This window comes from Dyadobacter sp. NIV53, from assembly GCF_019711195.1.
In the GTDB taxonomy this organism is placed as follows: domain Bacteria; phylum Bacteroidota; class Bacteroidia; order Cytophagales; family Spirosomataceae; genus Dyadobacter.
The window spans coordinates 1,499,460-1,557,130 of the sequence record NZ_CP081299.1; the positions used below are offsets into that span (position 1 = coordinate 1,499,460).

52 protein-coding genes and 1 pseudogene (2 of these 53 cut by a window edge) are annotated in these 57,671 nt (G+C 39.5%); 28 read left to right on the forward strand and 25 right to left on the reverse strand.

Going from position 1 to position 57,671, the window contains the following annotated elements; all coding sequences use genetic code 11:
• The 4 genes from KZC02_RS05980 to KZC02_RS05995 all read left to right on the forward strand — a co-directional run.
• On the forward strand, positions 1 to 841 hold the 3' portion of the coding sequence (locus KZC02_RS05980) for a chorismate-binding protein (RefSeq protein WP_229254010.1). Its footprint begins 413 nt before the window's first position; the window shows 841 of its 1,254 coding nt (coding positions 414-1,254); its start codon lies beyond the left edge, outside the window; the stop codon is at positions 839 to 841.
• Positions 842 to 1,175: 334 nt separating this feature from the next.
• Positions 1,176 to 2,090, forward strand: a complete 915-nt coding sequence (locus KZC02_RS05985) for an efflux RND transporter periplasmic adaptor subunit (protein WP_229254455.1) — start codon at positions 1,176 to 1,178, stop codon at positions 2,088 to 2,090.
• Between the two features lie 34 nt (positions 2,091 to 2,124).
• Positions 2,125 to 5,247: an efflux RND transporter permease subunit gene (locus tag KZC02_RS05990; RefSeq protein ID WP_221393276.1), complete on the forward strand. Its 3,123-nt coding sequence runs from the start codon at positions 2,125 to 2,127 to the stop codon at positions 5,245 to 5,247.
• Between the two features lie 114 nt (positions 5,248 to 5,361).
• Positions 5,362 to 6,633, forward strand: coding sequence for a TolC family protein (locus KZC02_RS05995; RefSeq protein WP_229254012.1), 1,272 nt, complete (start codon positions 5,362 to 5,364; stop codon positions 6,631 to 6,633).
• A gap of 262 nt (positions 6,634 to 6,895) precedes the next feature.
• Here KZC02_RS05995 and KZC02_RS06000 read toward each other — a convergent pair whose 3' ends face one another.
• Both KZC02_RS06000 and KZC02_RS06005 read right to left on the reverse strand, forming a co-directional pair.
• On the reverse strand, positions 6,896 to 7,810 hold the full coding sequence (locus KZC02_RS06000) for an IS3 family transposase (RefSeq protein WP_221393278.1): 915 nt from the start codon (positions 7,808 to 7,810) through the stop codon (positions 6,896 to 6,898).
• 5 nt (positions 7,811 to 7,815) lie between these two features.
• On the reverse strand, positions 7,816 to 8,208 hold the full coding sequence (locus KZC02_RS06005; RefSeq protein WP_221393279.1) for a hypothetical protein: 393 nt from the start codon (positions 8,206 to 8,208) through the stop codon (positions 7,816 to 7,818).
• Positions 8,209 to 8,317: 109 nt separating this feature from the next.
• Between KZC02_RS06005 and KZC02_RS06010 the strand changes: the two genes are divergently transcribed.
• Positions 8,318 to 9,157, forward strand: a complete 840-nt coding sequence (locus KZC02_RS06010) for a S1 RNA-binding domain-containing protein (RefSeq protein WP_221393280.1) — start codon at positions 8,318 to 8,320, stop codon at positions 9,155 to 9,157.
• Positions 9,158 to 9,344: 187 nt separating this feature from the next.
• Here the strand turns inward: KZC02_RS06010 and KZC02_RS32825 are convergent, their stop codons facing one another.
• From KZC02_RS32825 to KZC02_RS06020, 3 genes are read right to left on the reverse strand one after another with little or no spacing between them, the layout of a single operon-like run.
• The gene (locus tag KZC02_RS32825; RefSeq protein WP_310590411.1) at positions 9,345 to 10,136 is read right to left on the reverse strand and encodes an amidohydrolase family protein; all 792 of its coding nucleotides are present in this window, start codon (positions 10,134 to 10,136) and stop codon (positions 9,345 to 9,347) included.
• Complete coding sequence (locus KZC02_RS32830) at positions 10,133 to 10,681, reverse strand: hypothetical protein (RefSeq protein WP_310590412.1); 549 nt, start codon at positions 10,679 to 10,681, stop codon at positions 10,133 to 10,135. The genes KZC02_RS32825 and KZC02_RS32830 overlap by 4 nt, the downstream gene beginning before the upstream one ends.
• Positions 10,682 to 10,717: 36 nt before the next feature.
• Positions 10,718 to 13,747, reverse strand: a complete 3,030-nt coding sequence (locus KZC02_RS06020; protein ID WP_221393281.1) for an amidohydrolase family protein — start codon at positions 13,745 to 13,747, stop codon at positions 10,718 to 10,720.
• Between the two features lie 176 nt (positions 13,748 to 13,923).
• Here KZC02_RS06020 and KZC02_RS06025 point away from each other — a divergent pair, with 176 nt between their 5' ends.
• Both KZC02_RS06025 and KZC02_RS06030 read left to right on the forward strand, forming a co-directional pair.
• Positions 13,924 to 14,220, forward strand: coding sequence for a hypothetical protein (locus tag KZC02_RS06025; protein WP_221393282.1), 297 nt, complete (start codon positions 13,924 to 13,926; stop codon positions 14,218 to 14,220).
• An 87-nt stretch (positions 14,221 to 14,307) separates the two neighbouring features.
• Positions 14,308 to 14,664 carry a hypothetical protein gene (locus tag KZC02_RS06030; RefSeq protein WP_221393283.1) on the forward strand — a complete coding sequence of 119 codons (357 nt, stop codon included), beginning with the start codon at positions 14,308 to 14,310 and terminating at the stop codon, positions 14,662 to 14,664.
• Positions 14,665 to 14,737: 73 nt separating this feature from the next.
• Here KZC02_RS06030 and KZC02_RS06035 read toward each other — a convergent pair whose 3' ends face one another.
• The 13 genes and pseudogenes from KZC02_RS06035 to ligA all read right to left on the reverse strand — a co-directional run bounded on the left by KZC02_RS06035 (position 14,738) and on the right by ligA (position 27,463).
• Positions 14,738 to 16,333: a peptide chain release factor 3 gene (locus KZC02_RS06035; protein ID WP_221393284.1), complete on the reverse strand. Its 1,596-nt coding sequence runs from the start codon at positions 16,331 to 16,333 to the stop codon at positions 14,738 to 14,740.
• Positions 16,334 to 16,509: 176 nt separating this feature from the next.
• A complete protein-coding gene (locus KZC02_RS06040) occupies positions 16,510 to 17,121 on the reverse strand; it encodes an inorganic pyrophosphatase (RefSeq protein ID WP_409014245.1) in 612 nt (203 codons plus the stop codon).
• Between the two features lie 151 nt (positions 17,122 to 17,272).
• A complete protein-coding gene (locus KZC02_RS06045; RefSeq protein ID WP_221393285.1) occupies positions 17,273 to 18,274 on the reverse strand; it encodes a glycosyltransferase family 2 protein in 1,002 nt (333 codons plus the stop codon).
• Positions 18,275 to 18,333: 59 nt separating this feature from the next.
• A pseudogene (locus KZC02_RS06050) lies at positions 18,334 to 19,055 on the reverse strand (tRNA1(Val) (adenine(37)-N6)-methyltransferase).
• Between the two features lie 5 nt (positions 19,056 to 19,060).
• A complete protein-coding gene (locus KZC02_RS06055) occupies positions 19,061 to 19,540 on the reverse strand; it encodes an RNase H family protein (protein WP_229254013.1) in 480 nt (159 codons plus the stop codon).
• On the reverse strand, positions 19,492 to 19,701 hold the full coding sequence (locus KZC02_RS31480; protein WP_229254014.1) for an RNase H1/viroplasmin domain-containing protein: 210 nt from the start codon (positions 19,699 to 19,701) through the stop codon (positions 19,492 to 19,494). The genes KZC02_RS06055 and KZC02_RS31480 overlap by 49 nt, the downstream gene beginning before the upstream one ends.
• Before the next feature lie 11 nt (positions 19,702 to 19,712).
• The gene (gene pepT / locus KZC02_RS06060) at positions 19,713 to 20,948 is read right to left on the reverse strand and encodes a peptidase T (RefSeq protein WP_221393286.1); all 1,236 of its coding nucleotides are present in this window, start codon (positions 20,946 to 20,948) and stop codon (positions 19,713 to 19,715) included.
• Between the two features lie 193 nt (positions 20,949 to 21,141).
• Positions 21,142 to 21,606 carry a nucleoside triphosphate pyrophosphohydrolase family protein gene (locus KZC02_RS06065; protein ID WP_221393287.1) on the reverse strand — a complete coding sequence of 155 codons (465 nt, stop codon included), beginning with the start codon at positions 21,604 to 21,606 and terminating at the stop codon, positions 21,142 to 21,144.
• 150 nt (positions 21,607 to 21,756) lie between these two features.
• A complete protein-coding gene (locus KZC02_RS06070) occupies positions 21,757 to 22,326 on the reverse strand; it encodes a MarC family protein (RefSeq protein WP_221393288.1) in 570 nt (189 codons plus the stop codon).
• A 152-nt stretch (positions 22,327 to 22,478) separates the two neighbouring features.
• Positions 22,479 to 23,192 (reverse strand): NrtR DNA-binding winged helix domain-containing protein, encoded by a 714-nt coding sequence (locus tag KZC02_RS06075; protein WP_221393289.1) that lies wholly within the window; start codon positions 23,190 to 23,192, stop codon positions 22,479 to 22,481.
• A 77-nt stretch (positions 23,193 to 23,269) separates the two neighbouring features.
• Positions 23,270 to 24,325 (reverse strand): aminotransferase class V-fold PLP-dependent enzyme, encoded by a 1,056-nt coding sequence (locus tag KZC02_RS06080; protein ID WP_221393290.1) that lies wholly within the window; start codon positions 24,323 to 24,325, stop codon positions 23,270 to 23,272.
• Between the two features lie 95 nt (positions 24,326 to 24,420).
• Positions 24,421 to 25,311, reverse strand: a complete 891-nt coding sequence (dapA, locus tag KZC02_RS06085; RefSeq protein ID WP_221393291.1) for a 4-hydroxy-tetrahydrodipicolinate synthase — start codon at positions 25,309 to 25,311, stop codon at positions 24,421 to 24,423.
• A 64-nt stretch (positions 25,312 to 25,375) separates the two neighbouring features.
• Entirely contained in the window at positions 25,376 to 27,463 is a 2,088-nt protein-coding gene (ligA, locus tag KZC02_RS06090; RefSeq protein WP_221393292.1) for an NAD-dependent DNA ligase LigA, read from the reverse strand.
• A 221-nt stretch (positions 27,464 to 27,684) separates the two neighbouring features.
• On the opposite strand from ligA, the gene rpe reads away from it, so the two are divergent.
• The 16 genes from rpe to KZC02_RS06150 all read left to right on the forward strand — a co-directional run bounded on the left by rpe (position 27,685) and on the right by KZC02_RS06150 (position 44,997).
• Positions 27,685 to 28,341 carry a ribulose-phosphate 3-epimerase gene (rpe, locus tag KZC02_RS06095; RefSeq protein WP_221393293.1) on the forward strand — a complete coding sequence of 219 codons (657 nt, stop codon included), beginning with the start codon at positions 27,685 to 27,687 and terminating at the stop codon, positions 28,339 to 28,341.
• Entirely contained in the window at positions 28,338 to 29,132 is a 795-nt protein-coding gene (locus KZC02_RS31485) for a DUF4038 domain-containing protein (RefSeq protein WP_229254015.1), read from the forward strand. The genes rpe and KZC02_RS31485 overlap by 4 nt, the downstream gene beginning before the upstream one ends.
• A 31-nt stretch (positions 29,133 to 29,163) precedes the next feature.
• Complete coding sequence (locus KZC02_RS31490; RefSeq protein WP_229254016.1) at positions 29,164 to 29,625, forward strand: putative collagen-binding domain-containing protein; 462 nt, start codon at positions 29,164 to 29,166, stop codon at positions 29,623 to 29,625.
• A 167-nt stretch (positions 29,626 to 29,792) separates the two neighbouring features.
• Positions 29,793 to 31,817, forward strand: coding sequence for an OmpA family protein (locus KZC02_RS06105; RefSeq protein WP_221393294.1), 2,025 nt, complete (start codon positions 29,793 to 29,795; stop codon positions 31,815 to 31,817).
• A 109-nt stretch (positions 31,818 to 31,926) separates the two neighbouring features.
• Complete coding sequence (locus tag KZC02_RS31495) at positions 31,927 to 32,991, forward strand: glycosyltransferase family 39 protein (RefSeq protein ID WP_229254017.1); 1,065 nt, start codon at positions 31,927 to 31,929, stop codon at positions 32,989 to 32,991.
• A 277-nt stretch (positions 32,992 to 33,268) separates the two neighbouring features.
• A complete protein-coding gene (locus KZC02_RS31500; protein ID WP_229254018.1) occupies positions 33,269 to 33,784 on the forward strand; it encodes a hypothetical protein in 516 nt (171 codons plus the stop codon).
• Between the two features lie 144 nt (positions 33,785 to 33,928).
• Complete coding sequence (locus KZC02_RS06115) at positions 33,929 to 34,756, forward strand: transketolase (RefSeq protein WP_221393295.1); 828 nt, start codon at positions 33,929 to 33,931, stop codon at positions 34,754 to 34,756.
• Positions 34,749 to 36,743: an NAD-dependent epimerase/dehydratase family protein gene (locus tag KZC02_RS06120; RefSeq protein WP_221393296.1), complete on the forward strand. Its 1,995-nt coding sequence runs from the start codon at positions 34,749 to 34,751 to the stop codon at positions 36,741 to 36,743. The genes KZC02_RS06115 and KZC02_RS06120 overlap by 8 nt, the downstream gene beginning before the upstream one ends.
• Positions 36,740 to 37,660, forward strand: coding sequence for a transketolase family protein (locus tag KZC02_RS06125; protein ID WP_221393297.1), 921 nt, complete (start codon positions 36,740 to 36,742; stop codon positions 37,658 to 37,660). The genes KZC02_RS06120 and KZC02_RS06125 overlap by 4 nt, the downstream gene beginning before the upstream one ends.
• Positions 37,657 to 38,253: a hypothetical protein gene (locus tag KZC02_RS31505; RefSeq protein WP_229254019.1), complete on the forward strand. Its 597-nt coding sequence runs from the start codon at positions 37,657 to 37,659 to the stop codon at positions 38,251 to 38,253. The genes KZC02_RS06125 and KZC02_RS31505 overlap by 4 nt, the downstream gene beginning before the upstream one ends.
• A gap of 129 nt (positions 38,254 to 38,382) precedes the next feature.
• Complete coding sequence (locus KZC02_RS31510; protein WP_229254020.1) at positions 38,383 to 39,351, forward strand: hypothetical protein; 969 nt, start codon at positions 38,383 to 38,385, stop codon at positions 39,349 to 39,351.
• A gap of 2 nt (positions 39,352 to 39,353) precedes the next feature.
• Positions 39,354 to 40,460 (forward strand): acyltransferase, encoded by a 1,107-nt coding sequence (locus tag KZC02_RS06135; RefSeq protein WP_221393298.1) that lies wholly within the window; start codon positions 39,354 to 39,356, stop codon positions 40,458 to 40,460.
• Positions 40,461 to 40,535: 75 nt separating this feature from the next.
• Positions 40,536 to 41,279, forward strand: a complete 744-nt coding sequence (locus tag KZC02_RS06140; protein ID WP_221393299.1) for a glycosyltransferase family 2 protein — start codon at positions 40,536 to 40,538, stop codon at positions 41,277 to 41,279.
• Positions 41,280 to 41,290: 11 nt separating this feature from the next.
• A complete protein-coding gene (locus KZC02_RS31515; protein ID WP_229254021.1) occupies positions 41,291 to 42,904 on the forward strand; it encodes a hypothetical protein in 1,614 nt (537 codons plus the stop codon).
• Complete coding sequence (locus tag KZC02_RS31520) at positions 42,894 to 43,976, forward strand: hypothetical protein (protein WP_229254022.1); 1,083 nt, start codon at positions 42,894 to 42,896, stop codon at positions 43,974 to 43,976. Before KZC02_RS31515 ends, KZC02_RS31520 begins: the two co-directional genes overlap by 11 nt.
• Before the next feature lies 1 nt (position 43,977).
• Positions 43,978 to 44,997, forward strand: a complete 1,020-nt coding sequence (locus tag KZC02_RS06150) for a hypothetical protein (protein WP_221393300.1) — start codon at positions 43,978 to 43,980, stop codon at positions 44,995 to 44,997.
• Between the two features lie 2 nt (positions 44,998 to 44,999).
• Here the strand turns inward: KZC02_RS06150 and KZC02_RS06155 are convergent, their stop codons facing one another.
• Entirely contained in the window at positions 45,000 to 46,241 is a 1,242-nt protein-coding gene (locus tag KZC02_RS06155) for a sodium:proton antiporter (protein ID WP_221393301.1), read from the reverse strand.
• Positions 46,242 to 46,476: 235 nt separating this feature from the next.
• On the opposite strand from KZC02_RS06155, the gene KZC02_RS06160 reads away from it, so the two are divergent.
• Together KZC02_RS06160 and KZC02_RS06165 are read left to right on the forward strand one after the other, a co-directional pair.
• Positions 46,477 to 47,163, forward strand: coding sequence for a hypothetical protein (locus KZC02_RS06160; protein WP_221393302.1), 687 nt, complete (start codon positions 46,477 to 46,479; stop codon positions 47,161 to 47,163).
• Positions 47,164 to 47,342: 179 nt separating this feature from the next.
• On the forward strand, positions 47,343 to 49,073 hold the full coding sequence (locus KZC02_RS06165; RefSeq protein ID WP_221393303.1) for a M14 family metallopeptidase: 1,731 nt from the start codon (positions 47,343 to 47,345) through the stop codon (positions 49,071 to 49,073).
• Between the two features lie 16 nt (positions 49,074 to 49,089).
• Here the strand turns inward: KZC02_RS06165 and KZC02_RS06170 are convergent, their stop codons facing one another.
• Positions 49,090 to 49,896, reverse strand: coding sequence for a hypothetical protein (locus KZC02_RS06170; RefSeq protein WP_221393304.1), 807 nt, complete (start codon positions 49,894 to 49,896; stop codon positions 49,090 to 49,092).
• 253 nt (positions 49,897 to 50,149) lie between these two features.
• On the opposite strand from KZC02_RS06170, the gene KZC02_RS06175 reads away from it, so the two are divergent.
• Both KZC02_RS06175 and KZC02_RS06180 read left to right on the forward strand, forming a co-directional pair.
• On the forward strand, positions 50,150 to 51,295 hold the full coding sequence (locus KZC02_RS06175) for a DEAD/DEAH box helicase (RefSeq protein WP_221393305.1): 1,146 nt from the start codon (positions 50,150 to 50,152) through the stop codon (positions 51,293 to 51,295).
• A gap of 171 nt (positions 51,296 to 51,466) precedes the next feature.
• A complete protein-coding gene (locus KZC02_RS06180; protein WP_310590413.1) occupies positions 51,467 to 51,733 on the forward strand; it encodes a rhodanese-like domain-containing protein in 267 nt (88 codons plus the stop codon).
• 5 nt (positions 51,734 to 51,738) lie between these two features.
• Here the strand turns inward: KZC02_RS06180 and KZC02_RS06185 are convergent, their stop codons facing one another.
• The 4 genes from KZC02_RS06185 to rplS form a co-directional block, all read right to left on the reverse strand.
• The gene (locus KZC02_RS06185) at positions 51,739 to 52,854 is read right to left on the reverse strand and encodes an amidohydrolase family protein (RefSeq protein ID WP_221393307.1); all 1,116 of its coding nucleotides are present in this window, start codon (positions 52,852 to 52,854) and stop codon (positions 51,739 to 51,741) included.
• 218 nt (positions 52,855 to 53,072) lie between these two features.
• Positions 53,073 to 53,606, reverse strand: a complete 534-nt coding sequence (locus KZC02_RS06190; protein WP_221393308.1) for a hypothetical protein — start codon at positions 53,604 to 53,606, stop codon at positions 53,073 to 53,075.
• A gap of 173 nt (positions 53,607 to 53,779) precedes the next feature.
• The gene (gene dapF, locus KZC02_RS06195; RefSeq protein WP_221393309.1) at positions 53,780 to 54,559 is read right to left on the reverse strand and encodes a diaminopimelate epimerase; all 780 of its coding nucleotides are present in this window, start codon (positions 54,557 to 54,559) and stop codon (positions 53,780 to 53,782) included.
• A 212-nt stretch (positions 54,560 to 54,771) separates the two neighbouring features.
• The gene (gene rplS, locus KZC02_RS06200; RefSeq protein WP_221393310.1) at positions 54,772 to 55,137 is read right to left on the reverse strand and encodes a 50S ribosomal protein L19; all 366 of its coding nucleotides are present in this window, start codon (positions 55,135 to 55,137) and stop codon (positions 54,772 to 54,774) included.
• Between the two features lie 315 nt (positions 55,138 to 55,452).
• Here rplS and KZC02_RS06205 point away from each other — a divergent pair, with 315 nt between their 5' ends.
• Positions 55,453 to 56,934 (forward strand): NAD(P)H-hydrate dehydratase, encoded by a 1,482-nt coding sequence (locus tag KZC02_RS06205; protein WP_221393311.1) that lies wholly within the window; start codon positions 55,453 to 55,455, stop codon positions 56,932 to 56,934.
• Positions 56,935 to 56,941: 7 nt separating this feature from the next.
• Here KZC02_RS06205 and feoB read toward each other — a convergent pair whose 3' ends face one another.
• Positions 56,942 to 57,671, reverse strand: the end of a protein-coding gene (feoB, locus tag KZC02_RS06210) for a ferrous iron transport protein B (protein WP_221393312.1). Its footprint extends 1,406 nt past the window's final position; only the last 730 of its 2,136 coding nucleotides appear in the window; its start codon lies off the right edge, out of view — the gene reads right to left on this strand; it ends in the stop codon at positions 56,942 to 56,944.

Sequence of the window (57,671 nt, forward strand, 5' to 3'; positions counted from 1 at the left end):
TTCTATTCTACCAGATCCGGATTCAAAAAAACAATTTGAAAGAACTGTTGAACTGGCTGTTACCGCAATAAGGGAAAATCAGTTTAAGAAAGTAGTATTATCAAAAAAGAAAGAAGTTCCGTATTCCGATCAGTTCCAGCCAGCCAAAGCCTTTTTCAAACTGGCAAAAACTTATCCCCACGCTTTTGTTTCCCTTGTTAATCTTCCTGCCCAAAATGAACTGTGGCTAGGTGCAAGTCCCGAAACGTTGGTAGAGCAAAAATCGACGGGTATTTTTAAAACCATGTCACTGGCAGGTACACAAAAAGCCAATGACATAAACGGAGAAATAATTCCAAGGAATGAAATTCGCTGGGGACAAAAAGAGATTGAAGAACACGCTCTGGTAAGCAGGTATATCGTAGAATGCTTCAAAAAAATACGACTTAGGGAATATATAGAAACCGGCCCAAAAACTATTCTTGCAGGAAACGTATACCACCTGAGAACGCAATTTGATGTAGATACCAATGCATTGAATTTTCCTGAACTGCCTACTCTCATGTTGAAATTGTTACATCCCACTTCTGCTATATGTGGTGAGCCTAAGATCCTAAGCCTCAAATTCCTTACAAACAATGAAGGATATGACCGTTCTTTTTATAGCGGTTTTCTGGGCCCAGTGCATATAGAAGGCGAATCCAATATTTATGTTAATCTCCGGACTGTAAGGTTAAAAGACGGAATAGCCACTTTTTTTGCTGGCGCTGGTATCACAGAAGATTCCGTTCCTGAACGTGAATGGGAAGAAACAGAAATGAAATGTGACACCCTTTTAAAAGTGATATCCCAGGACTTTTAAATTATTTTTTTGGCATTAAACTTTTATAATTATAAAAGGTCTAATCGGTCTGATTAATTATATAATTTTGATGTCGGAAAGAAAGGTGTAATAATATTGCCTTTTTTGTCTCCTAACCCAAACAAGCTCTGGAAACGTTAATGACCTTTATGAATTCTATGCCCATTAGGCCCGCTCTGTCAGGCAGATTAAATTTCAACACTTTTATTTCTTCAGTTTTCATCACGGGTACGCTACTCATCACGTTTTCGTGTAAAGAAAAAAAGACACATTTCAACAAAAAGGCGCATCCGGACCAACAACCGTCGATGTAATTATTGCTAAAGCTGAAAAAATTGCTGACAAGGTAGAAGTAAACGGAACCGTAGTTGCCAATGAATATGCTGAACTCCGCCCGGAAGTAAGTGGTTTACTAACTTTTCTGGATGTTCCGGAAGGCAAATCCATTCCGAAAGGAACTGTGATTGCCCGAATCAACAGTGCTGACCTGGAAGCCCAGGTAAACCGGTCAAAAGTGCAGCTTGAATTAGCAGAAACAACCGAATCACGACTAAAAAAATTATTGGATATCAATGGCGTTAATCAGGCAGATTATGATTTAGCTATTAATAATGTTAATATTTTAAAAGCGGATATTGCTTATACACAGGCACTAATCCAAAAAACAATTGTAAAAGCACCCTTCACCGGTGTGATTGGCCTTAGAAAGGTAAGTGCAGGTTCATTCGTAACACCAACCAGTGTTATTGCTACCATGCAGCAGCTATCCCAGTTAAGAATAGATTTTACTGTGCCCGAGGTGTATCAGAAATATGTTGCAAAAGGAAATAATGTGCAGGTATTACTTGATCAAAACTCTTCACAAGTTCAATCAGCCAGGATTATTGCGCTGGAACCTCAGGTTAATCAAAGTACAAGAAATATTACGGTAAGGGCCGTATTGAATTCGGGATCTACAAGTCCGGGTTCATTTGTAAAAGTATATCTGAGCGCGAGCGATAAAAGCAGCATTCTGGTTCCGGCAAACAGTATTATACCGGAAGCGAAAAGTAAAAAGGTTGTTGTGGTAAAAGATGGCAAAGCTGCTTTCACCAATATAGAAACAGGTGCCAGGCAGGCCGATTTTGTGGAAATCACAAAGGGCTTAAATGTTGGGGATTCAGTTGTCGTGTCCGGCGTGTTATTTGTTCGTCCCGATGCTCCGGTTAAAGTGAGAAGTGTAAGAAACTTAAGAGTTGTAACCAAATAATAGGTTTGGAATCACATTTCTATTAAATCAACTTATGAATATTTCAGAATTATCTCTCAACCGGCCCGTATTAGCCGTAGTAATGAACCTGCTCATCATTTTGTTTGGTGTGGTGGGTTATAACTTCCTTTCCCTGCGCGATTATCCGGCCATTGATCCTCCGATCGTGAATGTGCGCACAAGTTATGTTGGTGCTAATGCCGACATTATTGAAAGCCAGATCACCGAACCGCTTGAAAAAAGCATCAATGGTATTCCCGGTATCAAAAGTATCAGCTCATCAAGCCAGATCGGTACAAGTAATATCACAGTAGAATTTAATCTGGAATCGGATCTTGAAGCTGCTGCAAATGATGTACGCGATAAAGTGAGCCAGGCACAGCGTAATCTTCCCCAGGATATTGATGCGCCGCCAGTTGTAAGCAAAGCCGATGCCAACAGTGACTTTATTTTATTACTTGCTGTACAAAGTCCTTCCAAAGGGATTCTGGAATTGAGCGAATACGCTGAAAACGTTTTGCAGCAAAGCCTGCAGACAATTGACGGAGTAAGTGCCATTAATATTTTTGGCCAGAAACGTTATGCAATGCGCATTTGGCTTGATCCTGATAAAATGAGTGCTTATGGCGTTTCCTTTAACGATATCAGTAATACGCTGAGTGCCGAAAATGTGGAACTCCCGGCAGGTAAGATTTATGGTAACAATACGGAATTAACGATCCGGACAATGGGTCGTCTTACGAATGAAAAGGAGTTCAGCGACCTGATTATTAAAAATGACAGTACCGGAATAGTTCGCCTGGCCAATGTTGCCAAAGTAGAATTGGGCCCGGAAAACGAAGAACAGAGCTGGAAATACAATGGAGTATTAGCAGTAGGCCTTGCAGTAATACCTCAGCCGGGAGCCAATTACGTTGATATTTCTGATGAATTCAATAAACGTCTTGCTGAAATCCAGAAATCCAATAAATCAGATATTACGTTCAATGTATTAATTGACAATACGAGGTTGGTCCGACAGTCGATTGAAGAAGTGGAAGAAACACTTTTGATCGCTTTCGCATTGGTAGTACTCGTAATTTTGTTCTTTTTCCGAAATTTCCTGGTGGCAGTCCGCCCGCTCATAGATATTCCTATCTCATTGGTGGCAACATTTTTTGTCATGTATATATGTGGTTTTTCAATCAATATTCTTACACTGCTTGGAATTGTACTTGCTACGGGACTTGTGGTGGATGATGGTATTGTGGTCACCGAAAACATTTTCCGAAAGCTTGAAGAAGGCCTTCCGATCCGGATGGCCGCACTGGAAGGAAGTAAGGAAATTTTCTTCGCAGTAATATCGACTTCCCTTACACTGGCAGTGGTATTTTTACCGGTAATTTTCCTGGAAGGTTTTGTGGGAAGTTTGTTCCGTGAATTTGGCATTGTAGTAGCTTCGGCGGTTTTGATCTCGGCATTTGTTTCGCTTACAATCACTCCTGTGCTGAACGTCGTCCTGAACCGTAAAAAAGCAGGACACGGCTGGTTTTATAACAAAACTGAACCATTCTTCACGGGAATGGAAAACGGCTACAACCGTACTTTGAAGGCATTTATGAAGGTAAGGTATGCATCATGGGCAATTGTAGTGGCTTGCGGAGTTTTGATCTGGTTTTGTTATACGAACCTTCAAAGTGAGCTTGCCCCGATGGAGGACCGGAATACGGTTCGTCTGAGTATGACTGCACCGGAAGGAACCAGTTATGACCAGATGCAAAAAATAACGGATGATGTAGTCGATTATCTTAACGATTCTATTCCTGAAAAATCCTTTACATTTTCTTCTACTCCGCAAGGTGGCGGTGGCGGTTCAGGAGCCGTAAATAGTGGAATGGGAAGGGTTGGACTCGTACCTGCCGGAGAAAGAAAACGGAGCCAGAACGAAATCGCAATGGCTATCAATAAAAAGCTGCCATACTTCAATGATGCCCGGATTTTCGCTACGCAGGAACAAACTATTGCAGTAGGGCAAGGTTCAAGGGGTGGCTTACCGGTTCAGTTTATTTTGCAGAATCTTGATTTTGCTAAAATCTCAGAAGTACTTCCAAAGTTTCTAGAAGAAGCACGAAAAGATCCAACGTTCCAAAATGTAGATGTAAACCTAAAATTTAATAAACCGGAAGTCCGTCTTACGATTGACCGCCTGAAAGCAAGAGATCTTGGCCTTTCTACAAGTGATGTGGCTGCTGCGATACAGTCAGCATTCAGTGGGAGAAGGCTGGCTTATTTTATCATGAATGGTCAGCAATATCAGGTTATCGGACAAGTTGAGCGATCAGAAAGGGATAAACCGGCTGATATAGAAAAACTGTATGTAAGAAATACCCGTGGAGAAAATATTCCGCTGACTGCCGTTGTCAATATGGTAGAAGAAAGTGGCCCTCCTACCCTTTATCACTATAACCGTTACAAAAGTGCGACTGTTTCTGCTTCATTAGTTGATGGTAAAACGGTGGGTGACGGAGTAGCTGCCATGCGCAGGATTGCTTCAAAATTGCTGGACGAAAGTTTCCAGACCTCCCTGACCGGGCCATCCCGCGATTTTGAGGAAAGTTCTTCCAATACCAGTTTTGCATTTGGACTTGCTTTATTATTGGTTTATCTGGTATTAGCTGGTCAGTTCGAAAGTTTTACAGATCCGTTCATTATCATGATCACGGTGCCGCTTGCTTTGGCAGGAGCGCTTTTAAGTCTGTATATATTTGGGCTTACCATTAACATTTTCTCGCAAATCGGGATGATCATGCTGATTGGCCTAGTAACCAAAAATGGTATTTTAATTGTGGAATTTGCCAATCAGAAAAGGGCAACCGGCATGAGACGTATTGATGCAGTTGTCGAATCAGCAACACAACGTTTGCGTCCGATCCTGATGACAAGCCTTGCAACTGCTTTCGGAGCTTTGCCTATTGCGTTAAGCCTTGGTGCAGCTGCCACAAGCCGTGTTCCATTGGGTGTAGTTATTGTTGGCGGATTGACCTTTTCGTTAATATTGACACTTTTCGTTATCCCGGCCATTTACACATTTATTTCGCCAAGGAAAAATAAAAAGTCACCGGAGGAAAAATTGGCAGAAGAAGCCAAAGAGGCGAAAGAAAGAGAGATGGCTATCTAAGCGTTGCGTAAAAGTCTATTCCTAACTGAAAATAAATTAATATTCAAAACATTGTTTTATTGCATGAACCCGTTCCCGATTTTGAATTACACGTTTAAAATAATATTGCTTCTGTTGCTTATTACAAGTCAGGCATTTTGTCAGGATAGCCTGAGACTATCACTCGATGAAGCAGTTGCGACGGCTTTAAAGAATAGTTATGAAATACAAATAGCTAAAAATAATGTTCAGGCCAATACGCTATTCAATAATTATGGTATAGCAGGAGGCCTTCCGGTGATCGCGGGTAGTTTATCTAACACTGAGCAAATTACGAGTGTAAAACAAAAGCTGAACACCGGCGTTGAAATTAACCGGAACAGTGCTGTTGGTAATAATACTCAGGCTGCCTTAACAGCCGGTATTCTTTTATATAATGGTAATCGTGTGGTTGCTACTAAAAAACGGCTGGGAGAACTGCAATATCAAAGTAGTGAATTACTTAATTCTCAGATCCAGAACACAATAGCAGCCGTAATGACCAGTTATTATGATGTTGTAAGACAATTGAGTTATGTCAACACTTTAAGAACATCTATATTGGCATCTGAAAAGCGGCTTGAGATACTTCAGGTACGAAAAGCGGCTGGTATGGCAAATAATGCAGATATTTTTCAGGCGCAAATAGATGTAAATACTTTAAACCAGACTTTGCAAGATCAGCAGATGACAGCAGCAATAGCAAAAACTGAACTGTTACGCCTCCTGACGCTGGACACAAAAACTACACTGGCTATCCGCGATACTATCACGGTTGACCTGAATCTACAGCTGGATCCAATACTCGAAAGAATTATGGTAAATGCGGATGTGAAAGCTGCGGATCACCAGATAAGGATCAATCAGCTAATAATTAAAGAAACGGCTGCATTACGTTATCCTACAGTGCGGCTCAATACTGCTTACAATTTTACCCGTAACCAGAGTGCAGCCGGACTTACACTGTTGAACCGTACAGCCGGGCCTAATGCAAACGTAACTGTTGCACTTCCAATTTACAACGGCACAGTTTTCAGACGCCAGAAACAAGTAGCAGAGATCAATTCAACAAATGCGGAGATTCAGAAAAATACAATTGTGCGGGATTACACTGCAGGTGTGGTTAAAATGTACCAGACTTACGTAAGTTCTTTGCAGCAACTTGAAGTTCAAAAAGAAAATTACAAATTAAGCAAGCAACTTTTAGACCTGACATTACAGCGCTTTCAATTGATCCAGGCCACTATTATTGATGTCCGTGAAGCACAAAGAAGTTTTGAAGATGCCGGTTACCGAATGATCAATATCAACTACGCTGCAAAAGCTGCAGAAATTGAACTGAAAAGACTGAGCAATACATTACAATAGCATGTTCTGTATCGTCCTGAAAAAACCTTACAGTTTTTTGTGATAGTCCTGATTAAACTTTACGTTTCTTTTTTGTTAATACTGCAATTAGCTTACACCTGATTTTCTTAATACTGGAATTACTTTACAAGTATAGTATAAGCCTTTTTCTAATCTAAATTTTGCGGCTGTAATTTGCTACTGGCTTTGAACATTATTTCTTGTAATCCCCCCTCATTAAAATGGGGGTTATAAGAAACAATGTGGAGATCGAACTGCCATATCATACTTCGATAGGCTCAGATGGACTTTTCTTTTTTCGATGGTATCGTTTCCAACGCTTTGATAATAACCCTTCATGAGCATGCGCCTGGTCAGGTGTTAAGTAATCGATACTTGCGTGGGGCCGTTTGCTGTTATAAATCTGAATAATCTTTGTGATAGCCTTCAATGCTTCTTTATGATTTTGGTAAATCCGTTTTGGATAAAATTCATTCTTTATAATTCCGTTTACCCGTTCTGCAAGTGCATTGTCATAGGGACTACCACTTTGAGTCATACTGATTGCAATATTTTCATCCTCTAAAATCTTCACATATTCTGCTGAGCAATACTGTATTCCTCTGTCGGAATGGTGGATCAGGAAATATGGTGAATCACGTTTTAATCCCTCAACAGCCATCTTTAAAGCGTTAACACAGCCCACTGCTTCTAAGGTATGATAAAGACAGTATCCTACAATTTTCCTTGAAAATGCATCTGTTATTAGACTTAGGTAACTAAATCCCTCCAAGGTTCTGATATATGTTATATCGCTCACCCACAGTTGATTCGCTCCGGTTACTTCCAGCCCTTTAATCAAATTAGGGTACTTTTTTAACCAGTGATGGGAATCTGTTGTCTTTACAAACCGCCTCCTTCTGCGGATTAAGAGGCCATGAAATCGCAACAATTCGAACAACTGATCTCTTCCAATTTTAATACCGTGTTGCTCCAAGTCAGGCATTAATAGAAAAAGTAGTTTTCTGGTTCCCATCAGTGGAATATCGATCCGGTACTCTCTGACTAACGTCAAAACCAGCATGTGAGCTATGGATGTTTTCTTTTCATGCGCTGCTGCATCGTAGTAAGCCTGACGTGTAACACCAAACAGTTCACAGAGACTTCCAAGGCTTTCCTGTGGATGTTTCTGTCTCATTTTCTTTACTGTCTGGTACCAGGCTTTTTTCTGATCTTAATGTGAAGTTCTTGTTCGCTGACTTCGATCATGGTCTGCAATCCGCTAATTTTAAGGTTAGCTTTTTCAAGTTGCTTCGTTAAATCCTGCACCTGTTTGGCAAGAATCCTTGTCTTTGAACTTTCAGTCATATCGCTGATGGCCTCTTCTGCCACCTCCTGTGGCTTTATATTAAACGAAGAAAAATCAGTTATCCATGCACTAAGAGTGTTTCGACTCAGACCGTATTTTTTTGCACAAGCTCTCTGACCAATTAATCCCGAATTTACTTCATGGACAATCTTCCTTTTTTCCCTCTCGCTTAAACGCTCGTAAGGTTTTCGATTTTTGACCGTAACTTTCTTCCCATTTGTTTTCATCCTTTTCTGCTTTAGTGTAAAGCTATATCAGGACAATACATTCAGGTTAGCAGGAAGTGATTCTGCTTGTAAACTGCTACCTTTGCAGCACAACATAGCAGAATAGAGCATGCTTTTTATAGGAAAATACAATACCCTCACCATTGAAAGGGTGACCAGCGTAGGAATGTACCTGAGCGATGTAGAAGGAGAAGAGGTTCTTTTACCCAATCAGTATCTGACGGACGAGATGAAAGTCGAAGACACTATTAAAGTGTTTGTGTATCTCGATTCAGAAGATCGCCCGGTAGCCACCACTGAAACACCCAAGATTATCCGCAATGAATTTGCCTTTTTGCAGGTAAAGGATGTTTCCGAACACGGTGCCTTTTTAGATTGGGGACTCATTAAAGATCTTTTTGTCCCATTTCGTGAGCAGAGCGTTCCAATGGAAATTGGTGAATGGCATGTCGTTTTCCTATATCTTGATCAGAAATCTTCCCGTTTAATTGCATCAACCAAAATTGACCGTTTTCTTGAAAATGAAAGGCTTACTGTAAAGGAAGGTGACCAGGTTGATCTTTTGATCTGGCAAAAAACGGATTTGGGTTACAATGCCATTGTAAATCAATACCATAAAGGCCTTATTTACGCCAATGAAGTTTTTAAAGACCTGAAAGTAGGTGATGCCCCCAAAGGATATATCAAGAAAATCAGGCCTGAAAACAAACTTGATATCAGTCTGCAGAAATCAAGTGTTGAACAAATTGAACCTGCTGCCCAGCAAATTCTGGATGAATTAAAAAAAGGAGACGGATTTCTAAATTTATCAGATCACAGTTCACCCGAAGAAATTTACAAACGTCTCGAAGTAAGCAAGAAAGTTTTCAAAAAAGCAATTGGCGGTTTATACAAAAGTGGGACAATTCGCATCGCTGAAGAAGGGATTTATTTAATACAGGAGGACTGAGGTGCAATTTAGGGCTGACTTCTTTGAATCAATTCAGTATTTTGTGATTATAGTCGACAAGACAAAAGGAGATATATTTAAAAGATAGTAATTAAATAAATTTCTAACAAATAGATTAGATTTCATAATTACTGAAAAAGCCTGACAGGATTGCTGACAGGCTTTTTCGGTAATTCTACTTACTCTTCTACTTCTTCCCATATTTTACCTTATACTTCTCATAAAGGCGTTTTTGTTTATCATCCAGATTCACTTTCCCACCTTTGATAAATACCATCTGAACAACGTTGCCACGCATATCCAGTACGTCTCCGTCTGAAACTATAAAAGAGGCTTGTTTACCTTTTTCCAACGTTCCGACCTGATTACTAATTCCTGCAATTTCAGCTGCATTTTTGGTAATAAATTGTAATGCCTCGTCGGAAGTAACATTACCAAAACCGGAGGAAGTACCGGCCAAAAATGCCAGATTCCGTGTTCTCCACCATTCGTCTGAATAAGTTACAGCTACTTTCACACCTGCTTTATATAATATTCCGGGTAATTCGTAAGGTAAATAAACATTTTCATCCACACCGTTTGGCAACCGGTGTGTTTGATTAAGAATTACCGGCACCTGATTCTCTTTCAAAACCGATGCAACTTTATAGGATTCATCCCCGCCGACAATGACCAACTTTTTCACTCCAAATTCCTTAACAAACTTGATTGCTTCAACGATATCCTTCGCGTAATCAGCACGAACATACAAATTCGCTGTACCTTCAAACAATGGTTTCATTGCTTCCAAACGCAGATTTTTGATAGCAGGATTATTTCCTTCCCTATAAGCTTTCGCATCAGAAAATGTGGAACGAAATTCATCAAGAATCTCCTGGCGTTTTTCATTTCTTTTTACAGAAACGGTGAAATCATCATAATTAAAGCTGCTGGCTAAAAATGCCGGCCATGTCATCCAGATCCCATCATCCTTTTTCAAAACTGCATCTTCCCAATTCCAGCCATCTGTATAAAAAACGGATGAAGAACCAGAGATTGTCCCCCTTGCGGAACTGCCTGAGAAAGTAAAATCCCATTCCCTCTTAAAGTCGGAATTACCTCTGAATCTGTATTATAAGCTACCAATGCACGCACATGCGGATTAATTTGTCCTACTTCCGCATAATCCAGCGTTGCTCTTACTGATGCGATTTCCTGAAGGCCCACAGTTGTATTCAAGGAAATCAGGCCTGGAAAAATGTGCTTGCCTTTGACATCAATAATTTCTAAATCTCCCTTTCCCCATATACTACCGACTTGATCACCTGGAAGAACCATTGTAATAATTCCTTTATCAAAACCCAAAATGCCATTTTCAATAACCTGGCCATTTCCGGTATGAATTGTTGCTCCTGTTAATACAATCGGTTTGGTCTGAGGTAAAGCCGGGGCAGGATTTTGTGCCTGAATATTTTGTAAACAACATGCTAGAATTACGACAAGATGTATTATCCCGTTTATTATTTTATATTTTTCTACTTTCATCTGAGACTGATTTGAAATTTATTGCAAAACTGAAAATTAATTTCCCGCTTCGTGTTCAGTATGTATTCCTACAATATCCTCACAATGCCACATTTTCGGTTGTGTAGTCTGAGGTTTTTGTGTTGGTTTACCTTCTGCTTTGTCACTCAGCATTTTCTGAATTAATTTTTCGCGTTCAATGATCATGGATTTTTGCTTATCCTCATCTTTTTTGCGGTCAAAATACACAGTTCCTTCTATCATCGTAAACTCAGGACGCGCATAAACAGAAAGAGGATTGGCATTCCATAATACCAGCTCAGCATCTTTACCCGGTTTTACACTTCCCAATTTGTCATCTACATGAAGCAATTTGGCTGGATTAAGGGTTACCATTTTCCATGCATCTTCCTCCGGAACACCACCATACGCTACTGTTTTGGCAGCTTCCTGATTTAGCCTGCGAGCCATTTCAGCATCATCCGAATTGATTGCTACCGTAACTCCTTCATGGAACATCAGTGCTGCATTGTAAGGAATAGCTTCTTTTACCTCCATTTTATATGCCCACCAGTCCGCAAAAGTCGAACCGCCAATTCCTCTTTTAGCCATTTTATCAGCAAGTTTATACCCTTCCAGAATATGTGTAAAAGTATTAATCCTGAATTTCAGTGAATCCGCAACGGACATCAGCATATTGATCTCCGACTGCACATAGGAATGACAGGTTATAGATCTTTCATTCGCGAGGATTTCTGCCAGAGCATCCAGCTCAAGATCTCTTCTTGGTGCATTTATCGATGCTTTCTTAACGTTGGAGTTGTAAGTTTTCCAGCTTTGCGCGTATTCCCTGGCTCTGATAAAATGATCATAATAAACCTGCTCCACCCCCATTCTGGTTTGTGGAAAACGGACTCTTGCCACATCTCCCCAATTGGATTGTTTTACGTTTTCTCCAAGGGCAAACTTGATGGTTTTTACTTCTGGTATCAACATTTCAGACTGGCTGGCTCCCCATTTCAGCTTGATCAGAGCACTTTGCCCTCCGATTGCATTAGCAGAACCGTGTAATAAATGGGAAGTCGTTACACCGCCTGCCAACTGACGGTAAATATTAATATCATCCGGATTGATCACATCGCTCATTCTTACTTCGGCAGAACTCGTTTGCCCTCCTTCGTTGATGGTAAACAACGCAATATGTGAATGCTCATCAATAATACCGCTCGTAAGATGTTTACCTGTTCCGTCAATAGTTCGGGCTCCTGTAGGTACTGTCAGCAATTTTCCAAGTTTTGCGATTTTCCCGTTTTGTACCAGTACATCCGTATTCTGTAAAATACCATCCTTTTCATTTGTCCAGACGGTGGCATTTTTAATCAAAATGGTTTCGGGCTTAGGTAACTCTTCATTTCCAAAACCGACAAAAGGATATACGACTTTACCCGTTTCCTTTGGTGCAGTGGTGCTCGAATCCTTAACTGCAACTGCTTTGAACGGCTCCGAAACTGTGGCAGTCCATGAAAATACAGATCCGTTTGGCATCACTCCTTCACCTGCTAATCCACCATTATCAAACCAGCCAGTAAGACGAATAATCTCCTGTTTTTTCTTGTCTGGTTGATAAGTCAAGGTTAGCAACTCATTGGTCAGTATAGCTTTCGGAGTGATTTTTATTGTATCCTGCAAAATCACTTTATACTCAGGCTTTTCCGGTGAACCGCTAATTTGCAGTTTTCCTGTTGGTTGGTTATTGAGTCGTAAAGAATAAGTACCACGAAGGTCAGGTGCATTCAATGGTGCTATTATAAATTTTTTACCCTGAATCCAGTTTTCATAAATAACATTATCCTTACTGAACAGATCCTCAGAAGTAATCAAAAAGTTAGCCAGTAAACCTGCCTTCAAACTTCCCACCTGGTTTTCAGCTTTAATCAGACTGGCAGGCAACGTTGTCAGTGCTTCCAATGCTTTTTCTTTTGGCAATCCATATTCTATAGCTGTTCTGATATTTTTCCAGAAGTCCGCTTTATTTTTTAACCCGGCCGTTGTCAGTGTAAATGGAATTGCTGCTTTTGCAACTTCAGCTGTATTTTTTGGAGCCAGTTCCCAATGTTTCAATTGCGCCATACTGATCAGATCAGCATCCCATGGATCAGCCACATCATAAGCTTCCGGAAAAACAAGAGGAAGAATCAAAGTCGCTTTGGTAGCTTTTATTTCGTTTAAACGCTGATATTCATCTCCACCACCTTTGATAATGTACTGAATACCAAATTCGTCTCCGATTTTATCCGCTCGTATCAAACTGTATTTATCATTGGTTTCAAAAAAAGAAGGCAATGTTTTAAGCTGGTTAAATACTTCCAGTGACAAGTTCATTTCCAGATTTTTACCACTTTTAGCATACCAGTCAGCATCATAATAATTCTGGCGCAACAAGGCAACAACTCCCATCACAGATGAAGGGTAGGTTTGGGCGGAAGTTCCTTTGCTAAATGAGAAATGTGCAGAGGCTTTTCCATTCAGTAAAGCCTTATTTGCAGATTCGTCAGTAAGTGTCAGAACAGCTCCGCTTCCTCTTACAATCCCATCGTGTGCGTGAGCGAGTACGGTTCCAAATCCTATTTTGCGCAGATCCACTGCCTTTTTTACATCAGGAATAAAAAGCTGACCCGCATCTGTTTCGGGCTGAATTGCCTGGTTCCATCCAAAGGCACCTTTTTTATTGGATTCCAATTGCGGTGTTTGTCGTCCTCCAGCCCGTCTTTCAATTTTCACTTCCGGCATTCCGTAATCAGAATCCAGATCAATGAGCGAAGGATATATATATTTTCCTTTCAGATCTACAATTGTCGTTCCGGAAGGAATTTTTACTGACTTATTTACTTCCTTAATGATTCCATTCTCAATAAGCAAAGTCCCATTTGAAATAGTTGTCTTCGAATCAACAACAATGTTGGCGTTGGTAAATGCATAACGTCCGGCCCTTTCGTCATAGGCGCCGTTTCTGGGGAAAGTCTCCTGTGCCTTGCATATTACACTCATTGCAAGTACAGCTACTAACGTTGATATTTGTTTAAGCATAAGGTTTGTTTAGTATTAATTCTATTACACAATATACGGGTTAAAATAACTAAATGCCGAAAGCTGAAAAGCATTCTGGGAAACAATACAATTTGCGCAGGGAATTTTTATGTTCATTCGCTTTTTCGCATCTTGTACCAACATTATTAAAGATCCAAAACTCTAAACTGAACAAGATGACTTACGAACAATTCACTGAATCTTTGACTCAATCCTCCCCGCCTGATCATATTTCTGTCTTATTGCAGGCACTTTGGTATGATGCAAATGGGGATTGGGAAGCAGCTCATAATATTGCCCAGAGCAGCGAAGGCACCCGTGCTTACGATCACTTGCACGCCTATCTGCATCGGGTAGAAGGCGATACATGGAATGCAGGCTACTGGTACAGACGTGCGGGCGCCGAAGTATTTAAAGGTTCCCTGAAAGAAGAATGGCAAACACTGGTACAGTCGCTGCTAAAAAATACCTGATATTAAAAGACCATTAAAATAAAGTTTGGGATTAAACCTTCACAGATCATCTGTCTCTAAGCATGGTACTTTAAAAACTACAAAACCATGAGAAAAGGATTGATTGCCATGCTATTGGCATTTGCTAGTTTTTCCGCTATTGCTCAGCGTCCAGATAATAATATTTCCGCTGAAAAAAGAGCCGAAAATCAGACTAAAATAATGACTGACAGCTTAAAGCTTTCGGCAGACCAGCAAAAACAGATTTACACGCTACATCTGGGCCGGGCTAAACAAATGGAGGAAATGAGAAGTTCAGCCAATGCGGACAGGTCAAAAATGAGGGAGTCCATGGAAGCATTTAATACAGAGCTATCCAAAGTATTAACTCCGGAACAACAGGAAAAATACAAAGCAATGATGGAAGCACGCCGTAATAACCGTGGCGGCGGAGCAAGAAACTAAGTTCAACGTCAAGAGTTCAGAGTTTAAAGTTCAGCGACATATTTGAACCTTGAACTCTGAACTTTCAACTTCCTTAAAAAGCTACTTCCGTTTTGAATTCAGAAGTAAAATGGAAATGGATTGCTGGATTATTTTCTCTGTTCATTCGGATCATCCATTCAGATTCTGCTAAAAATACCGGATTGCGGTCTTTATCATAAGCAATCTGATTTCCCTTCAAACGAATAAACTGGTCCATTGTCGCTTTATCGTCCGCTGTCAACCAGCAGGCACGTATTGTATTCATTGGAACCCAGCGGCATTTAGCGCCATATTCATGTTCCAAACGATACTGAATTACATCAAATTGAAGTTCTCCTACTGTTCCAACAATTTTCCGGTTCCCCAGATCCAATGCAAATAGCTGCGCAACACCTTCATCTGTAAGCTGTTGAATACCTTTTTCCAATTGTTTGGATTTCATCGGGTCAAGATTAATCAGCTCTTTAAAAATCTCCGGAGAAAAACTTGGAATACCTGAGAATTGCAGTTTTTCGCCTTCTGTGAGCGTATCTCCGATTTTAAAAGTACCGGTATCATAAAGCCCTACAACATCTCCCGGGAAACCTTCATCCATAACACTTTTGTCAGATGCCATAAAGGTAAAAGGACTCGAAAAACGAACATCCTTATTCAAACGGACGTGTTTATAGAATTTACCCCGTTCAAATTTTCCTGAGCAAATTCTTAAAAATGCGATCCTGTCACGGTGACGAGGGTCAAGATTGGCGTGTATTTTGAATACAAAACCTGTAAACTTAGGTTCTGTTGGTTCTACTTCGCGAACGTCTGTTGGACGTGGCTGAGGAAATGGAGATATCTGGCAAAAAGTATCCAATAACTCTTTTATACCAAAATTGTTGATGGCACTACCAAAAAAGACCGGAGCAAGTTCACCTTTATGATATGCTTCTTCCGAAAACGGATCGTAAACGCCTTCTACCAGTTCAACATCCTCAATCAGTTGTTTTGCATCACGTTCTCCAACCAGATCAGCCAGATTTTCATCTTCCAGATTTACTTTGGCAACGTTCCTTTCAATTTTGGTTTTATTGATCTTAAAGAAATATAACATTTGTTCATACAAACTGTACACTCCTTTAAACTCCATTCCCATATTAATCGGCCAGGTTAACGGCCGCACACGGATTCCTAGTTTCGTTTCAAGCTCGTCCAGCAATTCGAATGGATTACGCCCTTCCCTATCCAGTTTATTCACAAAAACGATAACCGGAGTATTGCGCATCCGGCAAACTTCCATCAATCTTTCTGTTTGTTCCTCAACTCCTTTTACGCAGTCGATTACCAGAATAACACTATCCACAGCCGTAAGTGTCCTGTAGGTATCTTCTGCAAAGTCCTTGTGACCAGGTGTATCTAAAATATTGATCAGCAAGTCATTGTATTCAAAAGTCATGACTGATGTAGCAACAGAAATTCCCCGTTGCTTCTCGATTTCCATGAAGTCGGAAGTAGCAGTCTTTTTAATTTTATTAGATTTTACTGCACCAGCTGTTTGAATTGCACCTCCAAAAAGCAGCAATTTTTCAGTTAGCGTAGTCTTTCCGGCATCCGGGTGACTGATGATTGCGAATGTGCGCCGCTTTTTTATTTCTTTTAAATTACTCATGTATTTTTTGTATCAATGAATGATGAAGATTATCAACCAGAACTCACAGTTTTACTCCATCAATCAAAGGAATATATTCTGTCTTTTTATAAAATTTGCACAAAGATAAGAATAAACAAAAGCCGCCCCTATTCGGGACGGCTTTAAATCAGCTATTTACTATTAGAAATAATATCTCAGTAAAAAGAATGTTTGTAATCTTCCACAGAAGTCATAATTACTTCATGTGCCTCATCACGGCCATACACATTGGTAATTTCAATATGTGCTTTTTCTCCAGGTAGATTTTTATACGTTAAAAAGTAATGTTTCAAACGTTCAATAATCCCTCCCGGCAACTCACTGATATCGGAAAAACTGCCATATACTTCATCACCTTTCAGAACAGCAATAATTTTATCATCGGCTTCTCCCCCGTCAATCAGACGAATTCCGCCGATAGGTATAGCCTGGCATAAAATATCTCCGTGGGAAATAATTTTTTCACATAAAACCAGAATGTCAAGCGGGTCACCATCACCTTCTGTTACATCACGGCCAGAACGCTCACGGGCAAGTAATGCAATTTTCTCGGCACAATAAGTTTTAGGAATAAATCCGTAAAGTGCAGGAACGATATTAGAATATTTTTGAGGACGATCAATTACCAGATAGCCCGTAGCCTTATCTATTTCGTATTTTACTGTGTCAGTAGGAACAATTTCAATAAATGCAGTTACTTGTTCAGGTGCATTGTCTCCCATTGAAATACCGTGCCAGGGATGGGCTTTGTGTACGTTAGCGATCATTATTAAATTATATAAATGACTTATTTGGTGATTAATTAGTTTTCGGCTTTCGGCTTTCGGCTTTCGGCTTTCGGCTTTCGGCTTTCGGCTTTCGGCTTTCGAAAGTAAAGTTTTTAAATTAGGGTTCAATGAATCTGGTAAAAATTTCAATTTAGCTGAATTTTTCAGAAACGTCTGCTTTTTCTCCGGTTATGCCTGAAATATGATAATCCCCGGTTTTGGAAATGGATTGTTTAACATACAATTCTCCCAGAAATCCTGCAAGAAACAATTGGCTTCCCACTGTAATAGCAACCAGTGCTAAAAAGAACAAAGGATTTTCGGTAACATTTCTATACTGTTCGTGCGAAATATAAATCTTATAAATTTTGGTAGCCATTAGCCATAAAGCAATTGTGGTACCTAAAAAAAACATCAGGGTACCCAAGCTTCCAAAAAGATGCATCGGACGACGCCCAAATTTATTGACAAATGCAATAGAAAGTAAATCCAGAAAGCCGAAAATAAACCTTTCCAATCCAAATTTTGTGTATCCGTATTTCCTGGCCTGATGCTGTACTACTTTCTCACCTATTTTTCCATAACCGTTCCATTTGGCAATTACAGGAATATAACGGTGCATTTCGCCATAAATCGTAATGTTTTGAACCACGTCTTTACGGTATGCTTTCAGGCCGCAATTAAAATCATGCAGATCCAAACCGGAAATACCTCTTGTTGCTGCGTTAAATATTTTTGTAGGGATTGTTTTCGTAATAGGGTCGTATCTTTTCTTTTTCCAACCCGATACCAGATCGTACCTTTCCTGCGTAATCATCTGGTACAATCCAGGAATTTCATCAGGACTATCCTGTAAATCAGCGTCCATCGTAATGACAACCTCACCTTTAACAGCCTGAAAAGCAGTTTGTAAAGCAGCAGTTTTACCATAATTCCTTACAAATTTCAATCCACGGATATTCGGATTTTTTCGAGACAGTTCAGTTATTACAGCCCATGACAAATCTTTGCTCCCATCGTCTACAAATAGGATCTCATACGAAAAATCATTTTCCTTCATCACGCGCTCAATCCACGCACTAAGCTCCGGCAATGATTCTTCTTCGTTGAATAGCGGAATTACTATGGAAATCTGGATAACAGAGTCGATCATGAATGAATACAACGGAGGACAAAACTTGTTTTAAAACGTAAAGTTCGCATTTTTCCTGATCAAAATATCATATAAAAATCTTTCATCAGTTGTTTAAACCCGGAATCATAGGTCTTCCCGTCTTCTTCGTATATAAACATATTTGTATCAAAAGTTTGATTTTCAGTCAGATGTTTCCTTTTGAATGTCATTAACTGCCGAAATGCTTTTTTATTCCGGTCATGATACAAAACAAGTTTCCGTGTCATAAACCAGTCTGATTCCGATGCTTTTGAAAAAAAAGAATCGCTTCATCCACCGGCAAAAGAATATTAAACCTGCCATGGGCAGAAACAAGCCGGTTTAGAGCGAATATCAATTCATCAAATGAAAGAGAAGTAGCATGGTGCGCCTGATTTTTTTTATGCTTTGGAGAAAGTAAATCAGATTGAAAAAAAGGAGGATTGGTAACAATGAAATCGTATTGGTAAGAAGGAGAAAATCCCTGAATGGAAGAATTAACCACTTTTATTCTTTCAGAAAAAGAACTGGTTTTTACGTTCTCAATAGCCTGAGAAAAAGCATCCTGATCCAGTTCAACGGCGTCGATTTCAGCATTTGAATTGCGCTGGGCAACCATTAAAGCCAGTAATCCGGTTCCTGTTCCGATATCCAGTATTTTTTCAGCTCCCTCCACATCTGCCCATGCACCCAAAACGCAGGCATCCGTGCAAACTTTCATCGCACATTTATCCTGATTGACAACAAACTGTTTGAAGCGAAAAAAAGAGTTTTTAGCCATATCCGTTATTTCCTGCCGAAGTCAGCCGGGTTTTCGCCCCAGTATTCAGTTTCCCATTTCAGGATTTTGTTAGGATATTGGTTCAAAACCAGCCAGCGTTCTGCACGCTGAAGCATTTCGAAAACCGGCTTATTTCTCGGGGTCAGTGCTAGTTTTGTATTTGCGTGTTTCTTTTTGATCCAGCTGATGGCCGTTCGGGAATCACTGTAAATAGGCAGATCACTACCCTTTTTCTGCAAATAAGCGAGCCCATGGACAATTGCCAGAAACTCGCCAATGTTATTGGTCCCGTCTTTAAACGGCCCCTGCAGGAAAATCCTTTCTCCCGTTTGCAGATAAACACCCTGATATTCCATATCACCCGATGAAGTATTCCATGCAGCATCCACAGCAATAGCATCCTTAATTGGTTTACCAATATTGGCAGGTGCGGCTTTTAAAACTTTTGGCGCGTCTTTTTTCCTGCGGCAGCTACAAATTCCCAATAATTCCGCTGAATGGCTGCCTCAGCTTCTTCAACAGATTCAAACGATTTATACCGTGCATCTTCAAAACCTTTGATTTGAGCTTCACATTCTTTCCAATCGGTAAACACGCCTGTTTGCCTGCCTTGCCATACTACGTAAAACTTTGTCTTTTTTGCCATAATTTTAAATTTTATGCCCTCTCTTCCCAAACCTGGCATAAATTCACAATTACATCAACTGCCTTTTCCATATCCTGTACGGAAACCCACTCCAAACGGGAATGAAACGCATGTTCCCCTGCAAAAATATTCGGACAGGGCAATCCCATAAAGGACAATCTGGATCCGTCTGTACCTCCGCGGATGCTTCTGGGTGTAGCTTCCAAACCAACTCGATGCATAGCAGTTACTGCATTCGCTATAACCTGCGGGTGCAAATCCAGTACTTTTTTCATATTCCTGTATTGTTCCTTTACTTCCATTTTGGCGGAAGAATGCGGATAACGCATCAGGATTTTATCAACAATACTTTGCAACAGGTTTTCCTTCTGATTTAAACCTTCATCTGTAAAATCACGAATAATAAATTCCAGAACTGCTTTTTCCTGAATACCTTCAAAATGAACCGGATGAATAAAACCTTCCTTACTTTCTGTTGTTTCAGGTGACAACGCATCCTTTGGTAAACTAGAAAGAATATCTGCCGCTATTTTCAGGGCATTTTCAAGCTTTCCAATGGCATATCCGGGATGTGTGCTTACACCATGAATTGTAATTTTTACGCCATCAGCCGAGAATGTTTCATCTTCCAGTGTCCCAACCGCTTCGCCATCCACGGTATAGCCAAAATCGGCTCCTAATTTCACCAGATCCACTTTTTCAGTGCCACGCCCGACTTCTTCATCAGGTGTAAATAGTATCTTAACAGTCCCGTGTTTTATTTCAGGATGAGACATCAGATATTCGGCAGCAGCCATTATTTCTGCCACACCAGCCTTATTATCAGCTCCTAACAAAGTAGTTCCACTTGCAGTTACAATGTCTTTTCCTATCTGGTTTCCCAGGTCATTCAGTTCGGAAATCCTTAAAACCTGGGTGTTGTCATCGGGTAAAACGATATCAGCACCATCCCAGTTTTCATGTACAATTGGCTGTACGTTAGCACCGATGACATCAGGTGAAGTGTCCACGTGGGAGCAAAAACAAATGACCGGAATAGCAGTTTTATCTGAGTTGGAAGGTATCGTTGCATAAACATAACCATGTTCATCAAGATGTGCATCCGTTATCCCGATTTCCTGCAACTCTACGACCAGTATATTACTCAAATCCCGTTGCTTTAGCGTGCTCGGAAAACTTTCAGATTGCGGATCAGACTGTGTATCAATCTGTACATAGCGAAGAAAACGGTCTAGAACAGAAGTCATTTTTGTGGACGATTTGTTAATTAGCAGAAGTTTTAAAAGTAGGGAATTTTCAATACCCAATCGCGAACCGTTTTCAATTTGAGAATTCAGACCATTTAAAATTTGAATATTTAAAACGGTTCGCCGTTGCGATTCATTATAGAATATTATTTCTAATGTATCATCAATAGTTTTAGACCAAAATAAACCTAAATCAGCCGATAATTCCTGATAGATCTGCCGGAGAATAGTTGATGTTTTTTAGCGTTTTGTCATCTGCCGTTCTATAAACCAAATATTTGTCATTGTCTGCTTTATAATAACATTCTGTACCTTTTGCCTGATAATGCGCAACGGTTGCCTCTGCTTCTTCAATCGTAAGACAAGCTTTTGACATATTGGAGCGCTGTACCTCGTCAAATAATTCACGGAATTTGTCGCCTAATCCAAATTCGAGAACCGCACCGGATAATACATATTGAAGATCACACAGTGCATCAGCGATTTCGACAATGTCTTTTTCAAGAATAGCTACTTCCAGTTCTTTCAGCTCTTCGGCCAATAATGCTACACGCAGCCTGCTTCTGTCTTCAGAAGGAATAGTAGGTTTATCAAGAATTGGATGTTTAAAAGTGCGGTGAAATTCTGCTACCTGATTAAGGCTGTCCAGTTGTTGCATGATTATGATGTAATATAATGTTTAATAGTGACTCATCTTGAAGAAATTAATGTAATAACCCGTAGCATTTAACCATTCTTATTTCTAATAATATGCTCATTTTCAGTGGTATAGATAAAATTTTTATGCATTCGTCACATACCTTCTGGTCTAAATCGTAAGATTGGTTTTGAATAGCTTTACTGCAATGGCGAGCAAAATAATTCCGAATACTTTTCTCAGAATATCAATACCGCCAGGCCCGAGTTTGGTTTCAATCCAATTAGAAGATTTCAGGACCAGATACACGAAAATAAGATTAAGCAGAACGCCGATCAGTATATTCTGGATTTCATAAGCTGATCTCAGTGCCAAAAGGGTTGTCATGGTTCCAGCCCCTGCAATGATCGGGAATGCTATAGGTACGATTGAGGCCGCACCCGTATCCACACTTCCATGTTTAAAAATTTCCCTGCCCAAAATCATTTCAAGTCCCAGCAGAAATAAAATTATAGCACCTGCAATGGCAAAAGACGCAACGTCGACACCAAACAGACTAAGCAGCCGTTCTCCCAAAAAGAGAAAAATGATCATTATAAATCCAGCCGCAAGGGTAGCTTTTTCGGATTCAATTTTGCCTAATTTCTGACGAAAATCAACAATCACAGGAATTGCCCCCAACACGTCAATCACAGAAAACAGAATAAGTGAGACAGATATAATTTCTTTCAGATTGAACATTGCGAGACGGATTAGCCCGCAAAGTTGAACAAAAGACACTGTTTACACAAACGTTTCAGGCCATTATTGGTGTTTCTCACCTACAGGCAGTGTCCATATTGATGTAATATTCTGGCGGCATCGCGAGCCTGGGAGACTGAAATAACAGCGTTTCAGGCGTTACCGCCAGGAAGAAAATTAAGAAAAGTATTAAACTGCTTTTTATATTTATCCTCGTCAATTTTGTAAAAATAAGCTCCTTTTTTTGAATAGCCTTTTTGCTTTTCATCCAGCTTGATCAGCAGATTGGTTGACAAAAGTTTTCTGCTGAAATTTCTTTTATCCAGCTCAGTACCGAAAATTGCTTCATATAATTTCTGCAATTGTGGAATGGTAAATTTTTCAGGGAGGAGTTCAAAACCGATCGGATGCTGCGAAGCTTTGTATTGTAAATGCTGGATCGCCATATCGACCATAGAACTGTGGTCAAAAAGCAAAGTGGGCAATTCCTGCATGGAAAACCACTGAGCCTCAAAGTTTTTTGAAATTTTATTGTCGTAATCTTCTACGTTGATAAGAGCAAAATACGCAACAGAAACGGTCCTTTCCACAGGATCACGCATCGGATTACCGAATGTATGTAGCTGTTCAAGATAAATATCTTTAAGACTGGTCAGTTCAAAAAGAATACGGTTTGAGGCCTCTTCCAGGCTTTCTTCCGGCTGCACCCAGCCACCCATTAAAGACCAGGCATTTTGTTCCTCTTCAATTCCACGCTTTACAAGCAACAATTTTAATTGTTCACCATCAAAGCCGAAAATAATGGAGTCCAGGGCAACCAAACATTTTGTCTGGATTTTGTATTGATTTAATATATCTAATCGCACAAATTCTTGTCAAAAAGGATAAGTAATAGTTGTTAATTCAATAAATACAAATGTTGTTTATTACTACTCATTTGCACCTATTTGGGAAGGTTCAGGAGGAAATTTTTTAGCAAAGAAATCTCCGTCACGGTAATTGCGGGAAAATTGGCAATGCGAAAACTAGTTTCTTTCCACTTCCCATACCCATTACCCAACTGGATACCAGCCAGCTTTGCCTTACTCTTTATTTCCGTTATTTTCTCTTTTTCAGCTAAAACATTAATTACAGTATCGGAACGAACCAATTCATTTTTAACCAAAAGCTCATATCCGTTTTCAGTCAGAAATGAATACCATTCTTCCGCTCTTTGCTTTAAATCCAAGCCTATTTCAATAATAGGTGAAACTTGCTGCATCACTCGGCCAAGCAGATAAATCCCGAGTGCGTTAGGTGTATACGGAGTCTGAAATTTCAGAAAGTTGTCTCTCATAAAGAGAAAACTGTTATAAAAGGATTTGTCAGCCACAGTTTCCGCTTTTTGAATTGCATCGGGAGAAACCACCATAACAGCCATACCTGCCGGAAGCCCGAAACATTTTTGTACCGAAGCGAACCAGATATCCGCGGTGGTCCAGGGCAATGCATAACCAGCCATTGAAGAAGTGGCGTCAACTGCAATAATTTTGGCAGTGTACCGGCGCAAATCTGTTAAAAAAGCATTGGGCAAGGCAGTTCCGTTGGAAGTTTCATTATGGGTAATGCAAATCACTTCATGTCCTGATTCAATCCCTGCCAGGTCCAGATCAGGAATTTCGTTTAAATCAAAAGAAAAACCGTTGGCGCCAGGACGGATCTTCTGCGTGTATTCCAGCCATTTCTCTCCAAATGCTCCGTTATAAATATGGAGACTGGAATTAACGATCAATGATTGCGCTATAATTTCCCAGCATTCTGTCGCCGACGACACGAAGTAAACCTCGTAATCGGAAGGAATATCCAGTTTCGTTATTAGAACATCAAGCGTTTCTTTGAGCATTTGCGTAAATACATCGCTACGGTGGTTCACGCTCAATATTCCGCTTTGATAAGCATCCTGCATATATTCTTCAACCTGCGGATATACTTTGGATGGGCCAGGATAAAAGGTGATCATTTCTATAAATTTTAGCTTGTTCTTAAACAAAAACATCATAGAATTCAAAGCCGGAACCCTGAACCTATGATGCTGTATTTCACGGATAGTACGGTTTACATAAATCCTTCCCTTTTCATAGCAGTTTCAAGTTGTTCACCCAGTTTTTGCGAAGCTTTCAACAATGGCAATCGAACATCCGAACTGCAAATTCCTTTTATTTCAAGACATTTTTTGATACCAACCGGATTCGATTCAATGTATAAAAGTGTATCAAATTCTAAAAATGCAAGCTGTAATTTTGCAGCTTCCTTAAATCGTCCTTCCAGCGCATGCCAAGTAAGATCTGTGAATTCTTTGGGAAATGCGTTGGCAATTACCGAGATCACTCCATGCCATCCGATGCTGATCAAGGTTGTCACCAGATTATCGTCTCCCGACAAGAGGAGAAAATCTTCCGGTACCCTGGCTGATAATTCAAGGCCTTGTTCCAGACTTCCTCCTGCATCTTTGATCCCAATTATATTCGTATGCCCGGAAAGCTGTACAATCGTATCCGGTTTCATATTCGTAACCGTTCGTCCTGGTACGTTGTATAATAAAACCGGAACGGGAGATGCATCAGCAATGGCTGTAAAATGAGCAATGATTCCTTCCTGTGTTGGCTTGTTGTAATAGGGGCAAACGGAAAGAATTGCATCAACACCGGTAAAATCAGTTTCCTTAATAGAATCCAGGACAGAACGGGTGTTGTTTCCTCCCATTCCGTACACTACAGGAAGCGATTTGGTATTATTCTTTATTGTAAATGCCAGTATGGCCTGTTTCTCCCGGGAAGTTACTGTTGGAGATTCGCCGGTAGTTCCCTGAACCACAAGATAATCTACATCTCCTTCGGTAACAAGGTCGATTAATTTTTTAAGACCTTGGTAATCAACTTCATTCTGTTCATCAAAAGGTGTAATCAGCGCTGCTCCTACCCCTTTGAAACGTAAGTCCAATGGCATTATTTTCTTATATTATTGTTAGATTTCGAAACACAAAGTTAGCTTTCTAAGCCATTAATCTTCACTATTTAGCAATCATTGCCAAAAATTCTTCTTCCGACAAAATTGTTACGCCCAATCTTCTGGCTTTTTCCAGCTTTGAAGGGCCCATATTCTCACCGGCCAGCAGGTAATTTAACTTTGCTGAAACACCGCTCAGAATTCTGCCGCCATTTACTTCAATCTTGTTTTTCAGCTCGTCCCGGTCAAAATTTTCGAAAACGCCTGAAATGACAAATGTTTTCCCCTCCAGTAAATCACTTTCCGCCACCACTGGTTTTTCATCACTTTCCATCTGAATTCCTGCCAGTCGAAGCCGTTCTATCATTTCCTGGTTTTCTGGCACGCTGAAATACGATTCAATACTTTTTGCAATGCGCCCTCCGATTTCAGGGACTGCAATCAGCTGATCGTAAGTCGCTGAACTGATAGCTTCAATGGATTTAAAATAAATCGCCAGTTTTTCGGCAACTGTTGCACCTACAAATCGGATCCCTAATCCGAACATGACATTTTTGAAGGGAACCGTTTTGGATAATTCAAGCCCTTTCAGAATATTCTCAACCGTTTTTTCCCTGAAACTTATTTTTTTCAGTTTCCCGGTTTCTTCATTTACAATATTTTTTTCAAGGCCGAGTAATTTCTCGTATGTCAGATCATACAGATCCGCCGGAGTTCTGACAAGATTTGTATCGAACAGAAGCTGGATTTTGCCTTCACCCAGACTCTCAATATTCATAGCTTTCCGGTGAATGAAATGTTCAATCCTTCCTTTCAACTGAGGAGGACAATGGCTGTCGTTCGGACAAAGAAAAGCTACTTCTCCTTCATTACGAATAAGTTCTGAACCACATTCGGGACATTTTTTAGGAAATACGACTGGTTCTGTCAAAAATTCAATGCGTTGGCTAATATCAACTCCGGTTATTTTCGGAATAATTTCTCCGCTTTTTTCTACAAAAACAGTGTCGCCAATTTGTATATCAAGCCGTTCAATTTCATTCGCATTGTGCAGCGTTGCCCTTTTTACACGTGTGCCAGACAAATGAACGCCTTTTACTTTGTTGTAAGGAAGATCTCGCTCATTGATATCACACAAATTAGCAACCGGAGTTATTGCACCGGTTCGTCCAACCTGGAAATTAACGGAACGCAAAATAGCGGGTTTGTTTTCAGCTTTGTATTTAAAAGAAATAGCCCAGCGAGGACTTTTAGCAGTAAATCCCAATTCACGCTGCTGCTCAAATGAATTGATTTTCAATACGATACCATCAGTTGCCAAAGGTAAAGAAGCCCGTTTCGTTTCCCATTCGTGGATAAATGCAATCGCTTCGTCGATATTCTGCACTTTTCGCCAGCCTGGGGAAACATTAAATCCCCAGGTTTTCAGTCCCAGCAAACTCTCTTCATGACTTTTAAAATGATTGTCGTCGCTGATGAAACTATAGAGATAACAATCCAGGTTGCGACGCGCCGTTTCAGCAGAATCCTGTAATTTGAATGAACCAGAAGCCGCGTTGCGTGGATTTGCATATTGGTTTTCCCCCAAAGTATCCATCTCATCATTCAGTTTTTGGAACGATGTATACGGCATAAATCCTTCACCACGTATTTCAAAATCAGGTGGCAGGTTTTTAGCATTAACACGCAATGGCAATGAACGTATCGTTTTGACATTGTGGGTAATATCATCACCACGGGTTCCGTCGCCACGCGTTATTCCACGTACCAAAACGCCGTTTTCGTATGTAAAGCTCAATGAAATTCCATCGAATTTGAGCTCACAGATATATTCATATTCCTCGCCTTCCAGCCCTTTCCGGACGCGGTCATCGAAATTCCGCAGTTCCTGTTCGTTGTAAGTATTGTCCAGCGAAAGCATGGGATAACGGTGGAAAACAGGTACAAAATTCTTTGTAACAGTTCCTCCTACCCGCTGAGTGGGTGAATCACTTTTCTTGAATTCCGGATATTTATTTTCAAGTGCGGCTAATTGTTTTAATAACTGATCGAACTCAAAATCCGAAATTTCAGAAACGCTGTCCTGATAATAGCGAAAATTGTAATGTTCTATTTTTCTGCTCAGTTCGTCTATTTGTATTTCAGGATCCATAATTTTTCATCAAGGTTCGAAGTTATTTTTTCACTCCGAATTGTACACATTTAAATTTTCGTCAAATTTACATTTTATTCCATTTTTCAAAAGTAAAGAAACGATTTACTCATACATTACTTCCTCCTTTCCCCTTCCTCCATTCCAAAATCCTTTTTACATCTTGACAGGAAATTCTCTAATTTTGCCAAAAAATTTAAACTGCACCTTATCCTATATAAATGGCCGGAATTGCCCCTTCTATCCTAGCTGCTGACTTTGCCAATTTACAACGCGACGTTGAAATGCTGAATGCCAGTGTTGCCGAATACATTCACGTGGACGTTATGGATGGTATGTTTGTCCCGAATATATCCTTTGGTATGCCTGTTTGTGAAGCTATAAACCGTTATGCGAAAAAACCTCTTGATGTTCACTTAATGATTGAACAGCCCGACCGCTATCTGGAAGCTTTTAAAAACGCCGGTGCCACAGGACTAACAGTTCATTATGAAGCTTGCCCGCATCTGCATCGTACCGTTCAGCATATTAAGGAATTAGGTGCATTGCCGGGGGTAGCGTTGAATCCGCATACGCCGGTGGAAGCACTTTCAGAAATACTTGGAGACTTGTCGCTGGTGCTGATCATGTCTGTAAATCCGGGTTTTGGCGGCCAGAAATTCATTGAAAATACCTATAAAAAAGTAGCCAAACTCAACGAAATGCGTAAAAACGGAGGTTATAATTTTAAGATTGAAATAGATGGCGGCGTCAATGTAAATAACGCAGCGGCCCTGACCAGAGAAGGAGCAGATATTTTAGTTGCGGGAAGTTTTGTATTTAGCTCAGGAAATCCTCTTCAAACGATCCAGGACCTTAAAAATGCGCAGGAACTATGAGGAAACGGTTTCTTCTGGCAATTCTTTTGCTGATGACCTGTTTGTCAACGGAAGCTTTTACCAATAAGTCCATCGAGCAGCCAACAGGAGAATTACCCCTGAAAATCCATCCAAACGGAAAACATGTAACTGATAATAATGGAAAACCGTTTCTAATGGTTGCTGATGTAGCCTGGCAATTGTTGCGAAAACTAAGTTATGCAGATGCGGTCCAATATATGGACATCCGGAAATCGCAGTCTTTCAATACGTTTATTGTGCAACTTTTACCTGCATTGCCAACGCAAAAAAATTTCAATAAAGCCACTCCCTTTTTAAACAACAACGATTTAGATCAACCAAATAAGGCATACTTTGATTATCTGGAAAAAATCGTTACCGCGGCAAAAGAACGCAGTCTGATCGTAGGGATTGTGGTTTTACGAAAAAGCTGGAATATAGTTTTCGATAATTATAAGGAAGATTCCTGGAAAAATTATGGTAGTTATGTTGGCAAACGGCTTGCCAGATATCCCAACATTATATGGATAGTTAGTGAAGAAGAATACCAGAGTGCTTCACAATTTAAAGCCATTTCAGAGGGATTAAGGTCTTCTACACATGAACAGCTGATCGCTTCGTTATCCACCTGCTCCCCAACCCGGCCTATCGACAGTTCCCCAAACCGATCGGACCTGAAATTCGTAATTCCGGATTCTACGGTCAGTTATTCGGAGTATGCAACGTTAGCTAACTGGCAGAAAAAATTCCGGCGAACTTTCACAACAGCCGTTTTTAATAGCAAATTCTGAATTTCCTAAAGAAATTACGGACCAGTCGGTTTTGATCAGAAATCAGGCCTATCAGTCGGTTATGAGTGCAGCTGCCGGTTTTTGTCATATGAGTACGATTAAAAACTTTAATCCAACCTGGAAGGTTAATATTACCAGGGACGGAGCCGAGTATATCCACAATTTTGTTAAAATACTGAAAGGAATTCCGTGGGAATATATGTACCCGGAAACCTCGCCCAAATTATTTCCGGATTCACTGGATCAAAAAGAAATTGGCATTTTCTCGCTATCCAATCAGCGAATGGCCATGATGTACATTCCAACCTCACGAATTGTAAAGATAGATCTGAGCCAGTTAAACGGAAACGAATTCCGTGCAGTATGGTATAGTCCGCGTACAGGAAAAAGATGGAGCGGAGGTGATTTCCCTATTTCAAAAGAGGCATTTATAAATCCCCCCGATCCTCAGCCGGAATGGGACTGGATTCTTTTGGTTGGCGCTAAAAACTAGGATCAAGCGCCAATCATCGTTATTTAACCATTAGATTGGCCTGCTTTTTGCTTTATTGATAAAATATATTGTACGTATTTTATCAATATGAAAGCATAATTCCTTTCTTTGCAGAAGTCCGTACCCATTAATTTTTTGAAATGCCGGGGCTAGCACCTGAGTCACCAATGAGCTTATTTAAAGGAATATTAATTTGTTGTATTTTATTGGCTTTTGCTAAAAAAAACACTTATGCCCAAAATATATTATGGGCTGATAAAGTGCTTGGCTACTCTTCTGAATACAGGCCCGGACAGTTTGGGCAGGGTTATCGCTCCAAACAAATCCTTCATAAACCCAATAAGTTACCGGATTTCGGCAATAGCCCTTGTGCATGGACGCCAGCAGATGCTGAAAGCCGGAGTGAGGAATGGATTAAAGTTGGATTTGCAAAAACGATTTCACTTAAACAGGTAGCCATAGCCGAAAACCTGAATCCGGGAGCTATTGCCCGTGTATATGCATATGATGAAAATGGGAAGGAATTTCTTCTTTTAGATAAAAAACCTGCATCTGAGGGTATTACGGGAAAAATGTTACGCCTGTTTCCGACACAGAATATTCTTGCCAATGCTATCAAAATCATTCTTCAGCCGGACAAAGTCCCAGGTTTCAACCAAATTGACGCCATTGGGATTTCCGATGATGTTAAACCTATTGACGCCGAAATCAATTTATCCGCGAATCTTAAAAAGGATTTAAAAAAAGAGAATCTGGGAAAAAATGTCAATAGCGCAGCTCAGGAGCTTGCCCCAATAATTTCCCCGGATGGCAAAACTTTATATTTTACAAGGGAAGATTTTGCAGGAAACACCGGATCTCCTAAAAATCAGGACGTTTGGTTTTCGCAATTAGGCAACAATAACCAGTGGGGAAAAGCGCAAAATATCGGGCCTCCGATAAACAACATTGGAAACAATGCCATTGCAAGTATTTCCAACGTTGGAAAAACGCTATACCTCATCAATAAATATCGTAGTGATGGTACAATGACGTTTGGTATATCCCAATCCTTCGCTACTAAAAATGGATGGAGTTTCCCAAAAGATATTATTGTAACTGATTTTTACAACAACGAAGACGGAACGGAACTGGCTGTTTCTCCACAAGGAAATGTGATGGTTTTTTCACTTCAGCGTCGCGATACAGAAGGTGATAAAGATCTGTATGTTTCCTTCCAGCAAAAAGATGACAGTTGGTCGGAGCCAAGAAGAATGGGAAATGTTATCAATACGGCTGATTACGAGGGATCTCCGTTTATAGCTTTGGATAACAAATCACTTTATTTCTCGTCACGAGGGATTAGCGGTTATGGCAAAAGTGATATATTTTTATCAAAAAGGCTTGACGACACCTGGCTTAACTGGTCTGAACCGGAAAATTTAGGCCCTGCAATAAACAGCAAATCCTGGGATGCATATTTTAGCATTTCGGCAACCGGAGATTACGCTTATTTCACTGCAAATGATGAACCTTCGGGCATTTCAGATATTTTCAGAATTGAACTTAATCCTGAAATGAAACCGGATCCGGTGGCTATTATCAGCGGGTCTATCTTAGAAATAGAAACGAATAAACCCGTACGGGCAGACATTGTAGCAGATTTGAAGAAAAATAATGAGGTTTTCACAAAAGCACAATTTGATCCTGAGACAGGAGAATTTCGGCTGATTTTACCATTGAAGGACATTTACAGGATCACTGCAAGTGAAAAAGGATACTTTCCGGTAACAGAAGAAATTGATTTGTCTAACGAAATCAATTTTAAAAATATTAAGAAAAACCTTTATTTACAGCCAATCAAAGCCGGCCAGCAAATCAGGTTGAACAACACAATGTTCACCCAAAGTAGTGCAGATGTGGTTCCAACATCATATTCTGAGCTGGATCGTATTGTTACCACTATGAAAGATTTCCCTGCCATGGAGATTTTACTGGAAGGACACACAGATAATCAGGGTGAAGTTCAGAAAAATATTAAATTGGCTGAAGACCGCGTTCAGCAGGTAAAAAAATATTTGTTATCCAAAGGAATAGACGCACAAAGAATTCAAACTAAAGCATGGGGGCCAGCCAAACCCATTGCAAGTAACCTTACGGAACAAACGCGGCAAAAGAACCGCCGGGTGGAATTCACGATCCTAAAAATTTAGAAAATCGTCCTTCCCGGTAAATTTGTTTATTTTCGCAGAAAATTTATCAGGCTGGTATGCCGGTAAATAAAGCTTCACCCTAAGCGAAAAAGATAACAAATAAACTAAAATGATTTCAACAACTAAAAGAGATACTCCACAAACCTGGCTCATATTTTTGCTGATACTAATTGTCGGGACGTTTCTAAGACTTTATAAGTTAGATTCTTACAGTATATTCTTTGATGAAAAAAGTACAATGGTCGTTAGCCAGGGAATCGTACTGGAAGGTGCCAATCAAAAGGAAGTGTTCTCAACAAAAACAATTTCAACTCCTGAATTCTGGAAAGCTCCGGTACTGAATTACCAACCTCCAAAAGTACTTCGCTCTTTTACCTATAACGAAACTTTTAAACTCCGTCCTTTCACTTCACAGGAATTCTGGGCTACCAAATCTCTTGAAGATTATTATGAAGCCATGAATAGAAGTGACATTGGCAATAGCCCGTTTTACTATCTGCTGCTTCATGGCTGGATGGATGCTTTTGGAATATCCGATTTCTCGGCACGTTCATTTTCCGTACTTTTCAGTGTTTTCATTATCGGCCTGACTTTTCTTTTCGGACGACGCTTTTTTTCAGTCAATACGGGATTGATTGCGGCCGGTATAGTCGCCATAGAACCATTTTTTATTGCATACAGCCATCAGGCACGTAATTATTCACTTACTTTTTTCCTGACTCTTCTCGCAACTTATCTTTTTCTTCAAATCATTGAAAATAATGCAAGCAAACAAAAAACAATGTTTTTATATATTGGATATGTGTTTGCGGCCGGCCTTAGTTTATTATCTCATTTCCTGACAATATCAGTATTGTTAGCTCATGGTATTTATGCGTTGTTTTTTTTAAGAACGATAAAAGGCTGGATAAGAATGGCCATTGCGGCTGTTTTTGCATTGTCGGGAGTCACATGGTGGCTGCTTGCCGGCGGAGGAATTTATACTTTATATTCGCTGAATTATCAGGCCGATTTGTACAGACGAATGGCCGAAACTATGCCATACAATAATCCGTTTGGTATTATCCTTCCTGCAACTATCAGCAATGTATTTACAAAATCACTTCCTATATTCTCTGATCTGATCATTTTCACCAATGGACTGACAGATTCACTGGAGGGTAAAAAAATGTAATTATCGCAATTGCAACCGGATTAGTATTAATTCTTTGGTTTCGTTTGAAGGATAAAATCAACAGACCTGCCTGGCTTGGACAAAAGCTGCCATACATTTTAGTAATTTTTACATCACTTTTTTACACAAACCATAAGGCACAGCTCTGCATTTTGTCTGTGAGTATCTTTGCACTGTCATTTTTACCAGATATCCATAAAAATGCCAGCCAGTTGCAGAAAAAAGATTGTGGCTGTTGTATATAATGGCACTTGTACCAACATTTTTCTTAATTGTAATGGCATTTAAGGGTGGGCATACCAACGGCTTAACACAACGCTATTCCGGTTTCTCATTCCCTTATGTGATTATCCTGATAGGGTTACTTTTACAATATTTTACCAACCTGAAAGCGGAATTTCGTCTTTTAATCTTTGTTTTTCTTGCACTTCAGCTATATTATGTCGGGCTGCGTTTAAAAGAACTGTATGAAGACCGTTCGGCCAAATATGGTTATTTTGTAGATCCACGCGATCCTAACCCATACTTTGCAGCAGCACGAAAAATAAAAGAAGTGTATCAAAAAGGTGATACCATTATTTATCCATCCCGGAAATATCCATTGTTGTCAGAAATGGACCGTACATTTTTACCTTATTCGCTACGGGATGCACAACTTACCAACCTGTATTTTTTAAAAGAAGCTGATTATATTCAAAAAATTGATACTACGCAGACAGACAGGATATTAATTAAAAGAAGTATACAAAAAGACACGCTTGAAATTATTAATCTGAAAGGGCGGCAGTATTGATCTGAGCAGCCAATGCAGGTACTTTTTAAAAAGTCTGCCAATAAGATTTTGTATATTGCGCCCAAATTTGTGCCAAATTACTTGTTACTTTGTCTCCAAAAAGTGGTACATATTCTAATAAGATAGTACATCGACATACACGCAATGACCATAGAAGAAATATTAAGTGATCCAAAACCGCTCAGCGGAGAGCTAAGGCTTAAAATATTGGGTTTATATCATCAGGCAAATGCCGGGCATATAGGCTGCTCTTTAAGCTGTATTGACTTAATGATTTCCGTATTGTTTCTTAATAAATCCCCCGAAGACACGTTTATTTTATCCAAAGGCCATGCTGCTGCGGCACTTTACGCATGCCTGAACACCCTTGGCGAAATAACCGACGAAGAACTGAGCACCTTTTATACGGACGGGACTACGCTTCCGGCCCACCCTGCCCCAAGACAATATAAAGGAATCCCTTTTGCAACCGGCTCACTAGGACACGGCTTACCCATAGCCACCGGAATTGCCCATGCAGCGAAAATTGCGGATGAAGAAAGTTATTCATTTGCCCTGCTTTCGGATGGTGAAACGAACGAAGGAACTACTTGGGAAGCAGCTCATTATGCTATTCAAAATCAATTGGATAATCTGTTTATGCTGGTTGATAAAAATGGTTTGCAGGGATTTGATTCTACTGATAAAGTGCTGGGAGAAACAGCTTCTGTTGAAAAATGGAAAGCTATCGGTTTTGAAACGGTAGAAGTCGACGGACATGACATTGTGTCCCTGAATGAAACAATAAAGGAATTAAAAGGCCATAAAAACGGATTACCAAAGGCAATTATCGCGCAAACGGTAAAAGGCAAAGGTGTTTCTTACATGGAAAATAAACTGGAATGGCATTACCTGCCCATGAACACAGAACAATATCAGCAGGCCACTCTGGAAATAAAGGAACGCTATCTTAATGAATTAACGAATGCTTGATCAGTTACCGGTCTACCGTGAAAAAATAGAAAAACTCAAAGGACCTATATTTGTTTTTGGCGCCAGTGGATTTATCGGCGCTAATCTTTTTAATGACATCTTCAAAATCAGGAAAGATTGCTATGCGCTGACACACGACGCAACAAAAGCATGGCGGCTTAAACTTTTAAATGTTCCTTTTGAAAATATCATTCATTGTGATATTCTTTCTAATAACTCAGTGCTTGAAGTTTTTGAGAAATATAAACCTCAGACAATTTTCAACCTGGCTGCTTATGGAGCATACAGTAAGCAAAGTAATGTAAACCTGACCTATGAAACGAATGTAATAGGAACCGTTAATTTATTACAGAACTGCACTAAAGAAATGGTATATATCCATGCCGGCAGCAGTTCTGAATATGGTTTCAACTGCACATCGCCAAAGGAAACGGACCGCGTTGAACCGAATAGCCATTATGCAGTTTCCAAGGTTTCAGCGGCTTATTTGCTGGAATATTATGCAAGGCTTTTTGATTTAAAAACACTTAATTTAAGGTTGTATTCTATTTACGGATACTGGGAAGAACCGGACAGGCTTATTTCCAAATTGATAGAAAGTGCGAGAAAAAAGCAGCTTCCTTCTCTTGTGTCTCCTGATATTAGCCGGGATTTTGTTTTCATAGAAGATTGTGTTGAAGCGTTTATTGATGCCGCCAACCACATAACCAGTGCTACCTCAGGCAAATCCTACAACATTGCAACGGGTAAAAAAACAACAATAGGTGATCTTGTTGAAACCTCACGCAGCGCATTCAATATTCCCCAGGAACCGCAATGGGGAAGCATGTCAAACCGGAAGTGGGATCTGGCGGAATGGTATGGTGACCCTACTGCATTTGAAAACGACTTTGGCTGGAAAGCGAAAACATCTCTGGAAGACGGGCTTTTAAAAACGAGGAACTGGCAGGAAGAGGTTAACTATGAGGAGAAAATAATTCCGGCATTTGAAAATCCATTATTAAATCCGGTTATCACGGCAATTATTGCGTGTTACAAGGACGCACAAGCTATTCCTTTTATGTATGAAAGGCTGGTAAAGACATTCAATGAACTGAAAGTCAGGTACGAAATTATTTTTGTTAATGATAATTCTCCTGATAATCAGGAAGAGATTATTAATAAAATATGCGACAAAGATCCGAATGTTGTAGGTATAAGCCATTCAAGAAATTTTGGTTCGCAATCAGCTTTCCTGAGCGGAATGGAAATAGCCACTGGTGATTGTGTCGTATTGATGGATGGTGATTTGCAGGATCCGCCGGAAATTATCCCTGCATTTTATGAAAAATGGATGCTGGGAAATGATGTGGTTTATGGTGTACGTGTGCAGCGGGAAATGAAGCCGCATATTCACTTTTTCTACAAAACGTTTTATAAGATTTTCCAGAGTTTGAGCTATATCCCAATTCCCCGCGACGCCGGAGATTTTTCCATGATTGACCGGAAAGTGGTGAAAGAGCTGGTTGATTTGCCCGAAACGGAACAATTTCTTCGTGGATTACGTGCATGGGTCGGGTTCAAACAAACGGGAGTTCCGTATGTAAGGCCGGAACGTATGTTTGGTGTTTCGACTAATAATTGGACTAAAAATATCTGGTGGGCGAAAAAAGCAATTTTCTCATTCAGTTTTGCACCTCTCGAATTGATGAGCTACGCAGGATTCGGGTTAACCGGCTTGTCTATTTTGGGAATTATCTGGCAAATACTGTCCAAATTATTCTTCTTCCCCGATACTCCGCGAGGAATCAGTACGGTTATAGTATTAGTAACTTTTTTTGGTGGCCTTACCATCCTTGGCATCTCATTTTTAGGAGAATACATTACCAAAATTTTTGAAGAAACTAAAAAACGGCCTAAATATATTCGGACACGAATAAGGCGTGGTTCAAAATCTTATAAAACGGCTGATGAAATACGTACTTTAGTAAAACAGCTTAGGAAATGAGAAAAGAATTTTCAAACGCCATGGAACAACTGGCAGTAGAAGACGACTCGATCGTTTTCATTACCGGAGACCTTGGTTATAACGCGCTGGAAAACCTCAGGGCTAAACTTGGAAAAAGGTTTATCAATGCTGGTGTGGCGGAGCAGAATATGGTGGGTGTTGCAGCAGGATTTGCTCATAAAGGATATAAAGTTTTTTGCTACAGCATTGCTCCATTTATTGTATACCGTTGTCTGGAACAATTCCGTAATGACGTATGCTTTAACAATTTACCTGTTTTTTTGGTTGGTAATGGTGGTGGATACGGTTATGGAATCATGGGAAGCAGCCATCATGCTATCGAAGATATCGCTTGCCTGAGCGGCCAGCAGAATGCAAATATCTGGGTTCCGGCATTTGCAGATGAAGTTGAACCGGTTTTACGTCAGATAACAATAGATGCACGTCCGGCTTATCTTCGTTTAGGGGCAGGAAAAACAACACCTGAAAACGCCTATCCAACAGGTTCATTTAAAGTAATACACAAAGCAGAACATGCAGAAGTGACTATTTTTGCTTTGGGGCCTATTGCCAACAATGTTATGTCTGCTTTGGACATGGCTGATGATCTGTCATCCAAAGTAAATGTTATCACAGCTTTGCATTTTCCATTACAAATTGAGCCGGATTTATTCGAATTGATTGCAAAAACATCTCATTTACTCGTTGCAGAAGAGCATGTGAGCATTGGTGGACTGGCTCAGCAATTATCTGTGCAGTTGATGGAAAAAGGAATTTTTCCGCGCTCTTTTAAAAGTATACGTGCCGAAGGTTACCCAAATGGAAAATACGGTAGCCAATCGTATCATCAGAAACTTTCTGGACTTGATCCCGAGTCTTTGCTTTCCCATATTAACCAACTAATGATCCCGGCATGACCAAAAAGGCTTTAACCTTAATTTTTAGCCTGATCATATTGCTACCGGTCATCATTTATTTTATGGCCTGGGATTATTATGCCATTAATATTCCGAAATGGGACGACCATGCATTAAAAGCCTTTATTGTTGAATATGCGGGTGCGGATAACTGGAAGGAAAAAATCCCTGCACTTTTCAAACAACATAATGAACACCGGATTTCTGTAACCCGAATGATTGCCTGGGCGGATTTTACCACATTCGGTGCCCTGAATTTCAAACATCTGATGCTGGCTGGCAATTTGCTTTTATTGGGGGTTATTCCGTTGTGGCTCATACTTTTATTGAAAAATAAAAAACCATTATTTGCCCTTTTGCCTATTCCTTTTATCTGGCTAACACTGGCATTCTGGGAAAATATGTATTGGGGCATGGCCTCCATCCAGAATTTTGGCGTTGTCACTTTTACCTTATGGACTTTTTATCTGTGCCTTAATCCTAAGCCAATAGTTTTCACCTTTTCGCTGTTACTTGCATGGATCACGGTACTAACAAGTGGCAACGGATTGCTTGTACTACCAATTGGGGTTGTGTTGCTGTTTCTCCTATAGAACAGAAAAAGAGTTGCCATTTGGATCATCAATAGTGGAGTAGCTATTTTCTGCTATTTTTATTGGTATACCAAATCTGTATCAAATCCTGCTTCCAAAGCTTCAATACTACAACTGACGAAGGGTTACATGGCATTTCTGGGTTCTTTTGCGGAATCAATACCAGTTAAAGATAGTTTCAGAATGTGTTTTTTGATTGGAATTGTTCTTTTTCTGGTTGCCATTTCTATTGCCTCTACAACGCTGTTCCGTATTATAAGGAACAAATATCCGGCTAAATTTGAACGGACTACCGATCTTTTTTGCCTTGGAGCTATTCTGTTTATACTGGGAACTGCATTAATAGTTGTATACAGCCGCGCCGGATTTGGGCTGGAAGGATTGATTACCAGCAGATATAAGATTTATTCCGTACTGCTTTTGATCGTGGCCTACTTGTACGTGGTCATACCGATAAAAGGAAGTTTCTTATCGCCATACATTACGGCCATTGTATTTTTTGCAATCCTTTTTAATGTATTCAGCTATCATTATCATTTGGTAGACGCTTTCAATCTGAGAAAAATGCTGGTTACTGAACAGTTTAACTGGACTTATACGGACAGGAATTTAAAAACTCCCGAAGACACCACTTTCGTAGGGCGAATTGTTGAAAAAACACCAGTTTGTTATGAAAGCTGGCTTCCTCTTATCGGCATAGCAGAAAGGCAAACTTATGCAGGCAGCTCCCGAGGGCTGATCCAGCTCTATGACAACACAACTTTTAAAAAGGGAGCCAATACATTTGACATTGACAATAAAACATTTACGAGCCAGCGTTTGCAGGATAGCGGGATTTATGTCCTTTTAAAATCTAAGAAAAGATATTATGTATTCCCGGGGTACCGAACCAGAAACAAAAGCCGGAAAGAGTTATTCCTGAAACAGTACTATTTTGCACCAGGCTTTCATGTGGAAATACCATACTATACCATGGAACCAGGCACTTATGATGTAGCGCTTATCAGACAGGAAGGTAATAAAACCGGCATTCTTTTCAGAGATGAGAAAGTAAAAGTGAAGGAAACTAAAGAAATTAAAGCTCAGGTAAACTGGTAATTATGCGTGCAACAGCTCAGGGACATATTTTACAATTAGACGGAATCCGTTTTATAGCCGTAGCCCTGGTTCTATTTGATCATCTTCTGGTTGGAGTTAATATTATTCCGTTTGGCCCTCTTGGAGTTACAATATTTTTTGTACTGAGCGGATTTTTAATATCAAGAATTCTTCTGAAAAGTAAGGATAAAACGTCCGATGAACCTGGCGGTTTTAAAAAATACCTGCGTAAATTCCTTATCAGGCGTACCATACGTATATTTCCGGTTTACTATCTGACAATAGCCATATTGTATGTCTTAAACGTTCCTCCGGTTCGTGATAAACTGGCATGGCTCGCTCTATACGGTACTAATATTTACATTGCGATCAATCAGCACTGGATGGGTTCAGTAGATCATTTCTGGTCACTAGCTGTTGAAGAACAGGTATATTTATTTTTCCCTTTTCTTATATTTTTTGTAGCCCGCAAAAACCTGATTACCTGGCTTGCCATAATGGGCGTTATCAGTGTAGCACTACGGTTCTATTTCTTTTATTCCGGCAAAGAGTGGTTTGTTTCCTATGTAACAATGCCTGCGTGTCTTGATTCATTTGCATTGGGAGGGTTAATGGCCTGGCTGCAACTTTATAAAAAGGAAGTATTCCAGAAACTTTTCAGCAAGAGCTGGCCGGTACTATTAGGACTTTTATCCTGGATGCTTTTACATTACTGGTCAAAAACTTCCGGGGAGCTGTACAATGTGGCTAACGTAGTGTTAGATAGGTTAGTATCTTCTGTTTTTTGCTTCTTTCTGATCGGAAGGGCCGTCATGGGATTTGGCGGGTTATTCGGAATGTTTCTGGAAAATCCGGTTAGTGTTTACCTGGGCAAAATCAGCTATGGACTGTATCTTTATCACAACTTTGTATATAACCATTTCCATAGTGGTTCTACACATCCTACTGTTCGTTTGCTACATAAAATCTATCAGTATATACCTGAATTACAGGGATCTCTGGCATTTGAAGCAAGCCTGGTTGTTTTGCTTACTATCCTTGTTTCTTCAGTATCCTGGTTCTTTTTTGAGAAGCCGATCAACGCTCTGAAAGACAGGTATGCCTACTAAATAATAATTACCAATAGCCGGTATCCGGTCTTTATTTCTTAATTTCGCGCAAACATACACCAAATAAGCTTCTGCATGTCGTTCCTTTTAAGCATTGTAATGCCCGCATACAACGAACAGGATTGTATAGAAAAAGTAGTATATAACTGGACTAATTTTTTAAAAAATAGATTTCCTAATGATAATACCACATTGATTGTAATCAATGATGGCTCTAAAGACAACACAAAAGTCCTTCTGGATAAACTTGAAAAGGAAGTAACTAACCTAACAGTTGTAAATCAAAAAAACGGTGGCCATGGTAATGCAGTTGTAAATGGCTATCACAAAGCACTGGAACTTGGTTCGCAATATGTATTTCAAACAGATAGTGACGACCAGTTTGTATCGGAAGATTTTGATAAATTATGGAACAAACGAGATCAATCCCAGTTCATTTTAGGTTATCGTGAAGTAAGGCATGATGCAGGTGTACGCCTGTTCATTACCAAATTCCTGCGTGGTACGATTTCGCTCGTGTATGGGACATATATCATGGACAGTAATATACCTTTCCGTTTGATTAAAGGCACATTTCTTCAAAAACTGATGGATCAGCTGCCTAATCCGGAACCATTTGCTCCAAATATTTTTTTATCAGTAATGGCAAAAAAATCAGGTCAGGAAACTTTTGATATACCCATTACCCATAAAGATCGTGAAACAGGAGAAGTTTCGATTGTAAAATGGAACTTATGGAAGGTTTGTATCCGAAGCTTTAAAGAATTATTGCGCTTTCGCCAGGAGCTTAATCAAAAAGTAAAAGCGATTCGTGCTTAAATAAAGAGCCTGTGTCAAGAAAAATAATTGTAACTATCCTGCTTGTGTCTGTCATTGCATTAGCAGGATATTTTCTGTTCAGGTGGTCCAAGGGTTCTTCGGCCGCATGGAAATATATTCCATCCAACGCTATTGTTGTGATTACGAGTGAACATCTACAGGATTCACTGTATGAGGCAACAGAAGCCGGCGTAGATGTTAAACGGCTGCCGCTTCTGGATATCGCTAGTGATAACCTGTCACTGCTGAATTTGCTGACACCGGATGCAAAAAAACTATCGGTTTTTTTAAAAGGAAAAACAATTTCCTACTCTTATCATCCTCGTACGGGCACGGAATGGGGAATACTCATGTATATTCCAATTGCCAATGAGGATGAATCCAAATGGCTGTTCAATCCGCAGCACGGCAATATTCGCGTACTGCAACATACATTTCAGAATCAACGCATTACCGATATTAATGACACCTCTTCCCGGCCACTTTTTTCTTATTTGGTCAAAGATGATTATTTAATTGTAAGTTATTTTGGTGATCTGATAGAAGATGTAGTACGGTCGTCTTCCATTAGCATACAGTCATTTAAACTAAAATCGCAATTTGCAAAAAGCCACGATTCTAATTATGGCACGAGCATTTATCTCAAAAGTGAAGCATGGAAATCAGTTGTAAGCTCTGGCAATAATACTGCTACATTTAGGGAATTCGCTAAAAATTTTCCGGAATTACAGGACTTCCATATCGATGCAGCACAGGATCCACGGAAGCTCAGCATACAGTCTGGAGGTGGTGAATCTCCCGGTTATTATCTTACGGAGTTATTAAAGGATAACCAGGGCTCTCCTTTTACCAGTCACAAGCATATTTCACAGCAAACCTCCTACTTCTACCGCTTTGCAGCCAGTGACAAAGATGCTTTTAAAAAGAAATTTTTAAATTGGCACGAGAAAAATAAAAGTGAAGCCTGGGAAAAAATCAATTACCATATAGGAAAGGAAAGCAGTTTGCTTACTGAGAATTTTGGTTCAGAACTGATACTTTGTCAATTGGAAGAAAACAACAGTATTAATGACGGTAAGATACTGCTTGCCGAATTTTCTAATTATGATAAACTAAGACCTGTACTTTTAAAGTTAGCCAAACTGTCAACATCAGAATCTAATGTTTCAGTGGACAAATATCAGGGTTACGACATCTATTCAGTCCCCATTCCTGAATTACCAGCAGGACTTTATGGCCCGATGTTTACGGGTTTTTCAGTAAGTTATATTACTTATGTTGCTCCATATCTGGTAATCAGCAACAATTCACAGGTTTTGCAAAACTATATTACAGACTACGAAAATCATATTACCTGGAAGCAATCTCCGGAATATGACAGCATACTAACCAAGGAAAAAACTGATGCCCAGCTGTCACTGGTCGTAAATCTAAGAAAAGCGCAATCACGTGGCGGTAATCAGGGAGGCAAAAATTATACTGACATTACTTCAAAAATAGAGTCAATTGTATTCCGGTGTCATTATTACGGCAATGAAGCATCTCCTGAGATATTGCTGTATCCAAAGAAAAAGACAAACTGCAAAAAAAGTACTCAACCGCACTTTCCTCAATATGGATATTGAATGGCCTGTACTTTATGATTCGGAACTGGCAGCTCTGCAAAATCCTGTTGATGGGAGTTCTGAGATTCTGCTAACTGATATTAACCATAATCTGTTAAGAACCAGTGATCTTAAAAGTGGAAAAACAGAAAATATTACCAAACTGAACGGCCCTATTGTTACTTCAGCTTATAAAGTGGACTTTCTGAATATAGGACGTGAGCAAAGAATATTGGCAACTCAAAGTGCAGTGTATGCATTTGACCAGGATGATTCTTTAAGAATTACTCCTTTTTCTGTTAGAATTCCATCAGCGAGTAATATTGCAGCTTTATATCTGATAGACGGTGGCTATGATGGAAGTAATCGTTTTATTATTCAGGATGCGGCTCAGGATCTGTTTCTTTGGGAGAGTGTAAGTAAGCCTGTTAGAAAACTGAACCGATCCGGCTCTTTCGAAAATATACAAAGTCCTGTAATGGCGCTCAACCAGATAGGCAATCGTGGATTTATTGTTACACAGAAAAACGGAAAAATCTATTTGTTAAAAGAGAACGGATCTGTTCGCCAGGGTTTTCCTGTTGATATTTTAACACGTTCAGAGAGTGCATTTACATGGTCACAAAATTCAGCAACCGGATACCCTGAGTTGGTAGGTGTGAGTGTTTCAGGTGAACTGATTAAAATTAGTCTGGATGGAAAGATCACCTCACGTATTCAACTTTTAAGGCCGGAACCAGGATCAAGATTCAAAACATTATTTGACCGTAATTCCCAGGACTGGATATTGGTAAGATCTGCATTTTCCAAGACGGCCATATTGACCAAGGAAGGTGTTGAGCTTTTTGAAATCAAGGATATTTTACCCAATTCAGTGATCCAGTATCACTATTTCGGCGTCGATAATCGTTTTATAACAATTCGCTCAGGCAATTACACGACAGTTTTCGATATGACTGGTAAAAGGCTTGGTGACAAACCCATTCCTTCGGAAATACCAGTACAGCTTACATATCAGCCAGGATATTATAAACTGTTGATTTTTAGCCAGTCAGAAAAGAAGGTACAGGTTTGGTCTATTAAGCTGAGATAGTATGAGATTTTTTAAATATATCATTTTATTTATAGCATCACTGATCTGGATTATAGGATTAAGCCCGGTTTTGAGTATTAAAATGACGGCTCAGGATAGTTACAGGTATGGAGATTTGTACCGGCTTTCTAACTTATCCGAGTTTAAAGATTTAAGAAAAGAATGCGGGGATTATAAATTACCCACCCATAAGACTTCACCAAAGAAAATTCATCTATACATCATTGGTGATAGCTTTACTGAAAAGCAACGCGTCGGAAAAAAAGATTTTGTAGTTGACGAATATACCTATGTTCACTGGAGTGAAGTGCTTCATGTAAAACCGGATACATCCCAAATTAATATATTGCTTTTGGAATCAGTTGAACGGCATTTTCGGGAGAAATTCGCAAAGGCCCCGATCCAAAACCTGATTGCTGATTCCACCACTTTCATAGCTAAAAGTGCAAGCCCGCCTTTTATGAACCAGCTGGATAATGCATTCCGGTCAAAATCTACGGAAGGACGACTGGATGAATTGCTTTTTCAAAATGACTTTATACTGGCTTTAAAACAGATGAAAGCTGATTTTAATTACCATGTTTTTAATCGTGTCAATAAGGAAGTAACACGGATTAATGACGGTAAAGACATCGTTTATTACATGGATACTGATACGCCTGAAACGACTTCCTCTTTTTCGAAAATTAGAAATTCAGAGATTGATTCAATGGTGTATCATCTGAATAAAACACAGGAGATTGCTATAAAAATAGGATTTGATCAGGTTATCCTTTCAATCATTCCTAACAAAGTATCAGTTCTGAGCCCTACCTATGATATTTATAACCAGCTGATCAGCAGAATATATTCAAATACTGAACTTAACCTTCGGGTTATTGATGTTTATAGTGATTTTCAAAAATTAGGCGGGAACTCATACTTAAAAGGCGATTCCCACTGGACCTGTGAAGGACAGTATTTGTGGCTGAATAAAACCAATAGTATAATTCAGCAAATTGTGGAGAAACCTAATTTGTAACACTACAGATTTTCCATTTTCTTGGTCAGTTTCCCAACTGTAAGTCCCTGAACAATAATAGAGAACAACACTACAAAATAAGTAATTGCCAAAAGCAGATCCTTATTTAAACCATCATCAATGGACAACGCCAGTGCTATTGAAACGCCTCCACGCAATCCACCCCAAACGAGTATCGTAATAGATTTCCGTCCAAAACGATTTTTGAAGGGAATCAGCTTTACCGGTAAGTAAATTGAGATAAATCTGGCAAAAAGAACAACCGCAATCGTAATCACACCAATCAGTCCATATTGTTTAAGGTCAGGTATCAGCAGTAACTCAAATCCGATGATCAGGAACAAAATAGCATTTAATATTTCATCGATCAGCTCCCAGAATTTATCAATGTAATCCCGCTCCATTTCAGACACACCTCCCAGATTTTTACCATAATTACCCACAACCAAACCTGCTGCAACCATAGCCAAGGGTCCGGACATGTGCATTGCCTGAGCTGCCAGATGGCCGCCCATCACAATTGCAAGCGTGATAAGCACGTGTACATTGTATCCATCTACGCGATAGATCATTTGTGAGCCCACGAAGCCTAACAATAATCCCAAAACAATTCCTCCCAAAGCTTCCTTAATGAAAAGCATGGTAATACCGCCGAAAGATGTATTTACCTCCTCTCCTCTTGCCAAAGCAAGCATTACAATAAATACAACAACGGCCATTCCATCATTAAACAAAGACTCACCGGCAATTTTTGTTTCCAATGATTTTGGAACGCCGGCCTGTTTCAGGATACCAAGTACTGCAATAGGATCAGTCGGTGATATCAACGCCCCAAATACCAGACACTGAATAAAAGGAATGGGCATGCCTACCAACGGAAGGATATTAAACATTAATAATCCGATTGCAAAAGTAGAAATGACTACGCTTACTGTTGAAAATATGATTACCGGCATACGTTGCTCACGCAGGTCTTCAAGATGTATATGAATAGCGCCTGCAAAAAGCAAAAAATTAAGCATGGCACCCATTAAAATCTCTGTAAGATCCACACTTAAAAAAAGCCTCGTGATACGGTCAAAAGTATGCGGAAAAATATTATCGGTAGCGAGAAGCCCCAAGGAAACCAGCAACGCAATAACCATAATTCCTATGGAAGCTGGTAGTTTTAAAAAACGGGCATTAATGTATGAAAAAACGGCAGAAAGAACGATTAAAGCTGAAAACGAATAATATAACTCCATGAAAATAATGTTTGTGCTAGCCCAAAATAGAAAAAACAGCTCGATAATGAAAATGAAAAACAGGTAAAAGAGAAACTCTAATGGTATTCTAATTTCAAAAAACAGGATCATGAAAGGGATTAATAATTGTGCCGGCTTTATGGAATGGCATAGTTTTGCTACACTTGTTTTAAAGTGGATAGTATTCCATCTAAACACTTACATTTACGAACATCCTATTCAAACAAGCAAAAACATGAGTTCTTTTAAAGTAGAAATCCTTTCTTTTAACAGTATTAATGAGTTACCCGATTCCTGGTCGAAAAGTGATTACCTGGCTCTGCTAAGTAGTATGGATTATGCAAATCCGGAGGAAATAAAAGATGCTGAGCTCAAAGAAATGGCGTTGATGTCCATCACCGATTTTGAGCCTGTTGAATCTGCCAAAATTGTTCTGGATTATTTAATAAATGAGAGGTTAACGGAAGGTCAGATCGAAAATCTTTCACATGAGATCATCACTGAGAAACTTTGGGAAGAATATCCGGAACTATCCCTTCATCCCGACCTTTTCCGTGCGACACAACTTCTTTATCAGGCATATAATGGCAAATTTCCCAGAACGGAAGCTGTACAATTTCAGATAAAAATTACGGGTGACGTCGCTATTTTTGAAGAAAATCCGGAAGCGCCAATTGTCAGACTATTGGCGGCAGGAATGTCGGATCACAGTTTGATACATCGCCTTTATACTGATCAAATAGAAGGTGAGAATTTTGAAGATGCAAAAAACATTCTGTGGCAATTAAAAACAATTGCAAATGATGATACGTCTGTAACCTACGATATCGTAAGTTCTTCCTATTGGCTGGATGAGATTAAGTATGCAGATACTTATGAAGCCGAATCGCATGCAGATGCACCTGTGGAAGAAGAAAATTAATTGTAAATGTTGTCAAATTAAGAATAGGACAAGTGAAGAAATATGTTTCACTTGTCCTATTTTCTTTATAACCATTTTCATAATCCATGAGTGAATGAGCGTAGGTTCATACATTTAGAAAAAAAACTGATTACTTTCAGATTATATTATTATTCACTCCACAATCTGACTGGTTTTTTATGCAACTTTTCCGCCTTCTACTCTTTGTGCTGGTTTCTCTGCCTGTGGTAGCTCAATATCAGACCAGGTTTGAAAAAAGCGGCGGGAAGCAAACGCCGACTTATGAAGAGGGTATTGCATTTTATCAAAAATTAGGCAAAGATTTTCCTCAGATTCAAATTGCAGAAAAAGGTCCGACGGATAGCGGCAAGCCTTTACATTTAGTACTATATTCCAGAAATAAATCCTTTGATATCAAAAAACTGAAAGCGCAGGGAAAAGCAATTTTGCTTGTGAACAATGCGATCCATCCTGGTGAGCCTGATGGTGTGGACGCGTCGATGATGCTTTTACGTGATATTGCTTTAAACCCTGCCAAATTCCCGGAACTGGACAGTGTAGTTTTAGCCATTATTCCATTTTATAATATCGGCGGAGTTTTAAACAGAAACAGTACAACACGGACCAATCAGGACGGGCCGGAAGAATATGGTTTTCGTGGTAATGCGCGGGATTATGACCTGAACCGTGATTTTATCAAAAGTGATACGCGTAATGCGAGAAGTTTTGCAGCTATTTTTCATGAACTTGATCCTGATCTTTTTGCTGACACACATGTAAGCAATGGAGCAGATTATCAATATGTCATGACTTTGGATTATGCACAGAAAGACAAAATAGGCGGCTCCTTAGGAGAATTTAACGACAAGGTTTTCCTGCCTTACATGTACAAACATTTGAAAGAAGCTGGTTACGAGGCAACACCATATGTAAACGCATGGGGACAAACTCCGGATAAGGGTTTTGTTCAGTTCCCCGATTGGCCACGCTATTCGACCGGATATGCCGCACTTTTTCATACCATTGGTGTAATGACAGAAACGCACATGCTGAAACCCTATGACCAACGTGTAAAATCAACATATGCCTATTTATACGGAAATCTAAAAGTACTTTCCTTATATCGAAAACAGCTTTTGCAGCTTCGTAAAGACACCAAAGAAGCAGTGAAAATCCAGGGAAAATTTGCCGTTACATGGCAGATTAATAAGGAAAAACATACCGATATTTCGTTCAAAGGATTTGAGCCTGAAATATTAAAAAGTAAAATTAGCGGTGCCAACAGGCTTTACTACAACCGCGATAAACCTTTTACCAAAACAATTCCTTTCTACGACACCTATGAGCCTGTCGACGTTGTCGACAAACCGGTTGCTTATATCATTCCGCAAGGATGGTTTAATGTGATTGATCTGCTGAAACTAAATCAGGTTAAAATTACCCAACTTGAAAAAGACCAGGAACTGGAAGTGGAAGTGTATAAAATTCAGGATTACGAATCTCCAAAATCTCCTTTTGAAGGACATTACTGGCATACGAGTGTAAACTTAAATAAAGAAATTAAAAAGATAACTTTCAAAAAGGGAGACTGGTATATACCTGTAAATCAATCCGTAAACCGTTACATTATTGAAACCCTTGAACCAAAAGCAGTCGATTCTTTTTTCAAATGGAATTTCTTTGACACCATTTTACAGGCAAAAGAACATTTTTCCGGTTATGTATTTGAAGACCTGGCTGCTGAGATGTTAGAAAAATCACCTGAATTGAGAAAGAAACTGGATGACAAAAGAAATTCAGATCCTGAATTTGCCAAAAGCGGTGAAGCCCAACTGAATTTTATATACGACAACTCGCCATACAGGGAAAAAGAATACATGCGCTATCCTGTATTCAGATTGATGAAGTAGCAACAACCAATTTCAATTAAAACCGAAAACCCAGATTAAAATTAAACTCTCCCGTAACATTTATACTGTTATTGATTATTTGTGCTGGTTGTTTTTCCCTGTCAATATAGCGTGCTCCAATCCCGCCATTTAATCCTATCTGAAAAGAAGGTGTGATCTGGAAGTTGATATAATTATTGACAATCACTCCCAATCTAAAATTCTTGCTGGAATTGTTCATTTGTGTATAACCACCAGTAACAGGATCATAACCGTAAAATGGCCTTTTCCCGATTGCCGTAAATAAGTTTGGCCCAACTGCATATGTAACCTTTCTTTGCCCAAAGGGATAAACTTTAAAACCAGGTGAGAAATAAAACAAATTTGCTCCATTTCTACCATTATCATAAAAGTTGTAACTATCCGGAAAGATTAAACTAACCGGTAAAACAACCCCGAAATACTGACGCTTGTCAAGCAGTATCTCATAACTTATTCCTATTCCGGGACCGCTGTCCAATGCTTTAAATGGAGAAAAGTTTATCATATTTCTACCAAATTCTTCATCCCGGTTAACAGGATTTTTATTGTTTTTAATTCTATCATGGTAGTTTAGGAGCACAATCTGGCCGTTTGCAAATTCTATTGTTTTGAGCTCACTTTTTCGGATAACAAACGAAGCACCATTCAGGTCGTTGTTGATTTTATAAGTTACCCGGTCTATTCCAACTTCAATTACTTTACCTTCAATAGTATCACCATTTTTCCTGATCATTACATCCTGAGCATAAACAGAAATACAGGAAGTCAGAAATAATACATTTAAACGAATAACTTTCCACATAGAATAAGGATTTACAAATGTCGGTTAAAGATAAATAATTATAAATTCGATACAATATTAAGTTAACTATATAACAGCTACAAAACGATTGCAGACAGGCATAAATTACGTTATACGTAAAGAATTGAACGTTTAAAATTTCAATGCTGTTATAAGTTGAATGTCTTTAGTTATAATCAGCTACATGGCATAATTACAATTTTCTGCTCTTTCCATTTTGAATTAATTTGGTGGAGCGTCTTAACAAAACCAAATGACATTTCAAGAATTAGAACTCATTGAGCCTATTTCCAAGGCTCTGACAGAAGAAGGTTACAATACACCCACCCCAATTCAGTCAAAAGCGATCCCACTTATTTTACAGCAAAGAGATTTATTGGGTTGCGCACAAACAGGAACTGGTAAAACGGCAGCTTTCGCTATACCTATTTTACAGCTACTTAGTAATAAGCCAGTTAATAAAACAGAAAAAAGCCGGATCAGAACGCTTATTCTGACTCCAACTCGCGAACTGGCCATACAAATTGGTGAAAGTTTTGCGGCTTATGGTCGTCATACCGGTATTAAACATACCGTGATTTTTGGCGGAGTTGGCCAAAAGCCACAAACGGATGCTATACAAAGAGGTGTTGACATTTTGATTGCTACGCCAGGTCGTTTACTGGATCTGATCAACCAGAATTTCATCAAATTAAATCAGCTGGAAATTTTTGTTCTGGATGAAGCAGATCGTATGCTTGACATGGGATTTGTGCATGATGTAAAGAAGGTAATTAAATTATTGCCGGCTAAACGTCAGTCTCTTTTCTTCTCGGCCACAATGCCATCAGCAATCATGACGCTGGCCGATACGATCCTTACCAATCCTGCGAAAGTAGAGGTAACGCCTGTTTCGTCAACAGCTGACACGATCAAACAATCACTTTTTTATGTAGACAAATCGGATAAAAACTCTTTGTTGCTGCATATTTTAGAAGATGCTACAATTGCCACTGCATTGGTTTTTACCCGTACCAAACATGGTGCTGATAAAGTGGTGAAAGTTTTGCGTAAGGCAGGTGTAACCTCCGAAGCAATTCACGGCAATAAATCGCAGAATGCACGTCAGAATGCTTTGAAAAATTTCAAAAGCCAGACTACACGCGTTTTAGTTGCAACCGATATTGCAGCACGTGGTATTGATGTAGATGATCTGACACACGTAATCAACTACGAGATTCCGAATATTCCGGAAACATACGTTCACCGGATTGGAAGAACCGGACGTGCCGGAGCAAAAGGTATTGCACTATCATTTTGTGATTCAGAAGAAAAACCATTTTTAAAGGACATTCACAAACTGATCGCAAAAAATATTCCGATTGAAAAAAATCATCCATACGATACAGGAAGATATTAATGCTGAGTTGATGTAATCTGCCCTTAAAACAGATTTACTGGCCGCAAAGATTTGAATTTGAACCTCGGTTCTTTCGATCTTTGTGGCTATTTTTTGTATATAAATAATCCTTGGAATACAAGATTTGCCATTATGACTAAAAATTCTTACACTGACATCTCTTTATCCGAAATGCAAACAATAAGGAATAAACCGGATGTTGTTTTGGTTGACGTACGGGAACCCTGGGAATTTGAAGAGTTTAATGAAGGTGGAATGAACATTCCTCTTGCTGAAATACGTCAGAACCGAGAAGTTTTAAATCTTTACCATACAATTATTGTAATCTGTACAAATGGTGTAAGAAGTAAAGTCGCAGCGATGGATTACTGCCGTGTTCCTGAATGGAATGACAAGAAAATACTGCATGTGAAAGGCGGGATTATTGAGATGGAGTGATAATATTACTTTTGATACTGGATCTTTCCATCTTTCATGACCATCTTCACTTGAAAAAGAGATTTTTTAAAATCCTTTTTCAAGTCACCTTCAAAAACTGCAAGATCGGCAAATGCATTTTCTTTAATAACGCCAATCTGATCCTTCATTTCCAATGCAATTGCAGCGTTAGCAGTTGCAGTTTTCAACACGTCTTCTGCAGAAAGTCCATAATCATAATAACCCCAGATAGTTTGTTTAGCGTCATCTCCTCTGGGCATTTTTGTATCATGATAAGCATCAGATCCTGCAACAATCCTCACACCCAGCTGACTAGCCCGAATAAGATCTTTTCCCCGGCGTTCTAAGCTATTCCTGATATCTTCAATATTATATTTCAAATTCATTATTTCATGGTAATGAACAGCTCCTTTGACTGACCCATAAGTAGGTACAAGGTAAATACCTTTCTTAGCCATTATTTTCAAGGTAGTATCTCTAAATCCATAGCCATGCTCTACTCCATCAACTCCTGCCTCTATGGCCGCCTGAACAGCCCAGTCCCTGTCGCAGTGAACTGTAACTTTCAGTCGCTGCTCATGGGCTGTCTGAACAATGGCCTTCATTTCATCCAGACTTAAAGTAAGCCGGTTACCAATAGCAAGTATTTTAATGACATCTACACCCTGAACAATGTGTTCCTTAACCGCCTTTTTTGCTTCCTCTACACCACTGATCATCGTTTGTTCCTGTTCTGATATACGTTGAAAATCCTTAACAGGTAAATGATAAAACTGTCCGTCCATTGAGCCAATTATTGGACCTGATACCAACATTCTTGGACCCTTGATGTATCCCTTTTCAATTGCATTTTTTACCTCAACATCAAGATACTGGCCTGAGTTACCTAAGTCGCGGATTGTAGTAAATCCAGCATTCAGATAACTATCAGCAAAATACGCCGCTCTTAATACCCTGCTTTCGGACGAGTTCATGACAGCATCTATTGACAGATCTTCATTTAATCCCTGGTTGGTTAATATATGTGTATGAGAATCAATGAGCCCTGGTGTTATTGTGAAGTTGCGGTAGTCCAGCACCTCAGTATTTTCAGGAACATCAAGGCTTTGTCCAACTTTCATAATCAGGTTACCCTTAATTAAAATTTGTTGGTCTTTCACAAAAACATTTTTCTCAGAATCGTACATTTGGCCTGCTTTAACCAAATAATATTTAGGTAATAACTGAGCTGATGCCGTGTTACAAGAATTAAAAACCATTTGTACCAGCAAGACTAAGGGGAAAGCTTTAAAATGGATAATCATGTTAGAAATGTGTATTGAATTTTGTACTGTTTCGATTACTTAGAGCAATCAGTCAATTGCCTTGTTTTCCCCTGATCAAGTTGCCAGCAATTGCCGTAAATATCGGAATAAATTACACGTAGATTAAAGAAATCACTTTCAACCTTATGCATTAATTGTCTTGCTAATGAATCATTTTGATAAATCCCTATCAGCTCAAAATTATCACCAGGCTTTAAAACCGACTCGGGAGCAATTGCTCCAAATCCAATTCCTTTTTTATCTCTGCCAATTTGTTCCCAGATAAACTCCCTTGAACTTTCATAAGTTTTAGTTTTGTGCTGCCACTCTACTTTTTTAACGATTGCCGGGCCAACGCCATTATTTTCAATTCCAAAGCGATAATTGCCTACTCTATTTGAAGATGCTATCTGAAGATATGGCCAGACAGAAGCATGTTGCTGCTCACGTGCAATTTTGGTTTGGAAAATGGAAACGATAAGCGCTGCCAGACTGAGAAAAGTAGCTGATAAGCCTAATAGTAACTCTATATTAAATTTTCGTGCAGGTTTACTTGTATTTTCAGACATTACTGAACTTTAAATTATCACAATATCTTTGGCAAGTATAATAAAATATAGCAATAATTCAAAAAGATATAATTTTACAAAGGCTGAAATATGATTTAGAAAGAGAATTTTATTATTTGGCAAAGGATAAATCAAACGATTAATTAAAAGCCAAAATATACTATTTTACATATCTAAACTTCAAATGTTCCCTCGTAAACTTTTACTGCCGGTCCAATCAAGAATATATCATCAAATTTGCCAGGAGTAGTTTCAGCATAAGCCACTTCTAATGTGCCGCCCAATGTTTCAACTGTTACCGGGCTATCCCAACCTTCGTGTGCGTATGCGGATAATACAGCGGCAGTTACACCGGTCCCACAGGAATAGGTTTCATCCTCGACTCCACGCTCATACGTACGTACACTCAGATGGTTATCTTTCAAAATCTCTACGAAATTCACATTCGTACCGCCTAAAGGGCCATATACCGAACCATAACGAACTTCCTTCCCAATCCCAACAACATCAACATCCTTAATGTCGTCCACATAAGTAATATAATGTGGTGATCCGGTATTCATAAAATCATATCCGGCATATTGCTCTACGCTATTAACCGGTGACATTTTTAAACGGATTTTCTCAATTGAAGCGACTCCTTCGTGCGGGCCATCCACAGCGATAAAAGATGTATTAGTTGAAAATAGCCCCAGATCGTGTGCAAATCTTACAGCACAACGTCCTCCATTTCCACACATACTTCCCTCTCCACCATCTGCATTGAAATAAACCATTCGGAAATCATATCCTTCGGCATTCTGCAATAATATTAACCCATCGGCACCAATTCCGAAGCGACGATGACAAAGAGACCCAATGAGTTCCTTTGAAACAGGAAACAAAGCTGAACGGTCATCAATCATGATAAAGTCATTGCCGGTTCCCTGGTATTTGTAAAAAGTAATTTTCATTTCATTTATCTGTTAGCTATCAGCAGAGGCTATTAGCTTTTCATTATTAACTTAAATTTGAAGGAGATAGGTTCAATATTCTTTTGTAAAAAAGAATCATCAATAGTCCAGCTTAAATAGAGACAATAGTCAACGGCAAGTAGCCACAAAAAAAGCCCCGCAAGAAAAAACGTGCAGGGCTTCAAATTTCTAAGCAGAACAAATAGTTTATCCTATGCTTTTGCTACTTTAAGCTCCTTAATACGAGCCGCTTTACCCTGACGTCCGCGTAAGAAGAACAAACGTGCACGGCGAACTTTACCGCGACGAAGCAGTTCAATTTTGGAGATACTAGGTGAAAGAATTGGGAAAACGCGTTCTACTGCGATTCCGTTCGATATCTTACGTACTGTGAAAGTTTCACCGCTTGCACTAAGGTTACGGCGTTGCAATACAGTACCTTGAAATTGCTGAATACGCTCTTTGTTACCTTCTCTGATCTTAACGTGTACGTTGATCGTGTCGCCTGCTTTAAATTCAGGATACTCGGATTTACGATTTTCAATCGTAGCTTCTACGAGTTTAATAAGTTCGCTCATGACGAATGATTTTAATAATTTAAATAAATTAAGCTAATTTCCAGCGGATGAGGTGACGCCCCTTCATTCAAAACAGCCTTTGAGAAAACGAGTGCAAAGCTAATATTTTTAATTGGTTTGTAAAAGAGTTACAACCTTTTAAATTCCAAATTATAGGCTAAAAAACAAAGAATATAGAAAATGTGATCATTTTATCTTCCATTTACACAAACAATTAGTAACTATCTTTTTACCAGAAAAAATTAATACAATCAGAAATACATAATGCGGCGTAATATTTGTAACAAACTGGTGCGTATCGAAATAAATTATTACATGAAAATATTCAGCGTAGAACAAACTAAAGCATTAGACACATTTACTATCCAGAATGAACCAATTTCGTCTCTTAACCTCATGGAACGGGCATCACAGGCATTTGTGCGCTGGTTCTGTGATCAGTTTGTTAATACGCGGCCAATCAGTATATTTTGTGGTATGGGAAACAATGGCGGGGATGGCTTAGCAATTGCAAGAATCCTGAGCCAAAAATCTTATAATGTGTGTGTATATGTTGTAAAATACACTGAAAATCCATCCGATGATTTTACTGCAAATCTTGATAGATTATCAAATAACCTGACCCCATTTACTATTCTGAATAAGGGTGATTTACCAAAAATCTCACCGGACACTATTCTGATTGATGCACTATTAGGATCAGGCTTATCCAGGCCAGCCACGGGAATTTTGGCTGAAGTAATTCAGGCATTAAATCAGGCACCTAATAAAATAATCTCGGTAGATATTGCAAGTGGCTTGTACGTAGACAAGCAGAATGAAAAGGAAGATATTATTATCAAACCATATTGTACAGTTTCTTTTCAATTGCCCAAACTGGCATTCATGATGCCGCAAAATGCAGAATTTACCGGTAACTGGCAGACCGTTGATATCGGTTTGCATCAGGATTTTATAAAAAAAACATCCACTCCCTATTTTTACACAGACAAATCGGATGCCGAAAGCAAAATTATTCCCAGGCAGAAATTCTCAAATAAGGGCACTTTTGGGCATGCACTTCTTTTATCCGGAAGTTATGGTAAAATGGGTGCGGCTGTTTTATCAGCAAAGGCTTGTTTAAGATCAGGAGTTGGATTGCTTTCTTTGCATATCCCTGGCTGTGGTTACGAAATTGTACAGATTTCTGTACCGGAAGCGATGGCCTCAGTAGACCCTGACAGTAAATATCTTACAGAACTGCCAAAAATAGATTCTTATTCCGCAATCGGGATTGGCCCCGGAATCGGACAGGAATCAGCTACTTTGGAATTGTTAAGGACTTTATTAAAAACAATAAAAGTTCCTTTAGTTATTGACGCCGATGCACTGAATATCCTGTCACAAAATCCTGAATTGCTCCGTAAATTACCAAAAAAGACAATTTTAACACCTCATCCAAAAGAATTTCAAAGACTTGCCGGAAAGACTGATAACGAATATGACCGGCTGGAATTAGCCAGAGAATTCGCTCAAAGATATGAAGTGATAATTTGTCTAAAAGGAGCACATACTGCAGTTATTTTAAGCAACGGAGATGTTCATTTTAATTCAACCGGCAATGCCGGTATGGCAACAGGAGGTACCGGCGATGTACTGACAGGCATAATTACCAGCTTGCTGGCACAAGGTTACGCTCCTGAGGATGCTGCTATTTTAGGCGTTTATCAGCATGGACTTTCCGGCGACAAAGGTGAAGCAAAAAAAGGCCAGAATGCTTTAATTGCATCTGACCTCGTGGATAATTTGGGTTGGTAAAAATAACCTAGCTCATAAGCTGATAAACTGCAAATGCGGACACATAAGCCAAAACTGTCAGATAAGCCAGCTGAATAAGCGGCCACTTCCAGCCATGCGTCTCACGGTACACGACTGCAATTGTGCTCATACACATCATGGCAAAAACGTAAAATACCAATAATGAATAACAAACAGCAGGTGTATACATAGCGCCGCCAGTATCCGGATTTCTTTCCTGAACCAAACGTTCTTTAACTGTTAACACATCCTCTGTGTCACCGCTGATACTGTATATAGTTGCCATAGTTCCTACAAAAACTTCTCTGGCTGCGAATGAAGCCAATAAAGCAATACCGATTTTCCAGTCGTAACCAAGAGGGCGAATTGCTGGCTCTATAAAACGGCCAAAACTACCTGCATAAGAATTTTCAAGCCTTACAGAAGCTACTGCAGCATTGATCTGATCTTGTGTTAACTGGCTGTTTTCCAATGCAACCCTTTCAGCTTCTTTCTCCATTTTGTCTCCGGGCCCATAGGATGCAAGTACCCACAAAATGATTGAAATGGACATGATCACTTTCCCTGCTTCCAGTACAAAAGATTTTACACTTTCATACATTGTAAAACCAACATGCCCCCAACGTGGAAGCTTGTACGAAGGCATTTCAAGCATAAAATAGCTTGGTTCTTTTCTTGGAATAAAAAGAGATAAAAGCCAGGCGGAAAATAACGCACCAAATAATCCCATCAGGTAC

Coding starts and splice junctions, on each gene's coding strand:
- KZC02_RS06185 (WP_221393307.1), bottom strand. CDS start 52,854: ATGAAAGTTGGACAAAGCCTTGATGTTCCTGAAAATACTGAGGTGCTG.
- KZC02_RS06030 (WP_221393283.1), top strand. CDS start 14,308: ATGAGAAAAGGATTGATTGCCATGCTATTGGCATTTGCTAGTTTTTCC.
- KZC02_RS06180 (WP_310590413.1), top strand. CDS start 51,467: ATGCAAACAATAAGGAATAAACCGGATGTTGTTTTGGTTGACGTACGG.
- KZC02_RS06135 (WP_221393298.1), top strand. CDS start 39,354: ATGCGTGCAACAGCTCAGGGACATATTTTACAATTAGACGGAATCCGT.
- KZC02_RS06035 (WP_221393284.1), bottom strand. CDS start 16,333: ATGAGTAATTTAAAAGAAATAAAAAAGCGGCGCACATTCGCAATCATC.
- rplS (WP_221393310.1), bottom strand. CDS start 55,137: ATGAGCGAACTTATTAAACTCGTAGAAGCTACGATTGAAAATCGTAAA.
- KZC02_RS06070 (WP_221393288.1), bottom strand. CDS start 22,326: ATGTTCAATCTGAAAGAAATTATATCTGTCTCACTTATTCTGTTTTCT.
- rpe (WP_221393293.1), top strand. CDS start 27,685: ATGGCCGGAATTGCCCCTTCTATCCTAGCTGCTGACTTTGCCAATTTA.
- KZC02_RS31485 (WP_229254015.1), top strand. CDS start 28,338: ATGAGGAAACGGTTTCTTCTGGCAATTCTTTTGCTGATGACCTGTTTG.
- KZC02_RS06205 (WP_221393311.1), top strand. CDS start 55,453: ATGAAAATATTCAGCGTAGAACAAACTAAAGCATTAGACACATTTACT.
- pepT (WP_221393286.1), bottom strand. CDS start 20,948: ATGACTTCTGTTCTAGACCGTTTTCTTCGCTATGTACAGATTGATACA.
- KZC02_RS06020 (WP_221393281.1), bottom strand. CDS start 13,747: ATGCTTAAACAAATATCAACGTTAGTAGCTGTACTTGCAATGAGTGTA.
- KZC02_RS31510 (WP_229254020.1), top strand. CDS start 38,383: ATGGCATTTCTGGGTTCTTTTGCGGAATCAATACCAGTTAAAGATAGT.
- KZC02_RS06005 (WP_221393279.1), bottom strand. CDS start 8,208: ATGAAAACAAATGGGAAGAAAGTTACGGTCAAAAATCGAAAACCTTAC.
- KZC02_RS32830 (WP_310590412.1), bottom strand. CDS start 10,681: ATGAAAGTAGAAAAATATAAAATAATAAACGGGATAATACATCTTGTC.
- dapF (WP_221393309.1), bottom strand. CDS start 54,559: ATGAAAATTACTTTTTACAAATACCAGGGAACCGGCAATGACTTTATC.
- KZC02_RS06190 (WP_221393308.1), bottom strand. CDS start 53,606: ATGTCTGAAAATACAAGTAAACCTGCACGAAAATTTAATATAGAGTTA.
- KZC02_RS31480 (WP_229254014.1), bottom strand. CDS start 19,701: ATGGCAAAAAAGACAAAGTTTTACGTAGTATGGCAAGGCAGGCAAACA.
- KZC02_RS06160 (WP_221393302.1), top strand. CDS start 46,477: ATGAGTTCTTTTAAAGTAGAAATCCTTTCTTTTAACAGTATTAATGAG.
- KZC02_RS06120 (WP_221393296.1), top strand. CDS start 34,749: ATGCTTGATCAGTTACCGGTCTACCGTGAAAAAATAGAAAAACTCAAA.
- KZC02_RS06170 (WP_221393304.1), bottom strand. CDS start 49,896: ATGTGGAAAGTTATTCGTTTAAATGTATTATTTCTGACTTCCTGTATT.
- KZC02_RS06025 (WP_221393282.1), top strand. CDS start 13,924: ATGACTTACGAACAATTCACTGAATCTTTGACTCAATCCTCCCCGCCT.
- KZC02_RS06010 (WP_221393280.1), top strand. CDS start 8,318: ATGCTTTTTATAGGAAAATACAATACCCTCACCATTGAAAGGGTGACC.
- KZC02_RS31520 (WP_229254022.1), top strand. CDS start 42,894: ATGGATATTGAATGGCCTGTACTTTATGATTCGGAACTGGCAGCTCTG.
- KZC02_RS06065 (WP_221393287.1), bottom strand. CDS start 21,606: ATGCAACAACTGGACAGCCTTAATCAGGTAGCAGAATTTCACCGCACT.
- KZC02_RS31505 (WP_229254019.1), top strand. CDS start 37,657: ATGACCAAAAAGGCTTTAACCTTAATTTTTAGCCTGATCATATTGCTA.
- KZC02_RS06080 (WP_221393290.1), bottom strand. CDS start 24,325: ATGATCACCTTTTATCCTGGCCCATCCAAAGTATATCCGCAGGTTGAA.
- dapA (WP_221393291.1), bottom strand. CDS start 25,311: ATGCCATTGGACTTACGTTTCAAAGGGGTAGGAGCAGCGCTGATTACA.
- KZC02_RS06155 (WP_221393301.1), bottom strand. CDS start 46,241: ATGGAGTTATATTATTCGTTTTCAGCTTTAATCGTTCTTTCTGCCGTT.
- KZC02_RS06045 (WP_221393285.1), bottom strand. CDS start 18,274: ATGATCGACTCTGTTATCCAGATTTCCATAGTAATTCCGCTATTCAAC.
- KZC02_RS31500 (WP_229254018.1), top strand. CDS start 33,269: ATGGCATTTAAGGGTGGGCATACCAACGGCTTAACACAACGCTATTCC.
- KZC02_RS06165 (WP_221393303.1), top strand. CDS start 47,343: ATGCAACTTTTCCGCCTTCTACTCTTTGTGCTGGTTTCTCTGCCTGTG.
- ligA (WP_221393292.1), bottom strand. CDS start 27,463: ATGGATCCTGAAATACAAATAGACGAACTGAGCAGAAAAATAGAACAT.
- KZC02_RS06150 (WP_221393300.1), top strand. CDS start 43,978: ATGAGATTTTTTAAATATATCATTTTATTTATAGCATCACTGATCTGG.
- KZC02_RS31495 (WP_229254017.1), top strand. CDS start 31,927: ATGATTTCAACAACTAAAAGAGATACTCCACAAACCTGGCTCATATTT.
- KZC02_RS06140 (WP_221393299.1), top strand. CDS start 40,536: ATGTCGTTCCTTTTAAGCATTGTAATGCCCGCATACAACGAACAGGAT.
- KZC02_RS06105 (WP_221393294.1), top strand. CDS start 29,793: ATGAGCTTATTTAAAGGAATATTAATTTGTTGTATTTTATTGGCTTTT.
- KZC02_RS06040 (WP_409014245.1), bottom strand. CDS start 17,121: ATGATCGCTAACGTACACAAAGCCCATCCCTGGCACGGTATTTCAATG.
- KZC02_RS05990 (WP_221393276.1), top strand. CDS start 2,125: ATGAATATTTCAGAATTATCTCTCAACCGGCCCGTATTAGCCGTAGTA.
- KZC02_RS06000 (WP_221393278.1), bottom strand. CDS start 7,810: ATGAGACAGAAACATCCACAGGAAAGCCTTGGAAGTCTCTGTGAACTG.
- KZC02_RS06175 (WP_221393305.1), top strand. CDS start 50,150: ATGACATTTCAAGAATTAGAACTCATTGAGCCTATTTCCAAGGCTCTG.
- KZC02_RS06125 (WP_221393297.1), top strand. CDS start 36,740: ATGAGAAAAGAATTTTCAAACGCCATGGAACAACTGGCAGTAGAAGAC.
- KZC02_RS06115 (WP_221393295.1), top strand. CDS start 33,929: ATGACCATAGAAGAAATATTAAGTGATCCAAAACCGCTCAGCGGAGAG.